Source organism: Streptomyces sp. NPDC094147 (genome assembly GCF_044764265.1).
Lineage (GTDB): Bacteria > Actinomycetota > Actinomycetes > Streptomycetales > Streptomycetaceae > Streptomyces.
Genome location: NZ_JBIWHT010000010.1, coordinates 1 through 54,831, shown reverse-complemented (window position 1 = coordinate 54,831; position 54,831 = coordinate 1). Strand labels below are relative to the sequence as shown.

Sequence of the window (54,831 nt, the reverse complement as noted above, 5' to 3'; positions counted from 1 at the left end):
GGTCGGACAGGGTCGATTTCCGCTGTCGCTTTCGGCACTCCGAGCCTACGTGGTCGACAGGCGCCCTGCTCCGCAACTCTTTCGAGTGACGCGGTGCACGTTCCTATACCTGATCAAGGGCCACTTCCGGGCGGAAATACCGGGATATCGACCGCTCGGCCCTCCATTCGGCGGTAAAAGGAATGGCGGGCGGGCGCATCGGTACGCACACGCGCATCGCAGGCGCCCGAACGTCACTCGTGGTTTCGAGGTGCCTGTACGTCACAGAGGGTCACAGCAGCAGCGCGGAGGGAGCGGCCGGGTGAGCCAGCCGGAGATGCAGCCCGAGGGGCCCCCGGGACCGGCCCGGCCCGGCGGGGAGACCGGCGACCTGACCGGGCGCCCGTTTCCGCGCGGCGACTGGGGCGAGCCCGCCGAGCGCCTCGACGAGCTGTACCGGTGGGTCGAGGCGGGGGCGCTGCGCACCGCGGACTGGTACCTGGCCGACCGGCTCTGGAAGCGCCGCGGCGCGCGCGCCCTGCGGGCCGGTACGGCGAGCGGCGCGATCGCGGGGGCCGTGCTGCCGCTGCTCGACCTGACGGGCGGTCTGAAGGGCGCCGCGGGGTGGGGCTACCTCTGTCTGCTGCTCGGCGGGGCGTGCATGGCCTGCGACCGCTACTTCGGTCTCACCTCGGGCTGGATAAGGGACGTGGCCACCGCGCAGGCCGTGCAGCGGCGGCTCGGGGCGCTGCAGTTCGACTGGGCCTCGGAGAGCGTACGAGAGGTCCTCGGGCCCACCGAGGGCACCGCGAGCGAGGCGGCCGAGCGCTGCCTCGCGCTGCTGCGCCGGTTCACCGAGGACGTGACGGAACTGGTCCGCTCGGAGACGGCGGACTGGATGGTGGAGTTCCGCTCGGGGCCCGCGCCGCTGGTCATGCAGACGCTGAGCGCGACGGCCCCGCGTACGGACGGGCCCCCCGGGACCGGCCGCCTGCCCCTGCCGCCGGCGACGCGGCCGAACATGCCGCGGCAGCGGCCGCCTGAGGGGCCCCGGTAGGGGGTTCGGCTGCGCGGGGCCCGGGTGTCCCCTCAGCTGAAGATGATCATTGAGCCCTGGGCGAGGCTCCGGGTCGCGGCCGCGTGCAGACCCAGCCACACGTGCCGCTCGCGGGCGAACGGGCTCTCGTCGTACGGGATCGGGCCGGCCGGTTCCTCCAGCGAGGTGGGCCGGACCGGGGGCGCGGGCGCGGACGGCGGGTTGGCCGGATCTATCCCGATCGCGGGCCCCACGAACTCCAGCTCCCGCAGCAGGCCCTGCGCGGAGCCGAGCGGGCCGCCGCCCGCGAGGAGTTCCTCGTTGGACAGCGGCGCCCAGAAGTCGACCGGGACGTACGCCCCCGCGTGGTCGTAGTGCCACACCAGGTGCGACTGCTGCGCGGTCGGCTCGAACATTTCGAGCAACTGCTCGTAGTCGCCGCCGAGTTCGTCGACCGGGGTCACCGCGAGGCCGCACAGCTGGAGCAGATAGGCGCGGCGCAGGAAGTGCAGGGCGTCGTAGTCGAACCCGGCCACGGGGGCGACATCGCCCGACAGACCCGGCATGTACGCGAAGACCGGCACCGGTGGGAGCCCGGCGTCGCCGAGCGCCTTGTCGTACGAGGCGATCTCCTCGGCGAACGGGTTGTCGGGGCTGTGGCACAGCACGTCGACGAGGGGGACCAGCCACAGGTCACAGGCCAAAGCGGGCTCGCTCTCAACTCGTTTGGTGCGATGGTCGGGACAGCGTAGTGCGCTGGGCACTCTGCGCGAAGAGTGCCGGTCAACTCCCGGTGCGGGGTGACCGGATCCCCCCGGCCCCGGGGGTTTACCCAGCCGTCCGGCCGTTACTCGGGGCCGGGCGGCGGCGCGGGAGGTCACATCTCCCAGATCCAGACGTCGTCCACCTTCATGCCCGGCCGCCCGAGCAGCCGGGTGACCGCCTCGTACAGTTCGGGGGCCCTCGGCTGCGGGGTCAGGACCACCACTCCGGCTCTCCAGTACGCCAGGTCGTCGCGGGCCTGGGTCTGCCAGGCCGTGCCGATGTCCGGGACCGGTTGGCCGGAGCGGATGTCGCCGAAGAGGTTCGACGTCCAGCGCGGGGAGGCCCCGTAGATGCCGATGCGGTCCGGGCCCCAGGGGCCGTTGAAGTAGCCGCCGGGGACGGAGAAGCCCAGGCCCGTCGCCGACTGCCAGTGCAGCGCCTCCGCCGAGCCCGGGTCCGGCAGCGGCACCGGGACCAGCGACTTCCCCGGCTTCACGTACTGCTTCCACTTGCCCGACGCGATGAAGTGCGGCACCGCCGGGCGGGCGTTCGTCGGGAACGACGTCGGGATGATCGGGATCAGCGCCAGGGCGATCGCCGTGAAGCCGATCGCCTTGTTCGCGCGGACCCGGCTGAGGGCGAGGCGCCCCGCCGCCAGCGCGACCAGCGCGCCGAGCACCGGTGCGCAGACCATCGCGACCCGGCCCTCGATCACCGACTCGAAGAGCGGGCGGTGCGCGAGCAGCTTCCAGGGGCCGGGGAACACCACGTCGGTGTACGGGATGCGGATCTTCTGGCCGAGGGACAGGAGCGCGGCCGCCGCGCCCGTGAAGGCCAGGGCCTTCACCACGGGCCGGCGCCACAGGCGTACGACCAGTGCGACAGCGAGCGCCACCAGCGGCCAGCCGTAGAACGCGTTCTGCTCGGTGCGGTTCAGGGCCAGTTTGTCCGCCGTCGCGTCGTCGCCCATCAGCGAGCGTCCGGCGAACTCGATCAGCGCGAGCGGCGAATTGCCCGCGTTGTCGCCGTGCAGCACGCTGTGATAGCTCTGCGCGCCCGCGAACTGCCAGTACAGCGGGTACGCGAGCAGCACCAGGCAGACGCCGAGGGCGTACCCGGTCCCCTTGGCCAGCGGGCGGATCGCCGCGCGGGCGACGTCGCGCCGGGCCAGGGCGTACGACAGCGCGAACAGCGCCATGCCCAGCGTGGCGAGCAGCAGCACTTCCTCGCCGAGGAAGACCTGGTACACGGTGAACAGGCCCAGGATCACCCCGTCGCGGCGGACGTTGCCGCCCTCGCACAGGCGCAGCGCGCGGTCGATGATCAGCGGGATCATGAACAGGACGCAGAAGTTCGGGTGCGCGTTGCCGTGCGAGATCATCGGCGGCGCGAAGGCCGCGAGCGCGCCGCCGAGCCCGGCCGCCCAGCGGTTCTCGGTCACCCGGCGGGCGAACAGCCAGTACCAGGAGTACGCCGTCGCCGCGATCCCCAGCGTGAGGACCAGCGCCCAGGTGACGGTCGGCCCGAAGGCCAGCGTCACCGGCGTGAACGGCACGGACAGGCCCAGCATCGGGGTGTTGCCCATCAGGTTCACGCCGTCGGGGAAGTTCTGGACGTCTGTGAACAGCGGGTCGCGCAGATGGGCCACGTTGTCCGCGGTGACCGCGAAGAACCACTCCCACTGGTTCTGGTCCCGCATCGAGTCGGTGAGGTAGCTCCGCCCGAGGTCCGCCCAGAGGTTTTTGTAGAGGAGTAGGGAGGAGAGCAGGAACAGCGCGCCGAGGACGAGGTCCACGCGCCGTACCGTCCGCGCCTTCAGGCGCGCCAGCTCCCACAGCACCTTGCCGTAGTCCGCCGCGCCCACCTTCGAACCCTCCTGGTGCGACCAGCGCACCGGCACCTCGGCGACCGCCCAGCCCCGGCGGCGGAAGAACTGGAGTATCTCCACGTCTATGCCCCAGCCGTCGAGCCGGGCGTCCGCGAACGCGGCGCGCGCCTTCTCACCGTCGAACAGCTTGAAGCCGCACTGGGTGTCGCGGATGCCCGGGACGGCGACGGCCCGGATGAGGCGGTTGCCCATCCGGCCGAGCGTTTCGCGCAGCCGGCTCTGGTGGACCTCGATGTTCGCGTCGGGGTGGGCGCGCGAGCCTATCGCGGCGGCCGTCTCGCCGCCGGTCATCGCCTTGGCGAGCTGGTCCAACTCCTCGATGGGCGTGGCCAGATCGGCGTCCGTGAGCAGCACCCGGCGTCCGTAGGAGGCGAGCACCCCGAGCCGCAGGGCGTGCCCCTTGCCCCGGTTGGAGCCGCCGGCCACGACGTTGATGCGGGGGTCGCCGGCGGCGGCCTCGCGGGCGACGCGGACGGTGTCGTCGGTCGATCCGTCGTCGACGACTATCAGTTCCCAGACGCAGGTGTCGCCGAGGTGGGAGCGGATGGCTTCGAGGGTCGGCGCGAGGCGCTGCTCCTCGTTGAAGGCGGGGACGACGACGCTCAGTTCGACCTGTCCGGCCTGGTGGGTGTTCACCGGGGCAGCCGCTCCGCCCAGGCCAGGGACTCGTCGTTGTAGACGGCGATCAGGGCCTGCGCCGCCCGGAAGTCGCCCCGGGCGAGCGCGTCGACCACCTCGCCGTGGCCGGTCCACAGGCAGTCGCTGAGGTCGCCGTGGCCGCGCAGGTAGGGCACGGCGAACACCCAGCTCTGCATGCGCAGCCGGTGCAGGAAGTCGGAGATGTAGGCGTTCCCGGCGAGTGCGCCGAGCTCCCGCCAGAACCGCAGGTCGTAGCCGACCAGGATGTTCAGGTCGCCGCTGCGGGCGGCCCGCGCGGCCTCCTCGCCGCGGCGGCGTACGGACACGAGGGCCGCTCCGTACGGTTCGAGCGAGCCGGGGACCGCAGCCCGCCGGAATATCCCCTCGACCACCAGCGCCCGCGCCTCGACCATGCCCTTGTAGTCGTCCACGGAGAACATCCGCACGCGGAAGCCGCGGTGCTGGTCGGAGTCGAGCAGGCCCTGGGCGCAGAGGTCGACGAGCGCCTCCCGCACCGGCGTCGCGGAGACGCCGTACTGCTCGGCTATCTGCTTGACCGTGAATTCCACTCCGGGCTGCATACGCCCCGCGAGCACCTCGTCACGCAGCGCGTCCGCTATCTGCTGTCGAAGAGTGCTGCGGGTGACCGCTCCGCTCGCGGGCATGGCTCGCTCCCCTTCTCCGGCTCCGGGCCACCCTATGGTGTGCCCGGAAACCGGACAAAGGAGAGCGGGGTTCTGCCCGTGGCGAACGGGCTCAGACAGTGTGCTCGTCGGCCACCGTCAGTGCCTCGTCCAGGACCGCGAGGCCTTCCTTGGCCTCGGCCTCGGTGATGTTGCAGGGCGGCACGACATGGGTGCGGTTCATGTTGATGAACGGCCAGAGCCCGTTCTTCTTGCACGCGGCGCCGAACGCGGCCATCGGCGCGTTGTCCGCCCCGCTCGCGTTGTACGGGACGAGCGGCTCGCGGGTCTCCTTGCTGCGGACGAGTTCGAGGGCCCAGAACACGCCCGTGCCGCGCACCTCGCCGACCGAGGGGTGCCGCTCGGCGATCTCGCGCAGTCCCGGCTCCAGGACGGTGGCGCCGATGTGGGCGGCCTGCTCGACGATGCCCTCCTCGGCCATCACGTTGATGGTGGCGACGGCGGCAGCGCAGGCGAGGGGGTGCCCGGAGTAGGTGAGGCCGCCGGGGAAGGGTCGGTGCTCGAAGGTCTCGGCGATCTTCTGGCTGATGGCGACGCCGCCGAGCGGCACGTACCCGGAGTTGACGCCCTTCGCGAAGGTCATCAGGTCGGGCACGACGTCGTAGTGCTCGCAGGCGAACCACTTGCCGGTGCGGCCGAACCCGGCCATGACCTCGTCCAGGATGAGGACGATCCCGTACCGGTCGCAGAGCTCGCGCACGCCGAGGAGGTAGCCGGGCGGCGGGGTCATGATGCCGGCGGTGCCGGGCACCGACTCCAGGATGATCGCGGCGATGGTGGCCGGGCCCTCGAAGGCGATGGTGTCCTCAAGGTGCTTGAGGGCGCGCGCGCTCTCCTCCGCCTCGGTGGTGGCGTGGAAGGGCGAGCGGTACAGGAACGGCGCCCAGAACCGCACGACCCCCGCCGAGCCGCTGTCGGAGGCCCAACGGCGCGGGTCACCGGTCAAGTTGATCGCGGTGCTGGTGCCGCCGTGGTACGACCGGTAGGCGCTCATCACCTTGTGGCGGCCGGTGTGGAGGCGGGCCATGCGGGTGGCGTTCTCGACGGCCTCCGCGCCGCCGTTGGTGAAGAAGATCTTGTCGAGGTCCCCGGGGGTGCGCTCGGCGATCAGCCGGGCCGCCTCCGAGCGCGCCTCCACCGCGAAGGCGGGCGCGAAGGTCGTCATCGTCGCGGCCTGCTCCTGGATCGCGGCGACGACCTTCGGGTGCTGGTACCCGATGTTGGTGAAGACGAGGCCGCTGGTGAAGTCGAGGTAGCGGTTGCCGTCGTAGTCCCAGAAGTAGGACCCCTCCGCGCCGGCCACGGCGAGCGGGTCGATCAGGCCCTGGGCGGACCAGGAGTGGAACACGTGCGCACGGTCGGCGGCCTTCACAGCCGCGCCCGCCTGCGGATCGGGGATGCCTTGAGGGGTCATGCCCCCAGAGTAGGGAGCCCCAGGTGGGACCGGCCATGGCCACCCTGTCCACGTTGGCGCGCGGGGCTCGGCAAGGTGTCGGGGTGCCCGGCGGTCACACGCAGAACACCGCCCACGGGGTTATGGCGGAGGTACCATAACCCCATGGCTTTGAAGAAGACGACGGTGATGGTCGACGAAGAGGATCTCCGGGCCATCAAGGAGGCGGCCGAGCGTGAGGGACGGTCCGAGGCGGAGTACTTCCGCGAGGCGTTCCACATCGCTGCCCTGCGATCCCGCCGCTGGCAGGAGGAGTGGGACATCCCCAGCGTCGACTTCGGCGGGCCTGTCTCGGCGGAGGACATCGACGCGGCTGTCAGTGACGCGGTGGCGGGCGAGCGTTGATCGTCATCGGCGACACCTCGGGCCTGGTCGCGGCCCTCAACGTGTCGGATCCGGAGCACGGGGCGGCACGCACCGCGCTCCGGCGCGCTTCGGCGACGGTGGTCTCCCCGCTCGTCTTCATGGAGATCGAGCACATCACCACCCGGAATGTCGACCGGCGGGCAGCGCATGCGGTCAACGACTGGCTGCTGGAACAGGAGCGCACCCTACGGGTGGTCGTACCTGAAATCTCCTCCGACACACTGCGCAAGGCGCGCGGGGTGCAGGACCGCTACAGCGCACTCACCCTGGATCTCGCCGACGCCGTGAACGTGGTGCTGGCCGAGGTGTACGAGACCGCGTGCATCCTGACGCTTGACCGCCGGGACTTCCGCGCTCTGCGGCCGCTCACGGGTCACAAGGCGTTCCAGCTGCTGCCTGACGACCTGAACGACCTCTGAGCGGGAGGCTCGGTCGGCGTGGGGATGTCCGGGATATCGGGGAACTTGGGGCCGGGGGATCCGGAGCGGATAGGGGGCTACCGGCTGCTCGGGCGGCTCGGCGGCGGCGGGATGGGGCAGGTCTATCTCGCGCGCTCGGATCGCGGGCGTACGGTCGCCGTCAAGCTGGTGCGGGCCGAGCTCGCCGAGCAGGACGAGTTCCGGAGCCGGTTCCGGCAGGAGGTGGCGGCCTCGCGGCGGGTCGCCGGGCCGTGGACGGCGCCCGTGCTCGACGCCGACACCGAGGCGGCCGTGCCGTGGGTCGCGACCGGTTACGTCGCGGGCCCCTCCCTCCAGTCCGTCGTCGCGGGCCCGCACGGCCCGCTGCCCGAGCGTTCCGTACGAATCCTCGCGCGCGGCCTCGCCCATGCGCTCAAGGACATCCACGGCGCCGGGATCGTCCACCGCGACCTCAAGCCCTCCAACGTCCTCATCACCATCGACGGCCCCCGCGTCATCGACTTCGGCATCGCCCGCGCTCTGGAGGCCGGCACCGACGGGGGTCTGACGCGGACCGGCGCGCTCGTCGGCTCGCCCGGTTTCATGGCGCCGGAGCAGGTGCGCGGCGACGAGATCACCCCCGCCTGCGACATCTTCTGCCTCGGCTCGGTCCTGGCGTACGCGGCGAGCGGCAGGCTGCCGTTCGGGGAGGCGGCGAGCGGGGTGCACGCGCTGATGTTCCGGATCGCGCAGGAGCCGCCCGACCTCGACGGCGTACCCGAGTCGCTCCACGAGCTGATCGGCGACTGCCTGCACAAGGACCCGGCGGACCGCCCCGGCCCCGACCGCATCCTGCAACGCGTCCACGAGGACCCCGACGCCCCGTGGCTCCCCGCTCCCCTGGTGGCCGAACTGGGCAGCCACGCCATGCAGTTGCTCGACACGGAGACTCCTGACACCACCGCAGACTCCCCGGCGCCCGCCCCCGCCCCACCACCCGTGCCGCCCTCCCCGAACGGCTGTCCGCCGCCGGTGTACGACCCGTACGCCCCCGATCCGCCGCTCCGCCGCAGCGCGAGGTCCACGGCGGCGCTGATCGCGGTGGCGCTGGTGGTGGCGGTCGGCGCGGGCGGGTCGGTGTACGCGTACATGAACGGCGGACCCGGACCGCAGGGCGACCGGGGAGCCGCCCAACCGCTCCCCAACTCCCCTTCCCCCACAGCCAGTTCGAGCCACCCCATGTCCCCCGACATACCCGACGGCATACCGCAGCAGTTCCTCGGCACCTGGTCGGCCACCATCGCGGGCGGCAACACCCGGAGCCTGGTCATCCAGCCGGGCCGGGTCGGCGACACGGTGCTCACGCTCACCGCCGACGGCAGCGGCTACCACTGCGTCTTCCGGGCCCAGTTGACACAGGCACCCGCATCGCCCGACGGCCCGCTCCAGATCGGGCCCTCCGAGGTCGGCCCCGGCTCGACCGGCGCCTGCAACCCCGGAAAGCCCAGCGCCATCACGCTGCTGCCCGACGGTCGACTGCACCGCCAGACCCTCGGCACCGCCGAATTCCTCGACTACACGAAGGGCCACTGACCGAGCAGCGTCACCACGGACCGCAGCAGCAGCGTGTGCACGAACCGTTCCGGCCCGGACGGCAGGCACCGCCACCACAGCGGCCAGGTGTGCCCCGTCAGCGCCGGGACCGGCACGTAACTCTCGCTGTTCGTACCGGAGTTGAACAGCGTGACCCCGACGGGCCAGGCCCGGTGCGAGGTGCTGCCGGGCGCGACGAAGAAGTACACTGCCCGCTGCCCGTTCGCCTCCGCGACGACCGGACCCGGATCACCCCCGGTCAGCCTCTCCAGCGCATCGGCCGTCCGCAGCCCGCCTTCACCGTCGATCCGCACGGCGTCGAATTGCACGCCCGCTTTTCGGAGTTGGTGCCCGGTGAGCGGGATCCAATTGAGGTTTACTTCGTATTTTTGCGTATCCACGAGGACATTTTCGGGTTGCGGCGCTAGCGTTTTCCATGGCCGCGTGGGGACCGTCGGGCAGCCGTTGACCAGCCCCAACTCCCCTTGCAGCGAGTCGAATTCGGCGGGGTTGAGTTGTGACCGGTTGAGACCGGTTGAGTCGGAGCGTGATCGTAATGGCACGAGCGGAAAACAAGGTGACGGCGGGACCGACGGCGCAGATGGTCGCCAATCTGGCCCGCAAATTGCGCGTTCGGAAGGGGTGGACGCAGGAGCAATTGGGAGGCGAGCTCGGATTCTCGGGGGCTGCGGTTAGCGCGATGGAAACCCTGGCCCAGCCCGCCAGCGACCAGATGCTGGTTGAGCTGGAGCGGGTCCTCGGCGACGGAATGGACATCTTCGAGGACGCCCGGACGTCCGTACGGCTGGAGAAGTACCCGGAGCAGTTCAAGGACTTCGCGCGCGTGGAGCAGACCGCGGTGGTGCTCCAGATGTACGAGACGCTGGTCATCAACGGGCTGTTCCAGACGGAGGAGTACGCGCGGGCGTTGATCGGTGGGGGCTACCCCCCGCTGCCTGAGCACCGGGTCGAAGAACTGGTCCAGGCCCGCATGGAACGGCAGGCGCTCTTCGACAGGCATCCGGTCGCTTCGATCGAGCTGATCGTGGAGGAGTCGGTGCTGCGAAGGGGCATCGGCAGCCCAGAAATTATGCGAGGACAGCTGCTGCACCTCGCGGCATGCATGCGTAGGCGCAACATCACGCTCGATGTAGTCCCGCTGAACTGCGGTCTGGACGGTGAATACGCCGGAGCTCGCGGCGGCATCACTCTGGTGGAGACACCGGAGCACGACCGCCTCGTCTACCTGGAACCGCAGGACGAGAGCCTGCTGATCTCCGACCCTGCAAAGGTGAGTACGTACGCCCAGCGCTATGCGAAGATCCGAGCACAGGCCCTGGGTCCTCGCGAATCGCTGGGCCTCATCGAGCAGTTGGCAGGAGAGCAGAGATGAGCAACACCCTGCGGTGGTTCAAGTCCAGCTACAGCAGTGATAGCGGCGGCCAGTGCCTGGAGGTGGCGCTTGACTGGCGCAAGTCGTCGCACAGCGACGACAGCGGCGGCCAGTGCGTAGAGGTGGCCCTCCCCTGGCGCAAGTCCTCGTACAGCGACAGTGGCGGCGGCGACTGCGTAGAGGTGGCCCCCTGCCCGCAAGCCGTCCACGTCCGCGACTCGAAGGTGGCCGATGGGCCCTCCTTCTCTGTCGCTTCCCGGGCGTGGACGGCGTTCTTGGCGTCGGTCAGTTGAGGGCGGCGCGGCTGCCGCGCAGCGCGTTCTCGTCGTAGGCGTCGAGCGCGAGCAGTGCCGCGCCGATCCAGCCCGCGCCGGGGCCCAGCAAACTGGGCCTGATGGGCGGGAGTTGGCGGTGGGAGCGGGCCGTGACGTAGCGCTCGAAGCTGCGGCGGGTCGGGGCGAGGAGTGCGTCACCGGCGTCGGCCACTCCGCCGCCGATCACGACGAGTTCGACGTCGAAGAGGTTGACGAGCGTCGCGATGCCGATGCCGAGCCAGCGGCCCAGGCGCGCCAACTGGGCGCGGGCGGTGGGGTCTCCGGCGCGGGCGGCCGCCGAGACGGTCTCGCCGGTCACCCGGGACGGGCCGCCCGCGAGGGTGGCGAGCAGCCCGCCCGGGTCGGCGGCGGCGGCCGCGCTGCCGTACCGGCCGAGTGCGGGGCCCGAGGCAAGAGGCTCCAGGCAGCCGATCGTGCCGCACCCGCAGCGCTGATCGCCGCGCGGGTCGACGATCATGTGGCCGAGCTCGGTGCCGATGCCGGTGCGGCCCCGGAAGAGCCGGTCGTCCAGGACGAGCCCGCCGCCGACACCCGTACCGACGGTGACGAACGCCATGTAGGGGGCGCTGTTTCCCATGCGGTACTCCGCCCAGCACGCCGCGTTGGCGTCGTTGTCGACCACCGTCGGCAGGCCGGTGGAGTCCTCAAGCAGCTGGCGGAACGGCAGGTCGCGGTAGGCGCTGTTGGGGGCGGTGCGGATGCGGCCCTCGGGCCAGCTGACCAGTCCGGCCGCGCCGACACCGAGGGCGACCACGCCGGGGTGGCGGTCGCGCAGCCCGTCGATGAGCCGGGCCGCCGTCCGCAGCACGGCCTCGGGATCGTCCGCCGGGCAGGGCAACTGCGGTACGCGTTCCAGGACTTGGCCCTTGGCGTCCACGACTCCGGCAGCGATCTTCGTACCTCCGACATCGAGCCCGATGGAGCGCGCGGGGCGCTCGTGGGGGGTGGGAGAAGAGCCCATGCGGTGTGCTCCTAGCGGGGGTTAGCGAGGTTGGAGCTGGATGCCGAAGCAGTTCTGCAGCGCGATCAGAGCGGCGCCCTGCGCACCCCGTACGGCGTCCAGCGGCTTGGTGACGATGTGACACTTGCGGCTGATCTGGAAGGTGTGGTCGGGGAAGTTCCGCAGCGCGCGCAGGAAGGCGTTGGCCGCGCGGTGGCCCGGTCCTTCGGTGATGAGATCTTTGGCGGCGTAGATGACGATCTGGCTCGGCCCGAACGTGGTGAGCAGCGTCGCGATGCCCCGGGCCAGCGAGACCCCGGCCTTGCGGAACGCGGCGATCGCTTCGTTGGCCTGCGCGGTGCCGCCGTCGGCGAGCGCTATGGCCGCCTCCAGTCCGTCCAGCTCGCGTCCGGTGCGCTCCTTGACCACCGCCGGAATGGCGCGGTTGCCGAGCTGGCTCTCGATGCAGCCGCGCATCCCACAGTCGCAGGCCCGCCCGCGCGGCCACACCTGGAAGTGCCCGAACTCGATGGGCACGGCGAGGCGTTCACGGCGCACGACCACGCCCGCTCCCACGCCGTCACGGATCAGGATGACCGCGAACGTCGCGCACTCGGCGCCCACGCCGAGCCGCTGCTCGTACGCGGCGAAGGCGTGCGCGTCGTTCTCCAGGGCGGTGGCGCAGCCGAACGCGGACGCCAGCTCGGGGCCGAGCGGGAAGTCCACCCACTCGTAGGGCGGCGGGCGGTCCCTGCCCCTGTCGTCGGGCGCGTTCAGGAGGTGCAGGACCATGCCGGTGTCCGGGTCGACGGGACCGCCGACCTGCACGCCGAGACAGAGTCTGCTCCTCGGGAACCCGCAGCCGAGCCGGGCCGCCGCCAACTGCCCGGCCAGCTCGGCCGCGTGCTTGACGACCTCGTCCGGGTCCATGTCGGTCAGGTCCCGGCGCGAGCGTGCCATCACTCTGCCGTCGGTCTCGGCGAGGACACCGACCAGCTTGTAGGGCTGGATCTCGATGCCGATCGCGAAGTGCCCGTGGTCGAGTTCGTAACTGCGGCGGAGTATCTGCCGCACCTTGGCGTCGTCGTTCGCGTTCATGTGTCACCTTGCGCGGGGTGGTTCAGGGCATGGAGGTGGGGTCGACGGCCTCGGGGTAGCGCTGGGCGGCGGCGCGGATCGCGATCGGGGTGAGCGTGATGACCTCCTCGGTCTGGCCCGGCCAGTCCTCCTCACCGGCCACCCGGCGCAGGGTGTCCGCGCGACCGGGGGCCACGCAGCCGTACAGCGCCTGAACGATCTCCACCTCGTCCGCGTCCTCGAACTCGTCGTACGGGATGTGCTCGCCCATCAGCCTGCGGCTGCGCTGGGCGTACGGCAGGTGGCGCACGCACTCCGCGAGGAACTCCGCCCTCGGCTCGGGCCCGGCGGCGGCCGGTTCCGGCAGGCGGTCCGGGCGTACGGTCCGGTCGCGGAAGCTGTTGACGGCGCGGGCGACGGTCTCGACGGCGAGGGGGTCTATGTCGTCCCGGCCAAGTGCGGCCGCGTGGTGGCCTGTTGCCGCCGCCATGGCGGTCAGCCAGAGTCGTACGACGTGGTAGCCGTACGCGGCCCACTCCACGCGGGTGGCCAGCTCGTGGACGCGGGGCGGCGGGGGCGGGGCCCCGTGCACGGCCGGGGTCTCCTTGATCTGGCGCAGCCGGTGTTCCAGCTCGTCGTCGGTGATCCTGCTCTCGACCTCGGTGTCGACGGATCGCAGGAAGCGGTCGAAGGCCGGGTGCAGCTGAAGGACCGCGTCTCCCGGGGCGGGGGCCTGCGGATGGGGCCGGCTTGTCGCGAGACCCTGCTCATCCCTGCTGGGCATGCGGACCTCCTTCTTGGGGGTGAGGGTCGGTTTCGGGGTGGTTTTCCAGGGCGCCGCGCAGGGCGGCGCGGGCGTGGCGCAGGTTGCTGCGGACGGTGCCGGGCTTCAGGTCGAGGAGCTCGGCGATCTCGTCCGTGCCGTAGCCGTCCAGGGCGAGGGCGAGTACTTCGCGCTGCCGGGGCGGGAGTTCGCGCAGGAGCTTCAGCACCTGGGCGTGCTCGTCCGGGTTGTGGTCGGTGTGGTGCTGGGGGGCGGGGGGTGCGAGGCGGGCGTTCAGGGACTCCAGGGCGACGCGCTTGCGGTCGCGTTCGGCCTTCCTGAGGTACGCGCGCCAGGCGGTGGTGCGGACCCAGCCGACGGGGTGCTCGCACCCCGGCCACTTGTGCACAAGCGCCTTCATGGCTTCCTGCGCGGAGTCCTCGGCCTCCTCGAAGGCGGCTCCGGCCCGCATCAGGTAGCGGACGGTCCTTGGGAACTCCGCGCGGAAGAAGTCGTCGTAATCCACCGGACCGGGGCTCACGCGGCCACCTCCTTGATGGTTGGTCACCTATAGGGGGCGGCGGGGGGCGGATCCGTGCAATGCGCTGCGCGGCGGGGCGGATTTCGTTGGCGGGGTCAACTCCCGTGTGCCCGGAGGGGGTTGGGGCGCAACGCGGTTGCACGGATGGGCGGTTGCACGGGGTGGGGGGTCTTCGGCCACCTCTCTGTAAACCCGCTCAACCCGACCCGCTCCGCAGAGAGGTGAGGCAGTGATGAGGCGCAAGTCCCGTTCCGGCTCCGTACGCGTGAAGCGTGCGAAGCGTGTGAAGCGCCCCAGTCCTACGGAGGTCGTGGCACTGGTCAATGGCGTGACGGCGAGCATTGGGGGTGTGTACGTTCTGACGTCCTCGGCGGTGGTCGCCGCGCTGGCGGGCGCATTGGCGCTGGTGGTGGCGGGGCTGTTCTTCGCCGGGGGCCGGTGAGACGCGCTGCGCGGGGTGGGGGCCTTTGGGGGGCTCCGCCCCGGGGGGGTTGCCCACCCACCCGCCCGTGACTCGGGGTTGGGAAGGCCCGACCCCTCGGGGGCTCCACCCCCGGCCCCCCGGGGGTTTACCCACCCGCCCGCCCGTGACTCGGGGTTGAGAAGGCTGAGCCCTGGGGCTGCGCCCCAGACCCCCCGAGGGGCTCCGCCCCTCGAACCCCAACGGGGGCTCCGCCCCCTGCACCCCCTGCGGGGACTTCGCCCTCGGACCCCCAGGAGTGTGCCCAACCGCCCGCCCATGACTCGGGGTTGAGAAGGCTGAGCCCTGAGGCTGCGCCCCAGACCCCCGGGGGGGGGGGGGCCCCCCCCCCCCCCCCCCCCCGCCCCCCCCCCCCCCCCCCCCCCCCCCCGCCCGGCGGCGCGCCCCCCCCGCGCCCGTGCCGTACGGATCGGCCCTCGGTCAGAGGGGGCCGATCCCCAGGCCCAGCAGGCCGTGACGGTGGTGCCACCGGTGGTGCCAGCCGCCGCCGTGATCGCGATCATGGAAAGAAGGGGTCGCCGCGACGCGAGGCGCAGCCTGCGCGATCGCGGCGACGGGGACTATCACGGCGGCGGAGAGCGAGACCACGAGGGCCACGCGTCGGACGATGGTCACGGTCGACTCCACTTCCGGCGGTAAATCTGACATTCCGACGCTAGGCCGATCGTCAGGAGCTGTCGCGCCGAGCGACCGTGCGGTACGCCACCCGAGTGTGCGACTCGACTCAGCCCGAGATATTCGTGATGTCCGCGTAGCCCTCGATCTCCCGCGGGTCCCGCGCACCCGGGCCCACATAGCGCGCCGACGGGCGCACCAGGCGGCCCGTGCGCTTCTGCTCCAGGATGTGCGCCGACCAGCCCGCCGTCCGCGCACAGGTGAACATCGACGTGAACATGTGCGCCGGGACCTCCGCGAAGTCCAGCACGATCGCCGCCCAGAACTCCACGTTCGTCGCCAGCACGCGGTCGGGCCGCCGGGCGTGCAGCTCGTCCAGCGCCGCCTTCTCCAGGGCCTCCGCCACCTCGAAGCGCGGCGCGCCCAGCTCGCGCGCGGTGCGGCGCAGCACCCGGGCGCGCGGGTCCTCGGCGCGGTAGACCCGGTGGCCGAAGCCCATCAGGCGCTCGCCGTTGTCGAGGGCCTGCTTCACGTACGCGGTGGCGTCGCCGGTCCGCTCGATCTCCTCGATCATGCCGAGCACCCGCGACGGCGCCCCGCCGTGCAGCGGCCCCGACATCGCGCCGACCGCGCCGGACAGCGCGGCCGCCACGTCCGCGCCGGTCGAGGCGATGACGCGGGCGGTGAACGTCGAGGCGTTCATGCCGTGTTCGGCGGCGCTCGTCCAGTACGCGTCCACCGCCTTGACGTGCTTGGGGTCCGGCTCGCCGCGCCAGCGGATCATGAAGCGCTCGACCACCGACTGCGCCTTGTCGATCTCCCGCTGCGGCACCATCGGCCGGCCCTGCCCGCGCGCCGACTGGGCGACGTACGACAGCGCCATGACGGCGGCCCGCGCGAGGTTGTCGCGGGCGGTCCGCTCGTCGATGTCAAGCAGCGGCTTGAGGCCCCACACGGGCGCCAGCATGGCGAGGGCGGACTGCACGTCCACCCGGATGTCGCCGGAGTGGACGGGGATCGGGAACGGCTCGGCGGGCGGCAGGCCGGGGTTGAACGCCCCGTCGACCAGCAGCCCCCACACGTTCCCGAACGAGACGTGACCGACCAGGTCCTCGATGTCGACGCCCCGGTAGCGAAGGGCGCCGCCCTCCTTGTCCGGCTCGGCGATCTCCGTCTCGAACGCGACGACTCCCTCAAGTCCGGGTACGAAGTCGGACATCAGGCGGCTCCTCATCATGGGTGCGACGGGCTGCGGGTGGGCGGTGCTGCCCCGGGTCCCTCGGTGATGCCCCGTACGGCGGGCCGAAACCCCACCGCGGGACCACCGCGTGTATGGAGGCCACAGTGGCCCAGCGCAGAGTTTGGCGGGTCCCGACGACACGGGGAAGCGTGACATCCGGCACACCGCCCCAATGCACCACTGGACGGTTGGTGCCGCGCCCGCGCGGGCACACTGCACCCCCGCCGGGCCGGTGCGGCGGTGCGGCGGTGCGGCAGGATGGTTGCCGTGACCGACCCGGACCCCGCAGCGATGCGCGAGCAGTACCGCACCACCCTCCTCGCGGAGGAGGATCTGGCCGCCACGCCCATGGAGCAGTTCGGCCGCTGGTTCAAGGAGGCCGTGGCCGGCGGGCTGCACGAGCCCAACGCGATGGTCGTCGCCACCGCCACCGCCGACGGCCGCCCCTCCACCCGTACGGTGCTCCTGAAGTCCTACGACGAACGCGGCTTCGTCTTCTTCACCAACTACGGCTCGCGCAAGGCCGCCGAGCTCACCGCGAACCCCCACGCCTCGCTGCTCTTCCCCTGGCACCAGCTGGCCCGCCAGGTCATCGTCACGGGCGGCGCGGCCCGGGTCGCGCGCGAGGAGACCGAGGCCTACTTCCGCACCCGCCCGCACGGCTCCCGGCTCGGCGCCTGGGCCAGCGCCCAGTCGACGGTGATCGCCTCGCGGGCCGAACTGACCGCGCGCTACGAGGAGTTGGCGGCCCGCCACCCCGAAGGCAGCGAGGTCCCGGTCCCCCCGCAGTGGGGCGGCTTCCGGATCACGCCCGAAACCGTCGAGTTCTGGCAGGGCCACGAGAACCGCCTCCACGACCGGCTGCGGTACGTCCGGGCCGAGGGCGCCTGGCGGGTGGAGCGGCTCTCGCCCTGAGGGCCGGCGTCCGAAACCCGGCGGGCATGCAGAGACCCGCGGGCTCGGGTTCCTCCGGAGAGGAGCCGGCCGGACGTACCGGCGAGCCCGCGGGTCGGTGACTGCTTGGGAATTCGGCCGGCGACATGCCGGCCCGCACAGAGTGAGACGGCAGGCCGTTAGCCCGCAGTCACCTCACGCGTCCGGTTTGCATACATCTGTCAAACCACCTCCCTTCTCGTGTGCACCACACATTAGGCAGGCCCCCGACGGCCCTCAACCCATTTATCGGGTGGTGCGCGCCCGCTCCTCGGCGCTGCGCTCCACGCAGAACTCATTGCCCTCGATGTCGGCCATCGTGGCCCAGCCCGTACCGTCCGGGCGGCGGTGGTCGGCGACGAGGGTGGCGCCGAGCGAGCGGAGGCGCTCGACCTCCTCGTCGCGGCTGCGGTCCTGCGGCTGGAGGTCGAGGTGCACGCGGTTCTTCACCGCCTTGACGTCGGGCACCGCGATGAAGAGCAGGGCGATCCCGTCGGCGTTGACGGTCACCTCGGGGTCGCCGTCCTGGTCGTCCTCGGCGAGGGTGCCGCCGAGGACCCCGGCCCAGAAGGTGCCGAGCCGATAGGTGTCGGCGCAGTCGATCGTGACGTGGCGTACGAGAGATGTCATGGACGCCACTATGCATGCCCGGCCGGGAGGGGTGTCCAGAGGCCGGTAACCGCCGTACGGGACAAGGGATTTCGGGGAACCCGGTGTGGGCTGCGTCACGTTCGAGTTGAATGATCCGACGTGCGTAGTCCGCGCGTCGGCCGCGTGAAGCGGCGACCACGTCCTGCAGGGGGTGCCAGGATGAGTGCTTCCCGGAGTGAGACCGCCAGTGCTCCGGTTCCGGACGGGTCCGGCACCGGGCCCACGGGCACGGCCGTGCCGGAACCCGGCGGGGACCTCCTCGCCGCGCTGCTCGACGGAATGGACGCCGCGCTGTGCGCGTTCGACGCGGACGGCGTGGTCACCCACTGGAACCGCGAGGCCGAGCGGATCCTCGGCTGGCCGGCCGAAGAGGCCGTCGGGCGGCGGGGGTTCGCGGGCTGGGCGGCACGGGCCGCCGACGCCGAGGAGGTACGGGGGCGGCTGATGGCGGTGATGGACGCGCCGGGCCGCCAGGTGCACGAGTTCGCCCTGCTGCGCAAGGACGGCAGCCGCGTCCTGGTCCGAACGCAGTCGGCGGGCGTGCGGGGTGCCGACGGCGCCGCGGCCGGGGTGTACTGCGCGTTCGGCGAGGTGCACGCGCAGATCGACCTGGAGCGGTCCATCGCGCTGAGCGAGGCCCTGTTCGAGGACGGCTCCTGGGGGGTGGTCCTGGTCGACGTGGACCTGCGGCCCACCGTCGTCAACTCCTACGCGGCCCGCGCGCTCGGCACCGGCCGGGCGACCCTGCTCGGCCGCCCGCTCGGCGAGCTGATCGTCCAGGGCGTCGAGGAGCTAGAGGGCGCGCTCCACCACGTACTCGCCGAAGGGGCGCCGAGCAGCCCCGCCGAGCTGTGGGTGACGCTGCGCACCGCGGAGGGCGAGCGGCGGCGCTGCTGGCGCAGCGGCTTCCTGCGGCTGTCCTCGCCGCTCGCGGAGGAACCGGTTCCGCTCGGGGTCGGCTGGCTCTTCCAGGACGTGACCGACGCCAAGCTCGCCGAGCAGGACGCGGACCGGCTCCGGTTTCGCTCCAACCAGCTCTACCGCGCCTCGCGGACCGCCGCCGAGTGCGAGGACCCGATGGAGGCGGCCAACTGCCACCTGGACTTCGCGCTGGCCGGTTTCGCCGACCACGCGCTGGTGGACCTGCTCGCCGGGGAGCGCCTGGTACGGGCCGCGGCCACCCCGGCCGGCGCGCCCGGCCCGGTCGCGGCGGTGGCGGGCGGCGGCATCCCGGTGCGCTATCCGCCGGGCCACCCGGCGCTTCAGGCGGTGGACCGGACCGGTTCCGTACGGGACAGCGCGGCCACGGCGGGGGGAACCTGGGCGGCGGAACGCCAGTGGCCGCCGGACGCGGCGCACGCCCTGTGCACGGTCCTGCGCAGCCGCGGCCGAACCCTGGGAGTCCTCACCTTCCTGCGCGGCGCATCCCGCCCGGCCTTCGAACGCCCGGACGCGGCGTACGCGGAGAGCGTGGCGGTACGGGTGGCGGCGGCGGTGGATCTGGCGCGGGTGCTGGACAACAGCTAGTTCGAGCAGCGGGGTCTGGGGCGGAGCCCCGGTACCTCGGCATCAGCGCCGGCCCCGTGCTCAGTGCCGGAAAAAGATCCGGTCCCGGTACTCACTCATGACCCGCCCATTCCACTCATGGCCCCCGTCCACGTTCCCCGAACGGAGCAGCGGCGGCTCGATGCCACGGGCCACCAGCGCCTCGACGGCGGCGGCCATCGTCGCCTGCATCAGCGCGCTGGTGACCACCGTGGACGCGGGTGCGAAGGGCGCCTCGATGTCCTCGTGGGTCAGCTCCGCGTCGCCCACCGCGATCTTGCTGTCGAGCACGACATCGCAGTGGTCGCGCAGGAACGTGCCCGAGACGTGCCGGGATTTCATGCTCTCGGCGTACGCCACCGAGGTGACCCCGATGACCTTGAGCCCGAGCGCCCGCGCGTTCATCGCCATCTCCACGGGCAGCGCGTTGCGCCCGGACAGCGAGATGATCACGAGTACGTCGCCGGGCCTGGCGGGGCTGGAGTCGAGGACCGCCCCCGCGAGGCCGTCGACCCGCTCCAGGGCGGAGCCGAGCGTGGCGGGCATGACGTCGACGCCGACCACCCCGGGCACCGCGAGCAGGTTCATCAGGGCGAACCCGCCGGCCCGGTAGACCACGTCCTGGGCGGCCAGCGAGGAGTGCCCGGCGCCGAAGGCGAAGAGCCGGCCGCCCGCCTGGACGGTGTCGGCGATCACGGCCCCGGCGGCCGCGATGCTGAGCGACTCCTCGTCCCGTACCCGCTGGAGAAGCCCGATCGCGGCGTCGAAGAACTGACCGGCCAGCTTGCTCTCGCTCATCGCCGAGGACCCTTTCCGGGGTGGGGTAACGACCGTGCGCCGCTCACGGTGCGGTCTGGACCTTTCCCCTGTCAATACGGCTCCGGATGGCACCGGGTCAAGATGCGACCCGGCCGCCGCGGGACGGTTGTCAGTGGCATGCGTCAGTATTGAGTCAGGGCCAGCGGCACGACGTTTTCTGTCAGAGCATCGAGGGGCACGAATGTCCGGACTGATCGACACCACGGAGATGTATCTCCGCACCATCCTCGAGCTTGAGGAGGAGGGCGTGGTCCCCATGCGCGCCCGCATCGCCGAGCGCCTGGACCAGAGCGGACCGACGGTGAGCCAGACGGTGGCGCGCATGGAGCGCGACGGTCTGGTGCAGGTCGCGGGCGACCGCCACCTGGAGCTGACCGACGAGGGGCGCCGCCTCGCCACCCGCGTCATGCGCAAGCACCGCCTCGCGGAGTGCCTGCTCGTCGACGTCATCGGCCTGGAGTGGGAGCAGGTGCACGCGGAGGCCTGCCGCTGGGAGCACGTGATGAGCGAGGCGGTCGAGCGCCGCGTCCTGGAGCTGCTCCGCCACCCGACCGAGTCTCCGTACGGAAACCCGATCCCGGGTCTGGAGGAGCTGGGCGAGAAGGCCGAGGCGGACGCCTTCCTGGAGGACGGCATCATCAGCCTGGGCGAGCTCGACCCGGGCCCCGAGGGCAAGACGGTCGTCGTGCGCCGGATCGGCGAGCCGATCCAGACCGACGCCCAGCTGATGTACACGCTGCGACGGGCGGGCGTGCAGCCCGGCTCCGTGGTGAGCGTGACGCAGTCGCCGGGCGGGGTCCTGGTGGGCAGCAGCGGCGAGGCCGCCGAGCTCGGCGCGGACGTCGCCTCGCACGTCTTCGTCGCCAAGCGCTGATCCGTCCGAGCCCCTTCCGGCCCCCTCGCCCGCTCCGCACCGTCTCGTAACGGACCGTCATCGCCCTTTCCTGTCAAGGCAGTTGAGGGTGGTTGGCGAAGGGTGTGGAGAAGGTTGCGGGGAAGGCCGGTTTCCGGGTGGAATGGCAGCGGCCGGGCGGATCGCGTGCGAGGCTGTGGCTTGAGGCTTATGACCCGAGAGGCGCACTGGCAGGGGAGGGGGCGGCGGCATGAGGCCGTTCGGACCACTCGCACCACCTTCGACGCCCCGGCCTGCCCCTGCGTCCTCGGCCGCCCGCCCGCTTCGGAAAGACCAGGGCCCCGGCGCCTCCCGGCGCCGGGGCCTGTCCTCCCCGGTGTCGACCCGGAGCCCCGAGCTCCCAGGGTCGACCCCCGCGGACCGTCTTCCCCGAGCGGCCCGCCTCCCGGAGAAGATCTCCCCTCGGCGCAGGGCGTCAATCCTTGAGCGTGGTCACTCGAACGAGGGGTGTTGCGCGAGAGACGCGAGTTTTCGAATAGGGGTTCGATACTCTGCCGGGAACTGACCACTCGGGAGCTGTCGGGGGCTGAAGGGGGTGCCGGAACACATGGTGCGGCGCATCGATGTGACAGGGACCGGCGGGGTTCGCCTCGCCGCCTGGGAGTTCGCGGAGCAGCCCAAGGCCCGCGCGGAGACCGAGGGGGCTCCAGGGGTCTTACTTCTCCACGGGCTGATGGGCCGGGCCTCGCACTGGGCCTCCACGGCCCGCTGGCTCGCCGAGAAGCACCGGCCGGTCGCCATCGACCAGCGCGGCCACGGCCGCAGCGACAAGCCCGCCGACGGCCCGTACACCCGCGAGGCCTACGTGGCCGACGCCGAGGCCGCCGTCGAACAGCTGGGCCTGGCCCCCGTCACCCTCATCGGCCACTCGATGGGCGCCCTCACCGCCTGGCAGCTCGCCGCCAAACGCCCCGATCTGGTCCGCGCGCTCGTCATCTGCGACATGCGGGCCTCGGCGCTCGGCGCGGCCTCCCAGCGCGAGTGGGAGGACTGGTTCAAGTCCTGGCCGGTGCCGTTCGCGACGCTCGCCGACGTACGCAAGTGGTTCGGCGAGGACGACCCGTGGGTGGAGCGGCCCAGCCCCGCCCGGGGCGAGTTCTTCGCCGAGGTGATGGCCGAGCGCGCCGACGGCTGGCGCCCGGTGTTCTCCCGCCGCCAGATGCTGACCTCCCGCGAGACCTGGGTGTACGACGCGCACTGGGAGGAGCTCGCCCAGGTCGACTGCCCCGCCCTCGTGGTGCGGGGTCTGGACGGCGAGCTGGGCCGCGCGGAGTCCCAGGAGATGGTCCGGGTCCTGCCGCGCGGCCAGTACGCGGAGGTGGCCGACGCCGGCCACCTCGTCCACTACGACCAGCCGAACGGCTGGCGCAACGCGATCGAGCCGTTCCTCGACGGGGTGCTCACGCCATGAGAGCGCCGCTCACCCCGTGCTGACCGCCGTCAGGATCTCCGGCAGCCGGGCCGCCGCGCGCGGCGCAGCCACCTTCAGTCCCGCCCAGCTGATGAGCGCCCCGTACGCCGCGCCCAGCGGCAGCAGCAGCCACAGCGCGTCGTGGTTCCCGGACACGTGCAGCCAGACGGCCAGCGCGATCAGCGGGGCGCACAGCACCGCGCTCGCCGCCATCCCGCCCAGGATCGACAGGAACGCGATGCCGCCCTGCCCAGGCGCCACGTTCTTGCGGCTGTCCTGCGGAATCGAGTACGCCAGCGTCGCAGACGCCACCGAACCCGTCGCCAGCATCGCGCCGAGCAGGGCCAGCGCGAGCCCCAGGACCTCGGGCAGCTTCGGCCAGTCGCCCAGCATGCCGGCCGTCACCACGGCCACGAGCAGCGTGTACGGAAGCGTCACGAGCAGCAGCGCGAACGCACGGGCGCGCAGCTCCAGATAGGCGTCCCGGGTCGAGGAGATGGTCAGCAGCACCATCCAGAACGCCGAGGTGTCCTGCCCGAACTGGTTGTACATCTGCATGCCGAGCATGCCCGTCGCGAAGCACGCGAAGTAGACGGTGCCGTGGCCCTGGAGGGCGTTGAAGACCGGCACGATCAGACCGATGGCGAGCGAAGTGATCCACGCCGCCTTGGTCTTGGGATCCCGCCAGGCGTAGCGCAGCGTACGCAGCATGACGGTGCCGGTGCGGCCCTCGGGGAGCAGTCCGGTGAGCCCCTTGCCCGAGGACTCCTTGCGGGAGGCGTCGGACGCGGCGAGCGTCGATCCGTCCGGCGTGGTCATCAGCTTCACCAGCGAGCGCTCCCAGGCGTACACGAGAAGTCCCAACGCGCCCACGGTGAGCAGGAGTTGGGCGACCGCGCGGCCGTACGCGCCCGCGCCCACCGAGTCGACCGCGCCGATCGCGGCGGCCGGCGGCAGCCAGCGCACCACGTTCGCGACCGGGTCGAGGGCGGAGAGCCCGCCGGAGTTGCCGAGCCGCTGGGCGCCGAAGTTCACGAACTGGAACCCCACCGCGATCACCAGACCGCTCAGCACCGCGAGGTCGCGGCCCTTGCGCGAGGTGAGCAGCCGGGTGTTGGCGGCCGCGACGGCGCGCGCGAGCGCGAGGCACACGAGCAGCGCGAGCGGCACGGCGAGGACCGCCGTCAGGGCCGCGCCGGCCCCGTGCGCGACCGCGATCGCCGAACCGAGGACGAGGCAGAGCGTGAACAGCGGCCCGATCCCCACCAGGGAGGCCGCGAGCAGCGCGCCGACCAGCGGGCGCGGTCGCAGCGGCAGCATGACGAGCCGGGTCGGGTCGAGGGTCTCGTCGCCGCTCGGGAAGAACAGCGGCATCACCGTCCAGCCGGCCGCCATCAGCGCCACGACCAGCACGGTCACGGTGCCCGCGTGCGCGTTGCCGCGCAGCGCGATCAGGCCGAGCAGTTGCAGCGCCGCGAAGAGCAGGGCCAGGACCGCCGAGGTGATGTAGGCGGCCCGGCGGCCACCGGACTGCCGCAGTCCGTTCCTGAGCAGCGACAGTTTCAGGCGTACGAAGACCGGGGCGAGGGCGGAGGTGCTCATCGGGTACCGCCGCCCAGCCAGTCCAGCGAGTCGCCCGCGTCGCGGCCGTTCGCGCCGACGAGTTCGAGGAAGGCGTCCTGCAACGAGGTGGCGCTGCCGCGCACCTCGGCCAGGGTGCCCTGGGCGCGGATGCGGCCCGCGGCCATCACGGCGACCCAGTCGCACAGCGACTCGACCAGCTCCATGACGTGGCTGGAGAAGACGACGGTGGCGCCGGAGGCGGTGTAGCGCTCCAGGACGCCGCGGATGGTCTGCGCGGACACCGGGTCGACGCCCTCGAACGGCTCGTCCAGGAACAGGACTTCGGGGTTGTGCAGCAGGGCCGAGGCCAGGCCGATCTTCTTGCGCATGCCGGTCGAGTAGTCGACCACCAGCTTGTGCTGGGCGCCCGCGAGGTCGAGTACGTCCAGGAGCTGGGCGGCCCGCTTGTCGACCTCGGCGCCGGGCAGCCCGCGCAACCGGCCGGAGTATGCGAGGAGTTCACGGCCCGAGAGCCGCTCGAACAGGCGCAGGCCCTCGGGCAGCACCCCGATGCGGGACTTCACGGCGACCGGATCGCGCCACACGTCGTGACCGGCCACCTCCACCGTGCCCTGATCGGGCCTGAGCAGCCCCGTCACCATGGACAGCGTGGTGGTCTTGCCCGCGCCGTTCGGGCCGACAAGACCGATGAACTTGCCCGCGGGCAGCTCCAGATCGATCCCCGCGACCGCGATCTGCTCACCGAAGCGTTTCCACAGCCCCTGAACGCGTACGGCGGGCGCCGCCGTACGCGCCCCGCCCGCGGTGTCCGCCGTTCCTTCGAATGCCTGGTCCGGCATGGTGGTGCCTCTCATCCCCGTGATGGTGCTTACCTGGACACCATAGGAGCCGGGGGTGGCACTCGCGCCAGGGCCTAGGGGCGGCGGGCTCTGGCCGCCGCGGCCTCGCGGCCGCAGGCGTAGGCGAGGGGGCAGATCAGCTCCTCGGCGTCCGGCAGCCAGCGGTTCGCGGGGGTGGGGCGGCGCGCCCACTGCACCGCCCCGTGCCCCCCGACCCGGGTCGGGGGCGCCGCCACGTAGTCGCCCTCGCCCCGAGTGACCAGGTCGATCGCGGCGGGCGTCCACCCCAACTTGCGTACCAGATCCGGGACTTTGGCGCCCGCGCCCGGCAGCACGAAGAACAGCATCCGGCGGTCGGGCGTGCAGGTGACCGGGCCGAGCGTCAGCTCCATGCGCTCCATGCGGGCGAGCGCCAGGAACCCGGCCGACTCCGGTACGTCGATGGCGTCGAAGGTACGCCCGGTGGGAAGCAGGATCGAGGCCCGGGGCTGCTTCGACCACAGGCGGCGCGCGGCGACCGCGCTTCCGGTGGCCTGGGTCGCCCAGTCCGGCCGGGCCGGGTGCGCACCCGGTTTCGGGCACGCGGTGTCACCGCACGAGCAGCGCTCGACACCCTCGTCCGCCTCCAGGGAGGTGCCGGGGAACACGTCCCAGTGCCGTTCCTCCGCGTACCGTACGGCGCTGTCCAGGAGCTGTTCGCCGCGCTGCTTGGGGATCAGGGGGGATTCCGTACCCGTGCCGGTGCCTGTGATGGTTTCTTCCACGACGGACTCAACTCCCGCCACCACCGAGGGTTACGGGCGCGGGAAGCGCGGGATCAGCGGTATCGGTCCTGCATATGGGGCGCATGGGTGCATGGACGGGGGCGCGCGTGCGGCTGCGTGTCGGCGGCAGGGTAGCCATATGCCGGGGAAGCTCACGGGAATGCTGGCAATGGCGCCATTTTCCGGATTCTCCTCGTTTCTCTGCATATTCGCAGGGCAGTGATCACCGTAGTGATCAACTGCCGCCTCAGGGGGTTCTCATGGCAGCCAGGCCTCTAGTCGCCCGCCAGCCCAATGAACGGCTGCAGGCGCTCATCCAGGAAGCCGGATGTTCCAACGCCGGGCTCGCCCGGCGGGTGAACATGGTCGGCGCGGAGCGGGGCCTCGACCTCCGCTACGACAAGACGTCGGTGGCGAGGTGGCTGCGCGGGCAGCAGCCCAGGGGCCGGGCGCCGGGCATCATCGCCGAAGCGCTGGGCCGCAAGCTGGGCCGTACGGTCACCATCGACGAGATCGGCATGGCCAACGGCAAGAACCTCGCGACGGGGGTGGGCCTCCAGTTCTCGCCCACCGTGCTCGGCGCGATCGAGCAGGTCTGCGAGCTGTGGCGCAGCGACGTGGGGCGCCGCGACTTCCTGTCCGGCTCCACCGTGGCGGCCTCGGCGCTGGTCGAGCCGAGCCGGGACTGGCTGATCACCGGCGCCGACAGCCAGGTCGCGCGCAGCGCGGGGCAGCGGGTCGGCGCGGCCGACGTCGAGGCCGTACGCGCCATGACCGACGCCCTCGTGCAGCTGGACCACCGGTTCGGGGCGGGGCACGTGCGGCCGGTCGTCGTCCACTACCTCAACAGCGTGGTGTCCGGGCTGCTCGCCGGGTCCTACCGGGAGTCCGTGGGGCGGCAGTTGTTCGCGGCGGTGGCCCGGCTCACCGAACTCGCCGGGTACATGGCCGTCGACACCGGCCAGCCCGGCCTCGCCCAGCGCTACTACATCCAGGCGCTGCGGCTAGCCCAGGCCGCCGACGACCGGGGATACGGGGGATATGTCCTGGCCGCGTCCATGAGCCACCTCGCCGCCCAGCTCGGCAACCCGCGCGAGATCGCCCAGCTGGCGCGGGCCGCGCAGGAGGGAGCGCGCGGCCGGGTCACCCCGCGGGCCGAGGCGATGTTCTACGCGGCCGAGGCGCGCGGGCACGCGCTGCTCGGCGACGCGCGGACCTGCCAGGCGGTGGCGGGCCGGGCGCTCACCGCGATGGACGCGGCGGCGGACGGCTCCGGCGACGACCCGGCGTGGATCGCGCACTTCGACCACGCCTACCTCGCGGACGAACTCGCCCACTGCCACCGGGACTTGGGCCAGCCGGAGGCCGCCGCCCGGCGGGCCGAGGAGTCGCTGGCCGGACATCCCGAGACGCGGGCCAGGCGGCGCGCCATCGGCCTCATCCTGCTCGCCACCGCGCAGGTCCAGCAGCGCGAGGTCGAGGAGGCGTGCGCGACGGGCACCCGGGCGGTGGAGCTGCTGTCCACCGTGCGCTCCAACCGGGGCGCGGACTACCTGGACGACCTCCAGGAGCGCCTGGAGCCGTACGGGAACGAGCCCGCGGTGCGGGAGTTCGGCGAGCGCATGGAGGCCCAGGCGGCCTGAGGACCTGCGGCTGAACCCGGCCCGGGACCGAGGTGAGGGAGGGCTTGGCAAGGGCGTGGGGGGACCCGGTAGCGTGAACCGACGATTGAGAAGGTCCACGAGGTCCACGTACAGGAGTTCCGGTGACGCAGAGCCGACAGGGTGACGAGCCGCAGCATCCGGCTGTGCGGCCCGCGCACGAGGGTGTCGTGCTGCCCGCCGACGGAAGCGGCCCGCGCGCCGGGGAGCCGCTGCCCGCGCCTCCTGGGGCCCAGCCCTGGGACCGCCCGTGGGGCCCCCAGGGCCAGGCCTCCCAGCCGCCCCCCGCCGCGCAGCCGCAGGGACCGCAGACCTTCGGCCGGCCCCTGCCGCCCGAGAACGCGGGCCGGGACGCGGAGGCGACCCAGTTCATCGCCCCGGTGCCGGGCGGCCCGGGGATCTCGGGCAGCGAGGCCACGCAGTACATAGCTCCTATACCGGGCGGCCAGGGCAGCGAGGCCACGCAGTACCTCGCTCCCGTGCGGGCCGGTGGCGGCGATGCCGAGGCGACCCAGTTCATCGCTCCGGTGGCCGGCGGGCCCGGGGCGCTGCCGCCGGAGAACGCCGGTGAGGCGGCCCGGTTCCTCGGCGGACCGGGCCCCGTCGGCGCCGATCCGACCCAGGTCCTGCCGCCGGTGCCCCCGGCGCCGCAGGACGCCCCGTACGGGATACGGCCGGGCGCGCCGGGTGACCGGCAGCCCCCCGCCGAGTTCGACAGCCTCTTCCGGGCGGACGGTCCGCCGCAACCGGGCGGCGAGACCCAGCAGTTGCCCCGCTTCCAGCCGTCCGTACCGCTGAACCGGCCGCAGCAGCAGGCGCCCTACAAGCCGCCGCAGGCCCCGGCGCAGCAGTTCCAGCCGCAGCCGCAGTTCGCGGCGGCACCCGCCTTCCAGGAGCCCGCCGGGCAGCAGTCCGGGTACGAGCCCGAGGCGCCCCGGCGCAAGTCGCCGGTCGGTCTGATCGCGGCCGTCGTCGTCGGCTGCGCGGTGATCGGGCTCGGCGCGGGCGCGCTGCTGAGCGGCGGCGGCGACAGCGGCTCCAAGAAGGCCGATCAGCAGCCCGCGGGCGTCAGTTCGCCCGCCGCCGGCGACGGCGGCGGCGCCAAGGACGGAGCCGCGGACCCCGCCAAGGCGCAGGCCGAGGCCCTCGACAAGGTGCTCGCCGACAGCGGCAGCAGCCGGGACGCGGTGATCGGCGCGGTCGCCGAGATCCGCGCCTGCGACAAGCTCGACCAGGCGGCCGCGGCACTGCGCGGCGCCGCCAAGCAGCGCGGCGACCTGGTGACCCGGCTCGGCCAGCTCTCGCTCGACAAGCTGCCGGACCACGACAAGCTGTCCGGTGACCTCACCAAGGCCTGGCAGGCCTCGGCCGCCGCCGACGACCACTACGCGGCGTGGGCCGACGCGGTGGCCGGCGACAAGGGCAAGAACTGCAAGGACGGCCACGCCAAGCGCAACAAGGACGCGGGCCAGGGCGACAAGGCGAGCGGTGACGCCACCAAGGCCAAGCAGGAGGCCTCGGGCATCTGGAACGGCATCGCCACGAAGTACAACCTCACCAAGCGCGGCGCCACCCAGCTCTGAGGGCCCGCGCCCGGGGGGTGTCCGGCTAGCCGTTGGCGGCCGTGTCCTCCAGCGTCGCGCTCACATCCGTGAAGCCCTTCCGCAGGGAGACGAGCCGGCCGTCGCGTACGACCTGGAACGTCACCTGGCGGTTGACGATGCGCGGGAAGTCCGGGGCGGCCAGCATGTCCTCGAAGCGCCAGCGCAGGTCCGGGGTGAGGCCGCCGGTGTCCACGCTGACGCCCGTGTTGAGCGCGCGGACGAGATCGGGGGCGCGGACGCTGTCCTGGCCGAGGGATTCGACGGCCTTCTTCAGGACCGTGTACGCGATCCAGGTGGTCTGCACCCCCGCGTCCGCCGCGTCGATCGAGTCGTCCCCGAAGGCCTGTTGGCTGATGACCTTCTTCATCGGATCCCAGCGCGGATCGTCGGCCTCCGGGTACCAGCCGGTGACGTACGCCCCCTCGAAGGGCCCGTCCTTGCCGCCGGTGCGGTCGATCAGCGGCTGGCCCACCGAGCCGATGACGGAGGCCACCCGCACCTTCTGGTCGTCGCTCTCCACCCGCCTGAAGGAGTCGAAGAACGTTTCCGTGCGGTCGCCGAGCACGGCCGTCACACAGCCCTTCTGCGCCTTCTCCGCGGCCGCCTTCCGGCCGAGCCGGACCGCCAGCGCCGGATCCGCCCCGGCCTCGGTGAGCGCGCGCTGGGCCTGCGCGGTGTAGTCGCTGGCGTCGTCGGCCGTACGGATGTCGGTGGCGGGCTTGCGGTGGGCGGCGACGAGCCCGGCGTCGAGCAGGTCCGGCAGGATGTCGCCGGAGATGGTGTCGGGGCGCACCAGCGACACCAGTTCGCAGTCGGGCGCCAGCTGCCGGCCGCTGCCCGCGATCAGCGCCGCCTGGCCGCCGTTGACGGGATAGGACAGCGCGCTGGTGAACTCCTGGTCGGAGATGCCGTAGCCGCCGAGATAGGGGATGCCGGCCGCTTCCAGCGGGGCCATGAAGGCGCTGCCGTACTGGCTGTACGAGCCGACGACGGCGACCGCCTTCTCCTTCACCGCGCGGTGTGCGCAGTCCGACGCGCCGGTCGCGGTGTTGTACTCGTTGCAGGTGATGACGTTCAGCTCGTGGCCGCCTATGCCGCCGTTGGCGTTGGCCCAGCGGGCGAACGCCTTGGCCATGGCGGGCATGCCGGGGGCGTTGGTGGCCCCGGTGCCGTCGGGGGCCCACGTCATGACGGTGATGGGCTCCCTGGAGCCCCCCGCGACTCCAGGAAGCACACCGCAACCGGTCAGGAGGCCGGCGCCCACCGCCGAACACGTGGCGAACACGGTGGCCTTCGTGCCGAACGAGCGGTGGAGCCGGGTCGAGCGCCGAGAATCCCGAGGACGCTGCCATCCGTTACCGGTCATGTGCCCACACACTTCCGCCCCGCGGGTAACGGGGAAGTGAGCAAACGTCAACGCACGGTGACGTACAGGTGAATTGCGGGGCCCGGTCGGGCGGCGGGCGAGGGGAACGTACGATCGAAAACGTGCAGCAAGGTACAGCAGGCTCTTCCCGTCGCGGCCGTCGCTCCTCCACCATGGGCGGCATGCCGTTGAATGACATGCCGTGGTGGCGCTGGCGTACGAACGTACGGTCCGCGCTGCACATGCTCTCCGACCCGGTCTTCCATGAGGAGACCTGGCTGGCCGGGCGCGAGGGGTTCGGAGACGTCACCGACGCCGTGTACCGGCTGGTCGAGGACACCTGGCTGGACAGCTGGTCCGCCGAGAAGTACGTCGGCACGATCTTCCGGGACTCCGGCGAGGCCGCGCTCGTCGACCTCGCGGTGCTGCGGGTGCTGCGCATCATGCACCAGGTCGGCGCCGACGCCCCGGTCTCCGCCTATCTCGCCCACCCCGCCTGGCCCGAGGCCGTACAGGCGGCGCGTGAGGCGCACGTACGGCTCGCGCAGGGTGACGGCGAGGACCCCGACGCTCCGCCGCGCTCCCTCGAAGTGCTGAGGATCCTGACCCGCTCGGCCTGAGGTCCGGATTCTGGGCGGGGGGCTGCGGGGGTGTCCGGTTGTGGCATCCTGCCTGGATGACCGACCAGTACGTCCTCACGCTCTCCTGTCCGGACAAACAGGGCATCGTGCATGCCGTGTCGAGCTACCTGTACATCACGGGCTGCAACATCGAGGACAGTCAGCAGTTCGGCGACCGCGACACCGGTCTCTTCTTCATGCGGGTCCACTTCTCGGCCGAGGCCCCGGTGACCATCGAGAAGCTGCGCGCCAGCTTCGCGGCCGTCGGCGACTCCTTCCAGATGGACTGGCAGATCCACCGCCCCGAGGAGCGGATGCGGATCGTCCTCATGGTGTCGAAGTTCGGGCACTGCCTGAACGACCTGCTGTTCCGCTCCAAGATCGGCGCGCTGCCGGTGGAGATCGCCGCGGTCGTCTCCAACCACACCGACTTCGCCGAGCTCGTCGCCTCCTACGGCGTGCCCTTCCATCACATTCCGGTCACCAAGGACACGAAGGCGGCCGCCGAGGCGCGGCTGCTCGACCTGGTGCGAGAGGAGCGGGTCGAGCTGGTGGTGCTCGCGCGGTACATGCAGGTGCTCTCCGACGACCTGTGCAAGCAGCTCAGCGGGCGGATCATCAACATCCACCACTCGTTCCTGCCGAGCTTCAAGGGCGCCAAGCCGTACCACCAGGCGCACGCCCGCGGTGTGAAGCTCATCGGCGCGACCGCGCACTACGTGACGGCCGACCTCGACGAGGGGCCGATCATCGAGCAGGAGGTCGAGCGCGTCGGGCACGAGGTCACGCCGGAGCAGCTCGTCGCGATCGGCCGGGACGTCGAGTGCCAGGCGCTGGCGCGGGCGGTCAAGTGGCATGCCGAGCACCGCATTCTGCTGAACGGGCGCCGGACGGTCGTGTTCGCGTAGTGCGGGCCGGCTGAAATCCCAGCCCCCCCGCCACTACATCCGGCTCAGTGACGCCGCCGCGAACAGTACGTCTCTGATCGCCTCCCGGTCGCCGAGCTGGCCCACCGCCGCCTCGTGCGGCGGCACGTGGCCCGCGGCCAGTTTGCAGAACTCGACGCCGTCCAGGGCCACATGGGCCACCTCGTGCTCGGGAGAGGCGACGGCGGCCGGGGAGTCGAGCGCGATGTGCCAGTCGCCGCCGCCCACCCCCTCGATCTCCAGGCGCAGGGAACGGCCCGGGGAGCCCGCGGCGACCAGGCCCCGCGCGGGCGCGGCGAGCCCGGCCCGGCGGCGGTCGGCCAGGGCGGCGGGCAGGATCCGCGCGGCCAGGTCGATCATCCGGTGCAGATGCGCCCCGGACGGCGGGTCGTACGGATAGTCCACCGCCTCCGTGATGTCGCCCGCGTGGATCCAGCACTCGAAGGCCCGGTCGAGCATCGCGTCCTGGAGCGGCAGCGCGAACTCCCCGTAGGGTACGGCCAGTTCGGCCACTCCGCGGCCCGCGAACGAGACCGTGCGCAGCAGCGCGTGGGACTGGTCGCGCCAGGGTTCGCGGACCGTGCGGGTCAGCGGGTACGGACCGGTCCGCCACAGCGCCTCGGTGCGTGCGGTGGGTCCGGCCGCCGCATCCTCGGGGTCGAGCGGCACCGGGTCTTCCAGACCGAGGGCGGTCGCGACCAGCGCGTCGACGGCCATCAGGTGTCCGATGACCCCGGCGACCGTCGTGCGCCGGCCGACCTGCCGCTCCTGCTCGAACCACTTCAGGCGGACCGGCGCGTGCCACTCGGCGTCCCCGAAGTCATTGAGCAGCGCGTCCAGCCGGGCCGTCTCCGCGTCGTACGGGGCCGCCCACAGCGGCACCGGGATGCGGGCCGGGCGCCGGCCCAGGCAGTTCTCCAGGACCCGGGAGCGCAGCAGCGGGTCCAGATCGAGGCTGCGCTCGGCCTGCAGCAGCCCCACCGCGTCCCGCAGCCGCAGCGCCTCCTCGGCGCAGGGCGCGCACTCGGTGAGGTGCGCCTCGACGGCATCGGTCTCCTCGGCGGAGCACGCGGCCAGCGCCCAGGCCCCGAGCAGCGACTTCAGCACGGTGTGCGAGGGCGGGCCGGAGCCGGGGAGGGGGCCCTTGGCGGCGGGCTGCTCCGGTGCCGGGACCTCGGCAGCAGGCTCCTCCGGCTCCGGATCCGACTCCGGCTCGGGGTCATCTGCCACTGCCCGCGGATCCGTATCCCTCTCCGCATCCGCGTCCGGCTCGGGGAAACGGTTACCCTCGCGCGGTCCGGGCACGAACATGCCGGAGCCGCCCCGGCGGCCGCCGCTCGCCAGGTCGTCGCCCGCCGCCCGGGGTGCCGGTATGCGCGGGGTGTTGTCGTCGTCCGGGGCGGGTTCGCCCTGCTCCAGGGGGCCGTTCACAGGGCCCGACCGTATCCGGGCGGCGCGGCTCCTTCCGGCGGCCGGATGGTGGCCGTGGACAGCAGTTGCAGGCCGAGCCGCAGGCGCCGGCGCGCCTCGTCCTCGGTGATGCTCAGGTCGGCGGCGGCCTGCCGGTAGTCGCGTCGCTGGAAATAGGCCAGTTCGAGGGCGGCGCGCAGCGGCGCGGGCATCGACGTCACGATGTAGTCGGCGCGGGCCGCCACCGAGGCCCGCCGCACCTTCTGCTCCAGTTCCTCGGTGGAGCCCCCGCCGTTCTCCTCGTACGAGGACGCCTCGGACTGGCGGAGCCGCTGGACGGCCTGGCACTGGGTGAGCTTGGCGACCCAGGAGCGCATCGAGCCCTGCTTGGGGTCGTAGGCGTCCGGGTTCTCCCACACGTAGCCGATGACCTCGCGGGTGATCTGGTCCGCCGCGTCCTCGTCGCCGAGCACACAGTGGGCGAGGCTGTGCACCAGCGAGGCGAACCGGTCGTAGAACTCGCCGAGAGCGGCCGCCTCCCCGCGCGCGAGCCGCTGCTGCATCCGGCGGTCCCACCGAGGTGGTGCGTCCTTCGGCATAGGCTCCCCAACCCTGTCGTTCCCCGCTGTGCCCCTGTGCGCCCGTCCTTGTGTATCTACGAATGTAATGCGACGGGCTGACAATGCAGGTTGGTTTGCGCTAAGTACGCCCCCGCAACGCCAGGTGATGGTAAAGGCCGGGTTTCGCGGGAGCGCGTCGGGGCAGCCGCGCACGGAGGGGGCCGGGCAGCACAGAGAGGGGCCGGCGGCGTGACGCTGATGGTGAACGAGGTCGTGCGGGGCACGTGGACCGTGCTGCGGGTGCACGGCGAACTGGACCTGGTGACCGCGCCGAGGCTGCGCAAGCAGGTGCACGCCGTGGTCGCCGAGGGCCGCCACGATCTGGTCCTGGACCTTTCCGGGGTGGTGTTCTGCGACTCCATGGGCGTGGGCGTGCTGATCGCGGCCCGCCGTCTGATGCGCTCCTGCCAAGGGAGGCTGCGGCTGATCCTGCCCGCGCGCGGCGCCCCGGACGGCTCCCACGTGAACAAGGTCCTCGCCGCCCTCGGGGTGCGCCGCCTCTTCGAGGTGTACGGCGATGTCGGCTCCGCCGCCGACGACCTGGCCGAGCCGCTCTCCGCGTAAGGCGTGACCCGGCGACGACGCCCCGGGTGCCCGTATCCCCTTCATGCGGCCGCCCCGGGTCGTACGCTCCGGGGATGGACAGTATGGACAGTCCCGAAAGTGCCGTGTACGAGCGCAGGGTCGCCGCCCGCTTCGCCTCCTTCGACCAGGACGGCAACGGCTGGATCGACCGCGAGGACTTCTCGACGGCGGCGGCCGCCCTGCTCGCCGAGTTCGGCACCACCGCCCGCTGCGACAAGGGGCAGGCGCTGTACGGCGGCGCGGAGGAGCTGTGGCAGGGCCTGGCCGGGATCGCGGACGTGGACGGCGACCAGCGGGTGACGCGGCGGGAGTTCGGGGGCGGAGCGCTGAAACGGCTGCACGACCGCACGAGCGGGTTCACCGAGCTCGCCCGGCCGTTCCTGCACGCCGCGTTCGCGGTGGCCGACACGGCCGGCGTCGGCACGGTGTCCGTGGCCGACGCCGAGCGTGCGCTGCGGGCGTTCGGGGTGTCGCCCAAGGTCGCGGCGGCCGTGGCCGCGGCCCTGGACGGGGACGGCGACGGCCGCATCACCGAACCGGACGCGGTGGCCGCCTTCGCCGCCTACTTCACGACCCTGTCCTGACCGGGCGGGACGTCAGTGCCAGTTCCAGTCGATCAGCGTGCGCAGCGTGTCCGAGTGGAAGTCGGGGAAGTCCATCGGGACGACGCCCAGATGGGTCTGCTGGCCGAGGCGCGCGTTCAGATAGCTCTGCACGCCGGGCATGATCGCGTCCGCGTTGACCTTGGGCCAGCCGCCGCCCGCGTAGCTGGTGAAGTTGATGTAGAGCTGGGCCGAGTTCTGGTCGTTGTACGCGTTGTCGAACTGCTGGGTGACCTTGGCGGTCTTCTTCGACGGCCAGGCCAGGCCCTGGTAGACGTCCTGGAGCCGGATGTACTGGTTGGACAGGAAGTCGTTGTCGCCGCCGGGCCATTGCAGGACCGGCCAGTCGTTGTCGAACTGCGCGATGAGCACGATCTTCCCGCGCGCCTCGCCGAGCGTGGGCACCCGGTCGGCCAGCCAGAACCGGGACCGCCAGCCCTTCTGGTCGAGGTAGACGTTGAGGACGTCCTTGAATCCGGCGCCGACGTCGTTGCTGGTGCCGTTCTCCTTCTTGAGCCGCATCAGCAGCACCTCGCCCGGGTGGCTGTCCAGGAAGGCCGCGCTCTGGATGAGCACATCGCCGAACGTCATGCCCTGGTAGAAGGCGCCGTGGTAGATCCCGAACGCGTCGTTCAGGTGGCCCTGGAGCCCGTTGGCGCGGATGTCGAAGAAGCGGATGCCCTCCTGCAACTGCTGGGTCAGGCCCCAGTTCTGGGTGTGCGACCACTCGGTGCCGTTGAGCGGGTCGGTGCAGCAGGAGTCGTGGGTGCCGGGGATGGTCATGCGCAGCAGCGAGCGGCTGTCGGGCAGCGAGGCCATCCAGTCGGCCGGGTCCGCGCTCGCGCGGGTCCGCACGGCGGCGTGCGCGGCGTTCGGCAGCAGCGCGGTGGTGGAGAGCGCGGCGGCGCCGAGTATGAGGTGTCTGCGGCTGAGTTCCATCGGTCCGTCCTCGTGGGGGAGTGGCAGGGCGCTGGGGTCATGCCCCGCCGAACCGCTCCCGCAACTTGTATTTCAGTACCTTCCGCAGTGTCTCGTTCCTCGGCAGCGCCTCCACCACCTCCAGGCGCTCGGGCAACTTGTGCACCGACAGGCCCTGTTCGCGCAGATACGCGGTGACATCGGACAGCGTCAACTCCGGTGCCCCCAGGGGCTGTTCGACCACCGCGCACACGAGCTCGCCGCGTTCGGGGTCCGCAAGCCCGATCACCGCGGCGTCGCCCACCCCCGGATGGGTGTGCAGCAGGTCCTCGATCTCCTTGGCGGAGATGTTCTCTCCCTTGCGGATGATGACGTCCTTGATCCGGCCGGTGAGCACGAGGTGCCCGGACTCCCTGAGGTGTCCCACGTCGCCGGTGACGAGGAACCCCTCGGCGTCGAAGACGGCCGCCGACTGCGCCGGGTCGAGATAGCCCCGGCACACCGCCTCGCCGCGCAGCCGAACTTCGCCGTCGGTGCCGGGCCCCACCGGCCGGCCCGCCTCGTCGGTGACGCGGATCTCCATGCCGGGCGGCGGGCGGCCCTCGGTGGTGGCCAGGTTCTCGGCGGTGTCGTCGGGGGCGCCCATGGTGATCATCGGGACCTCCGTCATGCCGTACCCGTGGGTGAGCTGCACGCCCATCTCCCGTACGACCGCGTGGTAGACCTCCGGCGGCTTCGGCGCGCCCCCGCCCGCGAGCAGCCGCAGCGTGGGGATGACCTTCCGGCCGGGTTGTTTGCGCTGTTCGGCGAGGAACATCGAGTAGAACGCGGTCGAGCCGCCCGCCACCGTCACACCGTGCCGCCGGTACTCCGCGAGCGCCTCGGGCAGCGCGAAGTGCTCGAACATCACGGCGGGGAAGCCGTAGAGCAGCAGCATCACCGTGTAGTCCGGCCCGGCTATGTGGGCGTACGGGAAGGCCATGGAGCCCACGTCGTCGGCCGACAGGTGCAGGGAGTGCGCGAGGCAGGAGCCGCCCGCGATCAGCGAACGGTCGGTGTGCAGCACGCCCTTGGGGTCGGACGTGGTGCCCGAGGTCCAGTAGATCCACCGTACGCAGGTGCCGTCGCCGGGCGGAGGAGGCAGCAACTCGGGCTCACCGTCAGGCAGTTGGGCGTACGCCTCGAAAACGCCCCGCGCGCCGAGCCTGCGCGCCATGGCGGTGTGGTCGAAGCCGCGCCACACCCCCGGCACCGCGAAGAACTGCGCCTCGGACGCGCGCAGCGCGAAGCCGACCTCGCGGTCCCGGTAGAACGGGATCACGGGGGACTGCACCGCGCCGATCCGGGCCAGCGCGAACGACAGCACGGCCGTCTCGATGCGCGTCGGCAGCTGCCAGGCGACCACGCTCCCGGCCCGAACGCCCATGCCGTACAGGCCCGCCGCCACCCGCTCGCAGCGCTCGCGGAGCCCGCCGAAGGTGAGGGTGCGGTCGCCCTGGAGGAGGACCGGGCGGTCCGGGGTGAGCGCGGCCCGGCGCTCGACGAGCTCCCAGAGCGTGCGCGACGCACCCAGCGCGTGTGCGGTACCGGTCATGGCGACTCCCTAACTGACGATCCGTCAGATGTGGCGAAGAGCGTAAGCCCGCACTCCTTGCTGGTCCAGAGGCGCGCGGCTAGCCTGGGAATCTGACGAGCCATCAGATAGCCGAGGGACGGACCTCATGACCGAACCGCTCGAAGGCGTCACCCGCCTCGGCGCACCCCGCGACCGGGCCCGCTGATGGACCTGACGTACACCGAGGAGGAAGAGGTCTTCCGGGCCGGGCTGCGGGAGTGGCTGGCGCTCTCCCTGCCCGAACTCCCCGCCAGACCGGACCCGTTGGACTGGCCGGCGCGACGGGCGTACGACACCGCCTGGCAGCGGATGCTGTACGACGCCGGGTACGCGGGACTGCACTGGCCCGAGGCGGCCGGGGGCCGGGGTGCCACGCCCACCCAGCACCTCATCTACCTGGAGGAGACCGAGAAGGCGGGCGCGCCCTACGTCGGCGCCAACTTCGTCGGCCTGCTGCACGCGGGCCCCACCATCGCCGCCGAGGGCACCCCCGCACAGCGGGCCCGCTGGCTGCCGCCCGTGCTGCGCGGCGACGAGATCTGGTGCCAGGGCTTCAGCGAGCCGGACGCGGGCTCCGACCTCGCCTCGCTGCGCACCAGGGCGGTCCGCGACGGCGACGAGTACGTCGTCACCGGCGCGAAGATATGGACCTCGCACGCCGAAGTCGCCGACTGGTGCGAGCTGTTGGTGCGCACCGGTCCCGACGCGCCGAAGCACCGGGGCATCAGCTGGCTCGCCCTGCCGATGGACGCGCCCGGCGTCACGGTCCGCCCGCTGCGCACCCTCGCCGGAACGGCCGAGTTCGCCGAGGTGTTCCTGGACGAGGTGCGGGTGCCGGTCGCCAACCGGGTCGGCGCGGAGAACGACGGCTGGCGGGTCACCATGGTGACCCTGTCCTTCGAGCGCGGCACCGCCTTCGTGGGAGAGGTGGTCGCCTGCCGCAGGACGCTCGCGGAACTGGCGGCCGTTGCGAAGGCGAACGGACGCTGGGACGACGCCGCCGTACGCCGCCGACTCGGCCACCTCAACGCGGAGTTCACGGCGCTCTGGCGGCTGACCCAGTGGAACGTGAGCGAGTCCGAGCGGACCGGCGGGGTCCCGGGCATCGGCGGGTCCGTCTTCAAGCTGCGCTACTCGCACGCCCGCCAGGAGCTGTACGACACGGCGGCCCGGATCCTCGGCCCCGACTCGCTCGACCTCGACCGCGAGTGGACCCTGGACCGGCTCTCGTCCCTCTCGTACACGATCGCCGCCGGCACCTCGCAGATCCAGCGGAACATCGTCGCCGAGCGCATCCTCGGCCTCCCCAAGGGGCGCTGATGGACTTCCAACTCACCGAGGACCAGCGCGCGTTGAAGGCGGGCATGCGCGAGCTGCTGGACGCCCGGTTCGACCGGGAAGCGCTGCGGGCCGCCGTGGAGCGGCCGGTGCTCGACCGGGCGTTGTGGCGCGCCCTCGGCGACGCGGGGTTCTTCGCGCTGCGGCTGCCCGAGAGCGAGGGCGGGGTCGGGCTCGGCCTTCCCGAGGCGGTGCTCGTGTTCGAGGAGGCGGGACGGGCGCTGCTGCCGGGCCCGCTGGTGGCGACCCACCTCGCGGCGGGCGCCGTGGCGGGCGCGGCGACCGGCGATGCGGTGGTGACCCGCGTCGACGGCGGCCTCGTCGCCTGGCTTGAGGAGGCCGACCACGTACAGGGAGACGCCGACGGAGCCGCACCCATGCGCTCGCTGGACCCGCTGACCCCCCTGCACCGGACGCGCGGAACCCGTACGGCCGCCCCCGAAGCGGTCCTTCTCGCCGCCGCCGAACAACTGGGCGGCGCGGCCCGCAGCACCGAGCTGGCCGTCCAATACGCCAAGCAGCGTGAGCAGTTCGGGCGGCCCGTCGGCGCCTTCCAGGCCGTGCAGCACCTCTGCGCCGAGATGCTCGTACGGACCGAGGTGGCACGGGCGGCGGTGTACGCGGCGGCCGTGACCGAGGACCCCGACGAGATCGCCGGGGCCAAGCTGCTCGCCGACGAGGCGGCCGTGCGGGGCGCCCGCGACTGCCTCCAGGTGCACGGCGGAATGGGGTTCACCTGGGAGGCCGATGTGCATCTGCACCTCAAGCGGGCCTGGGTGCGGGCCGAGCAGTGGCAGTCGGCGGAGCAGGCGGCCGAGGCGCTGGCTTCCGCACTGTAAGCGGTCACGATGCGTGGACAATCGGCGGCCCGGCGCACTCGTCACACGCCGGAGTCGGGGGCCGTCTCCGGTACTCTCCGTGGGATGCGAGTGGTGGTGTGGCGCGGCTGTCCCGGTGTTGCCAGTGCGGCGGCTCCGGGGTCGGAAACGCGCGCTGCTCGCCCCGTACGGAGGCGTCGTACGCGCTCCCGTTCGACTCCCCGCAATGTGCGTCGCACAGTATGCACTACGCATACTCCTTCGCGCTGGAATATGCCCGAAGCGCTTGTTGCGGTGACTGTACGTCAACCATGCTGTCTCGTATGGGAATCACGTTCCGTGACCCCGATTGCGGTCCCTGTGAGGCGCGAGGCGATGTGTCCGCCGGTTCGGATGGTGTGAACGGTGCAGGTGCTTCAGGTTCAGTTGGAGGTCGGTCCCGATCCCGCCGAGGTGGGCCGGGCCCGAAGGTGGGCCCGCTCACGGCTGGTGGGCTCCGGCATAGGGCTGGACGAGCCGCTGGCCGAGACGTTGATCCTGCTGATCTCGGAGCTCGTCACCAACGCCGTGGTGCACACGGGCTGTCCGGCCGTGCTGCGGATGCTGCTCGGCGCGGCCGAGGGCGGCACCGTGCGCGTCGAGGTGGCCGACACCAGCTGCTGTCCGCCCAAGCCCCGGCACGCGGAGGGTGACGACACCAACGGCCGCGGCCTCGAACTGGTCGACGGCCTCGCCGACCGCTGGGGCTGGCAGGCCGAGGGCGCGGGCAAGTCCATCTGGTGCGAGGTGGACCGCGACGTGCCCGAGCCGACATCCGTCCCGGAGCATTCGAGGCACTCGGGGCGCAAGGAGCGTACGGGGCGCACGAATGGGGCGTACGAGAACGGGGCGTACGAACCCCAGCGCGCCGTCACAAATACGGCATAAGCGGCAAGGCGCTCGGTAGGTGTTGACGCGCCGTGTCGCCCTGATCACCCTGGAATGAGCGATTCGTCGCGAGGGGACGCCGAGGCCCTGCACGGCCTTGGCGAGTGCGGGTCGTGGCACGGCGTCAGCTCCACCGGGCGAGACTCCTCCCAGGGCACCCGAGGAGCCGCCGGCACGCCGATGCCGGGGTGGCGGCGACGACTATGCGGCGCCGCCACCCGTGGAACGTGAGCGGCACGCCCCCTACAGCACGGCCACCGGCGCGACGGGGCTCCCGGTAGCCCCCACGAACGGCTCCGGCATCGCGCTCAAGAGGAACTCGTACCGCGACACCTCCGCGCACGCCACGGACAGCGCCTCCAGATTCCAGTTCTGCCCCTGAAGCATCCCCATCTCCACGAGATCCAGCGCGTGCACCGGCAGCCAGAGGTCCTCGATCTCGGGCGGGAAGATCTCGAAGGTGAGGGTGTCGTTGGCGACGGCGGCGACGTCCCGCGCGTGGAACCACTCGGGCGTACGGACGGAGAGCCCCGGCGACGGGTACCCGTAGCCGTGCTTGTCCCCGGCCAGATAGACCCGCATCTGCCCGGTCCGTACGAGCACGATGTCCCCGGCGCGCACGGTCAGCCCAGCCAACTCCTCGGCGGCGTCGAGGTCTTCGGGCGTGACGGCGTGCCCCCCGTCGAGCCGGTCCACCCCCCGGGCGCGGGCCACGTCGAGCAGCACCCCGCGCGAGACGATGTGCCCGAGCTTGTCGATGCCGCTGAACTCGGCGCCGCCGTGCGGGGTGATGGTGGCGGCGGGCCGGCCGTTGTAGAGCCTGCCCGAGTGCGAGACGTGGGTCAGGGCGTCCCAGTGGGTGGCGGCCTGGAGCCCGAAGGTCACCGCGTCGTCGCTGCACGCGACCGTGCCGGGGCCGAAGATCTCCTGGTTGATCTGGACCATGGTGTGCAGCGGATTGATCCGCCCGGGGATGACCCCGGTCTGGACGCCGTCCTGCTGGAGCGGCAGGGCGAGCGGTACGCGCCGACCGGTGCGGACCGTGGCCGCGGCCTCCCGCACCACGTGGTCGCTGATGTGATTGAGCGTCCCGATCTGGTCATCGGGGCCCCAACGACCCCAGTTGTTAACGCGTTTGGCGATCTCGTGGAACTCGGGCGGCAGTGACATACGAGTCCCTCCCGGGGGCTTGTGGTGGAGCATCCGACGGGTCATAGAATCTAACGGTCCGTCAGAAACCGCGGGAAGGGGCCGGACGTGGGGAACTTCTTGGCAGGCAGGGTCGTCGCAGTGACGGGGGCCGGCCGGGGCATCGGCCGGGCCGTCGCACTGGCCGCGGCCGCCGAGGGAGCCAGGGTCGTCGTCAACGACTACGGCGTCTCGATCGAGGGCGGCGAGCCCAGCAGCGAGATCGCCGACGCGGTGGTGAAGGAGATCGTGGCGGCGGGCGGCCGGGCGGTGGCGGTCGCCGACGACATCTCGACGATGGCGGGCGGCCAGCGCATCGTGGACACGGCGCTGGCCCAGTACGGGCGGATCGACGGGGTGGTGTGCGTCGCGGGCATCCTGCGCGAACGCATGCTGTTCAACATGTCCGAGGAGGAGTGGGATCCGGTGGTCGCCACCCACCTGAAGGGCACCTTCACGGTGTTCCGCGCGGCTTCGGCGGTGATGCGCAAGCAGGGTTGCGGAACCCTGATCGGCTTCACCAGCGGCAACCACCAGGGCAGCGTCGCCCAGGCCAACTACAGCGCGGCCAAGGGCGGGATCATCTCGCTGGTACGCAGCGCGGCGCTGGGCCTGCACAAGTACGGGGTGACGGCGAACGCGGTCGCGCCGGTCGCCCGTACCCGCATGTCGGCGAACGTACCGATGGAACTGAAGGAGATCGGCTCGCCGGAGGACGTGGCGGCGCTGGTGGTCTACCTCCTGTCCGAGCGGGCCCGCACGGAGGGGATCACCGGCCAGGTGTACACGATCGCGGGCCCCAAGATCGCGGTCTGGGCCCAGCCGCGGGAGCTGCGCGCGGGGTACGCGGAGGGGGCGTGGACCCCGGAACGGATCGCCGACTTCCTGCCGGGGACGGTGGGGGTGGATCCGATGCCGATGCTGGCGCGGCTGGAGGAGATGGCGAGAGCGGCGGAGTCGGGCTCCCGCCCGAACGCGTAACTGTTCCCCGCCCCGCCCCGCCCCGCCCCTTCCCGAACCAGGGGTGAAGTCCCCGGAGCGGGGGTGCAGGGGGGGCGGAGCCCCCGCCTGGGGTCCGGGGCGGAGCCCTGGGAAACTCACCCTCCCCACCCCCACCCCCGGAGGGTCTCGGGAAGGGGCGGGGTGGGGGAAAACTCTCTGACAGGAGGCACCGTGGACTTCAGCTTCGGCCCCGAGGACGAGACCTTCCGCCAGGACGCCCGAGCCTGGCTCGCCGAACACGCCAAAGCCCAACCCCCGGACTGGGAACGGACGTTGGGGCGAGCCGGCTGGATCGGGATCGGATGGCCGGAGCCCGCGTACGGCAACCGCACAGCCACCCTCCCCCAGCAGATCGTCTGGGCCGAGGAGTACGCCCGCGCCGCCGCCCCGCCCCGCACGGGCCACATAGGCGAAAACCTCCTGGCCCCCACCCTCCTCGCCCGCGGCACCGAGACGCAGAAGACCCGCTTCCTCCCGGAGATCGCCCGAGGCGAGGAGCTCTGGTGCCAGGGCTACAGCGAGCCCGGCGCGGGCTCGGACCTGGCGGGCATCCGCACCACCGCCCGCCGCGAAGGCGACACGTACCGCATCACGGGCCAGAAGATCTGGACCTCCCTCGCCCGCGAGGCGGACTGGTGCTTCGTGCTCGCCCGCACCGAAGACGGCTCCCGGCGCCACCACGGCCTCTCCTTCCTCCTCGTACCCATGGACCAGCCGGGCAGGATCGAGGTCCGCCCGATCCGGCAGCTGACCGGCACCAGCGAGTTCAACGAGGTCTTCTTCGACGGGGCGCAGGCCCGCGCCGAGCACGTGGTAGGCGGCGAGGGCAACGGCTGGCAGGTGGCGATGAGCCTGCTCGCCCTGGAGCGCGGAGTGTCCACGCTGGCCCAACAGATCGGATTCGCAGGCGAGTTGGAGCGCGTGGCGGCGCTCGCCGTGTCCAACGGCTCGGCAGCCGACCCGGCCGTACGGGACCGGCTCGTACGGCAGTGGTCGGAGCTCAAGACCATGCGGTGGAACGCCCTGCGCACGCTGGGGAGTTCGGCGGACGCGGGCGCGCCGAGCGTGGCCAAGCTGCTGTGGGGCGGCTGGCACCAGCGCCTCGGCGAGCTGGCGATGGCGGTCCGGGGGGCGGCGGCCACCGTCGGACCGTACGACTGGGACGAGTCCGAGCCCTACCGACTCGACCCGCTCCAGCACCTGTTCCTGTTCAGCAGGGCCGACACGATCTACGGCGGCTCGGACGAGATCCAGCGCACCATCATCGCCGAGCGGGTGCTCGGCCTGCCGAGGGAGGTTTGGGTTCCGTGAGAGGTGTCCTGTTCGACGGGAAGCGGACCGAGGTCGTCGATGACCTGGAGATACGGGATCCGGGGCCGGGGGAGGTCCTGGTGGCCGTCGCGGCCGCCGGGCTCTGCCACTCCGACCTGTCGGTCATCGACGGGACGATCCCGTTCCCGGTGCCGGTGGTCCTCGGCCACGAGGGCGCGGGCGTGGTGGAGGCGGTGGGCGCCGGGGTCGGCCACGTGGCGGCGGGGGATCACGTCGCGCTGTCCACCCTCGCCAACTGCGGGGCGTGCGCGGAGTGCGACCGGGGCCGGCCGACGATGTGCCGCAAGGCGATCGGCAGGCCGGGCCGTCCGTTCTCCCGGGGCGGCTCCCCGCTCCACCAGTTCGCCTCCAACTCGGCCTTCGCGGAACGCACCCTGGTCAAGGCCGTTCAGGCGGTGAAGATCCCGCAGGACATTCCGCTGACGTCGGCGGCGCTGATCGGCTGTGGGGTCCTGACGGGCGTGGGCGCGGTCCTGAACCGGGCCAAGGTCGACCTGGGCGAATCGGTGGTCGTCATCGGCACCGGAGGCATCGGCCTCAACGTCATCCAGGGTGCCAGGATCGCGGGCGCGTCCGTGATCGTCGCGGTGGACAACAACCCGGCGAAGGAGGCGGCGGCCCGCCGGTTCGGCGCGACGCACTTCCTCGCCTCGACGGACGGCGTCCGCGACATCCTGCCGACCGGCGCCGACCACGCCTTCGAATGCGTGGGCCAGGCGGGCCTGGTCCGCGCGGCCGTCGACCTCCTGGACCGGCACGGCCAGGCGATCCTGCTCGGCATGACCGCCCCCACGGCCGAGGCGTCCTTCCTGCCGGCCGCCCTGTTCCTGGACAAGTCCATCCTGGGCTGCCGGTACGGCAGTTCCCGCCCCCAGCGCGACATCCCGCGCTACGCCGACCTGTACCGCAAGGGCACTCTGCTCCTGGACGAGCTCGTCACCAAGACGTACCCGGTCGAGGACTTCACGAAGGCGGCGGACGATCTGCACCACGGGCGGGTGGCCCGGGGGGTGCTCACCTTCTGAGACCGCCGGGGTTCCTGACCGCCGAGCACCCCCTCCGCCTCAGCCCGTCGCGCCCGCGCGGAACGTACGGCGGTAGACCGTCGGCGGGACGCCCAGAGCCGCCTGAAAGTGCTGGCGCAGCGATGTCGCCGTACCGAATCCCGAGTCGCGGGCTATGGAGTCCACCGACAGGCCGGTGGACTCCAGCAGATGGCGGGCGTGCTCCACGCGCTGCTGGGTGAGCCACCGGCCGGGGCTCAGCCCGACCTCCTCGCGGAAGCGGCGGGTGAAGGTGCGGACCGACATCGACTCCCGTTCCGCCATGTCCCGCAACTGGATCGGCTCGCGCAGCCGGCCGAGGGCCCAGGCCCGCGCGGACGCCGTCGTCGCCAACTGCGGCTCGGGGAGCGGGCGTTGGATGAACTGGGCCTGGCCGCCGGACCGATGCGGGGGGACGACCGTGCGCCGGGCCACGTCGTTGGCGACGGCCGCGCCGTGGTCGCGCCGCACGATGTGCAGGCACAGGTCGATCCCGGCGGCGACCCCCGCCGAGGTCAGCACGTCGCCGTCGTCGATGAACAGGACGTCCGGGTCCACCTCGACGGCCGGGAACAGGCGCTGGAAGTGGTCGGCGGAGGCCCAGTGCGTGGTGGCCGGGCGCCCGTCGAGACGTCCCGCCGCGGCCAGCACGTAACCCCCCGTGCAGATCGACACCATGCGGGTGCCGGGGCGTACGAAGGCGAGCGCGGCGGCCAGCTCGGGGGTGAGCACGCCCTCCTCGAAGACCGGGCCGAGCTCGTAGGAGGCCGGGATCACGACCGTGTCGGCGGTGGCCAGTGTCTCGGGGCCGTTCTCGACCAGGATCGAGAAGTCCGCGTCGGTACGCACCGGCCCCGGCGGCCGCACCGAGCACGTCACCACCTCGTACAGCGGCCTGCGGTCCGCGTCGACCGCGCGACCGAACAGCCGCTGCGGGATGCCGAGTTCGAAGGGCAGCAGCCCGTCCAGCGCGAGGACCACGACCCGGTGCCGGGCGGGTGGAAGGCTCATGCGCTGCTCACTCCTCTGTCGTCGCACCTCGATGCCGCACCTCGCTGTACGGAAGGCCGCCGTGGCCCGATCCCTGCGAAGGGTGTCCTTTCGGCCACTCGTACCGTACGGAGCGTACCGCGAAGCTGGGTGACGTGACCCAGACAACCGACAGCCCCCAGGTGGAGCCCGCGCCGCTCCGGAAGGCCGAGCCCAGGATCCACCGCGCGTGGTTCGTGGCGGCCGTCACCTTCGTCACGATCATCGGGGCCGCAGCCTTCCGGTCGTTGCCCGGACTGCTGATCGATCCGCTGCACCAGGAGTTCAACTGGTCGCGCGGCACGATCGGCGCCGCGGTCTCGGTGAACCTCGCGCTCTACGGCCTGACCGCGCCCTTCGCCGCCGCCCTGATGGACCGCTTCGGCATCCGCAAGGTCGTCGCGGTCGCCCTGACGGTGATCGCGGTCGGCTCGGGCCTCACCGTCTTCATGCACGCGGCCTGGCAACTCGTCCTGTACTGGGGGCTGTTGGTCGGTCTCGGCAGCGGCTCGATGGCGCTCGCCTTCGCCGCGACGGTCACCAATCGCTGGTTCACCGAGCGCCGCGGCCTGGTCACCGGCATCCTCACCGCCGCCTCCGCGTCCGGCCAGCTGATCTTCCTGCCGCTGCTGTCCTGGATGGTCGAGGCGCACGGCTGGCGCCCGGCCGCCATCACCGTGACGCTGGCCGCGCTCGCCGTCGTCCCGTTCGTGTGGCTGCTCCTGCGCGACCACCCGGCGGACGTGGGGCTCGCGCCGTACGGGGCGAGCGAGTACGTGCCGAAGCCCGCCCCCGTCACGGGCGCGGCCCGCCGCACCCTGTCCGTCCTGGTGAGGGCCGCCCGCACCGGACCGTTCTGGCTGCTCGCCGGCACCTTCGCGATCTGCGGCGCCTCCACCAACGGCCTGGTCCAGACGCACTTCGTACCGGCCGCCCACGACCACGGCATGCCGGTCACGACGGCCGCGGGGCTCCTCGCGGTGATCGGCGTCTTCGACGTGGCCGGCACGATCTTCTCCGGCTGGCTCACCGACCGCTTCGAATCCCGCCGCCTCCTGGCGACGTACTACGCCCTGCGCGGCATCTCGCTGCTGTTCCTGCCGATGCTGCTCGCGCCCGCCGTCCACCCCCCGATGCTGTTCTTCATCATCTTCTACGGACTCGACTGGGTGGCCACGGTGCCGCCGACCATCGCGCTGTGCCGCGAGCACTACGGCGAGGACAGCGCGATCGTGTTCGGCTGGGTGCTCGCATCGCACCAGGTGGGGGCGGCCGTCATCGCCTTCCTCGGCGGGGTGGCGCGGGACGTGTTCGGCTCGTACGACGTGGTCTGGTACGCCTCGGGCGCACTGTGCGCGGCCGCCGCGCTGATGGCCCTGGTCATCCGCCGCCGAGGCCCTCGCGGTCAACCGCTGGCGGTGTGATCCCCTGTTCTCGTGCGGGGAACGACCGTTTCTCCGTGGGGGAGCCGAGGGGGGAACGACGTCATGAAGCCGAGAAGGACGCGGGGCGCGGTGCTGGCGGGGGCCCTGCTGTGCACCGCGGTGACGGCCTGCGGGACGGCCCACCCGGCAGACCCGGCGGCCGTCGCCCCGCCGAAACCGCCCGCCGCGGCGTCTAGGCCCTGCGCGGACGAGACGACGGGCGAGGGTCCGGGAGGCGCGGGCCCGGCGACGGAGGACGAGGCGGGGACGCCGGGCCCGCCGACGGATGGGGGCGCGGATGCGGGGAATCCGGGGCCTCCTACGGATGCGGACACCGGGAACCCCGGCCCTCCTACGGATGCGGATGCGGACACCGGGAACCCCGGCCCTCCTACGGATGCGGACGCGGGCACCCCTGGTCCGCCCAACGATGCAGACACCGGCACCCCCGGCCCGCCCACCGATGCCGACCCCGGTGGCACGGCCAAGCCCTGCCTACCCGCCGGGTGGTTCGACATGACGCGGGAGTTCACCGGCTACTACGCCCAGCACCTCACCAAGGCCGACGACGGGATGTGGCCGGCGGTGGCGGCGGTACGGATCCGCAAGCAGGGCGAGACCGAGGAAGCGGTGGTGACGGTCAACTTCGTTCCGGTGGGCGGAAGCGACGCGGACGGCCGCAGGGTGGCCGAGGTCTTCGCCGACTGGCGGCACGAGGCGTACGACGACAAGGGCACGCTGCGCGTGGAGACCCGCAGCGGGGGCCTCATCACGGCGGAGTCCTGGTGAGCGGGGCCGGGCGCGCGGGCGGGCTCAGCCGCTGAACCGTCCGAACCGCCCGAACCGACCCCGGTGGAAGAGGAGCGGCTCGCCCTCGTCCGCGCAGCCGAGCGCCTCGACGCGGCCGACCACGATGAGGTGGTCCCCGCCGGTGTGCACGTTCTGGATCCGGCAGTCGATCCACGCCGGTACGCCGGCGAGCCGGGGCGAGCCGGTGGCGGGCGCCGGTTCGTGGTCGACCCCGGCGAACTTGTCGGCCCCGCTGACCGCGAACCCCCGGCACAGCGCGCCCTGTTCGGCCCCGAGGACGTTGACGCAGAACACCCCGGCGCGGGCGATGCGCGGCCAGGTCGTCGACGTACGCGCCACCATGAAGGCGACCAGCGGCGGGTCGAGCGAGAGCGACGCGAAGGACTGGCAGGCGAACCCGGCGGGCCCGGCCGCGTCCCGCGCGGTGATGACGGTGACCCCGCTGGCGAACTGGCCGAGCACCCGCCGGAATTCAGCCGGATCGACCGGCGCCCGCTCGTCGTCCCGTACGGCCCGGAGGTCCGGCCGGGGCAGGTACTCGACGGGCTCGGCGGCCGTGGCGGCGCCGACGGACCTGAGGTATCGGACGACGGTGGCCGCCATCCCTGCGTGTCCCATCACATCAGCCATTGAAACTGACGCCTCGTCAGATAGGAAGCCCTGTGCCCGCCTTGAGCTCTACAAACCCCGGTATTTCGGGGTGCGGCGCTCCACGAAGCTGGCCACGCCCTCGTTCGCGTCCTGGGTGGTCATGTTGATCTCCTGGGCCCAGGCCTCGGCGGCGAAGGCGGCCGTGCGGTCGGTGTCCAGGGAGGCGTTCACCAGGTGCTTGGTGAGGGCGAGGGCCCGGGTCGGTCCGGCGGCGAGGCGTTCGGCCCACTGCCGCGCGGTGGCGGCGAGTTCGGCGTCCGCGACGACGCGGTTGACCAGGCCCATGCGCTCGGCGTCGGCCGCCCGCAGCGTGTCCCCGAAGAACATCAGCTCCTTCGCCCGCTGCGGCCCGACGAGGCGGGGCAACAGGTAGGCGCCGCCCCCGTCCGGCACCAGCCCTCTGCGGACGAACACCTCGATGAACGTGGCCGATTCCGCGGCCAGGACCAGATCGCAGGCGAGCGCGAGGTGGGCGCCGAGTCCGGCCGCGGTGCCGTTCACCGCCGCGATCACGGGCTTCTCACAGTCCAGTACGGCCGCGACGAGCCGCTGGGCGCCCTGGCGGATGGTGCGGGCGACATCGCCCGCGACCCGCTCGCCGCCGTTCGCGGTCGCGGGCGCCCCGCGCAGATCGGCTCCGGCGCAGAACCCCTTGCCGGTGGCGGTGATCACGACCGCCCGTACGGCCGGGTCGGCGGAGGCCGCGCCGAGCAGCGAAATGACCCGTTCCCGCTGGTCCCAGGTGACGGCGTTCATGGCTTCTGGGCGGTTGAGCGTGATCCACGAGACGCCGTTGTCAGTGGCGTGCAGTACCAATGAATGCGACGGGTCCGATGAATGCGACGGGTCCAGTGATTCCAACGAGTCCGTTGAACGCGACGGGTCCATGAGCGGCTCCGAACGGGGAGGGGTGGAGGTATGGCGGGGTTACGGCACGGATCAGCGGCAGATGGCCAGCGCGTCCAGCGCGACCGCGCCCTGCCCGCGGGGCAGCACCATCAGCGGGTTGATGTCCAGCTCGGACAGCTCGTCGCCCAGTTCGAGCGCCATCCGCTGGACGCGCAGGACGACCTCGACCAGCGCGTCCACGTCCACCGGCGGCCCCCCGCGTACGCCTTCGAGGAGCGCCCGCCCCCGGAGCTCGCCGAGCATGTCCCGCGCCTGCTCCTCGCCGAACGGCGGGACGCGGACGGCCGAGTCGCCGAGCACCTCCACCAGTACGCCGCCGAGCCCGACGGTCACGGTGGGCCCGAACAGCGCGTCGTGCGTGACGCCGACGACCATCTCGACCCCGCGCTCGACCATCTGGCAGACCAGGATGCCGTCGAGGTCGACGCCTTCGTAATGGGCGATGTCGGTGAGCTCGCGATAGGCGTCCCGTACCTGGCTTGCCGACGTCAACTGGACTTTGACCAGGCCGAGTTCGGTCTTGTGGGCGAGGCGCGCGCCGGAGGCCTTCATGACGACGGGGTAGCCGACGAGCCCCGCCGCCCGCACCGCCGCCGCCGCGCTCGTGACCAGCTGCTCCCGCGGCACCCGGATCCCGTACGCCCGCAGCAGTTGCTTCGCCGCGTGCTCGCTGAGCTGCTGGCCCGGACGCATCAGCGCCTGCGCCTTGCGGAACGAGGGGGAGGGCACGCGCGGCGCCTCGTCGAAGGCGGAGCGGTAGCCGGTGGTGAAGCGGTGGTGCGAGAGGTACGCCCGTACGGCGCCGATGCAGTTGGCGAACGTACGGAACGTGGCGACCCGGTCCGAGCCGAGCAGCGTCTCGCGGTAGGCGGCCTCGGTGCCGAGCGGCGAGCCCCACACCACGCACACCAGCTTGTCCGTCTGTTCCGCCGCGTCCACCAGATCCTGCGCCAGCTTGTCGCTCATGGGCGGGAAGGGCCCGGTGATCGGGCAGATGAGCACGCCCACGGAGGGGTCGTCCAGGATCGCGTCGATGATCTTCCGGCCGCGCCAGTCGCCGACCGGATGCCCGCCGTTGTCGACGGGGTTGGCGACGTTCAGGTACGCCGGTATCCACTCGTGGAGCTGGGCCTGCTTGGCGGCGGAGAGGGTGGGCAGGTGGAGCCCGGCGGCGGTCGCCAGGTCCGAGAAGTGCGCGCCGGTGCCGCCCGATATCGAATACACGACGACGCCGTCGGCGACCGGCTTGCGGGCCCGCGCCAACAGGGCCGCGGTGTCCTGGAGTTCATCGAGCCCGTCGACGCGGATCACGCCGTACTGGCGCATGGCGGCGTCCACCACGTCGTCGGCACCGGTCAGCTTGCCGGTGTGTGACGCGGCCATCCGCGCCCCCGCCTCGGTCCGCCCCACCTTGACCGCCACCACCGGAACACCCGCCCGCGCCGCCCGGTCGGCCGCGAGCAGAAAGGAGCGCCCGTCCTTGAGCCCTTCGACGTAGCAGGCGATGGCTCCCACCTCGGGCCGCTCGGCGAAGTAGGAAATGAAATCGGCGGTTTCGAGGTCGGCCTCGTTGCCGGTGGGCGCCCAGTGGGAGAGCCGTACGCCGAGCTCCTGCAAGGTGAACACAGGGCGGCCCTGGTGCCCGGACTGGGTGATGAGGGCGATGGCCGGCCCGTCCAGATCGTCCCGGAACCTCTCGAACGCGTTGAGGTTGGTGTTGGGCCCGAGCAGCCGCATCCCGGAGCGCCGCACGGCGGCCGCGAGCCGGGCCTGCGCGGCGGCGCCCGCCTCGCCGGTCTCGGCGAAACCGGACGCGAAGGCGACGGCGAACTTGACCTTGGCCTCGGCGAGTTCCTCTACGAGAGGGAGCGGATCGCCGACGAGAAGCACGGCCAGATCGATCTGTTCCGGCAGGTCGGAGACGGAAGGAGCGCAGGGCAGACCGAAGACCGAATCCCGGGTGGGGTGCACGGGGTGGAGCCGGGCGCCGACCCGTTCCGCCCAGGCGACGAGCTGGCGGGTGATGCCGGTGTTGGGGCGCCCTTCGGTATCGGATGCCCCGACGACGGCAACGGACTCGGGCCGGAAGAACTTGTCCAGGTCCGGCACGTCGGCGTACAGCGGGCGCCCGCTGACGTCGAGGTCGCCCTCGCCCGCCGCTCTGCTGTGAACGGCGCCGGGTCCGGGCTGCTCGCCGCAGGCGACCACCCGCGCGCGGAAGTCGGTCGTGAGGGTGCCGTGAGTCGATCCAAGCATCGTTCCGCCCGCTCCTGGTCGATGGCCAACATGGCTGAGCCGTGCGCGTGGTAGCTGACGCTTAGTCAGATTACAGACCTGACGACCAGTCAGGAACCGCCGTGCGGGCAAAGCCTGGCCTTGCGGGGGTGCGGGGGTGTCTCAGGGTACGCGGCTGCCACCGCCGCGAGCGGCAAGTCGTGCACCGCTCCAACGGAAGGCGTCCGGATCCTTCGGGCAACCTACGGCCTTGCTTTCTTGGACCCGTGCACCGTGTCGGAAGCGTGCCGAGGGCCGGGCCGGGGCGAGAACTGGCCGACGAGTTCACGGAAACAGACCAGGGCGGTAATCGGCGGGATTCCGACGACTACCATCGCGAAAAACGAATGCGGTGCTTGGCCGATACACAGAGCCACCGCCGTGCCGGAGGAGATCAGCATCACGGCCCAGGACCGCCGAGCAGTTCGGTGCTGAACGGATGCCCGCAGGATGGACAGACCCGCCAGCAGCCACGGCCCGTACACGGTCAGTGGCCACCATTGCGCCAGCTGCGGCGACGCCCCAAGCAGCGCAATGGTACGAAGCTGATCGTACGAATAGGAGATGGACCAGGTCAGTATCGTCACTGCGCAGATGGTGATTATTGCGATCAGGATCGCGACAGCGATGATCCTCCGTTTTCCGGCAAGGACGTGAAACCCTGTCCGAGGCCGCCGCCGGTTCACCGGGCGGCGCGAGTGCCTTTCGCCCCCCAATGGGGGAGGCGTAGGATCCGCGCTGTAGCTCGGCTGCAGGATCCGGGCCAGTTCTTCGTCCGGATCCCATGCTTCAGACGGGGTCTCCGGATCAGCCGCGCGCCACATGTGCTGCACGTCAATTGGCTGAGTGTAATCAGGGTATTGGTCTACCGCATCATAGTCGGTCCTCATCCTGAATCCCTTCCGTCCTTGGCTTCTCCGCGCGGGGTCTGGGATGTTTCATCCAGAGTGCGAGCCTTCGGCCTACCATCCCTCCGCCGCAGCCCGTAGGTATTCACTCTCCAGCCGGCTGATGGTTGCGAGGAAGTCCTCAAGCAGGTCTGCGCAGTGCGTGAAGCCCGCCCTTCCGCCGACCGACTCAAGCAGGACGGTACTGCTTTCCGTAGCGGCATTATCGGCCGAGGAGGGGAGCCGCTGCCCCGGCTCCCTGGAGACGTCCAGGTGCGAGAGGAACGGGCGAGCCTTTTCTGCATTCTTTTCCTTCAAAGTCACGATCGCCTAACGAGCATCACGCTATGCGGGGCGTCGTACATTCGGGGGAATATTGGCCGGTGGGGCCCTCCCGTATATCGGATTACAATGCACGGTTGATGAAATTCCGAAGATTTATTACATGTGTTACCGAGGGCTTTTGGGCCTCGCTCTCTCGCGACGGCCGGCCGCTTCAACTGGCGTACCGTTTCGGCTCGTTGGACGTTGACGGGCACGGTGACGAGGACTGCGGCCGGTCGTTGAACCAGGCGGTCAAGGGAAGTGCACGAAGGGTCCCGGGGCACTCACCGTCCCGGGACCTCGTGCCCTCAAGTGCCCTGGCCAATCGGCCGGGTTCACGCGTCATCGCCGGTGACGCAAGCGGCCAAGGCCTTCGCCTTCCCGGGTTCGCCCCCGGCAGGACTGGGGCGAGATCTCGAAGGCGTTCAAGCCCGTATGTGCGGTGCTGGCCCAAGACGTCGCGGAGGAGCGGTTCCTGGAGGTCGGGGGAGCCGTGGGCAGGGAGTATCCGGCGACCGTGAGGTTGCGGGAGATCGCCTGGACCGAGTTCGTCCCTGTCCTTCAATTCGGCGGCAAAATAAGCAGGTTGCATACGTGGCGACCACCGCCGTCTAGTCGATCAACGCACGGAATGAAGCTGTCGAGTTGGTGGGGTTGGGGTGTGGCCGGGCAGGCCGAGGCCGTAACTTGCCCTGAAGCGTGGCTTGTTCAGGTGGCTGAGGGTAGCCGGGGCGGAGGTGCGGGGAGACGCGGCTGAAGGAGTCCAGGAATTTCTGCACCGCGCCGACGGATCTGAAGCCCTTCATGGCGCGTTCGCGTTGTCTGGTCGGCTGGCGACTGTTCTCGGCCCGGTTGTTCAAGTACCTCGAACTGCGGGGCTCGACCAAGAGCATGACTTCTCGGTGCGCGGCACCGTAACTGCGGAGCTTGTCGGACACCACCACGCGCGGCACGTACTCAAGGTCCTTGAGGAGCTTACGGAAGAACCGCTTCGCCGCGCCCGTGTCGTGCTTGTTCTGCACGAGGATGTCGAGGACGTCGAGAACGTTGCCGTCTTGGTCTACCGGCCAACACAGCCAGTGCATCCGGCTGTTCACCTTGATGAGCACCTCATTGAACCTCTTTCATCCCCTCTCCTATGGGTGAAGGTGCAGGTCGGCGAGGGGGTATGTGACATGGCGAAGCCCCCGTCGTTGGTGTGGTGATTCCACTCATCACATCGACGCCGGGGGCTTCGTTGGTTCCGTATCCTGCCATGCTCGATGTCCCGCACGAGCTCGTCG

General features: G+C 71.8%; 52 protein-coding genes and 1 pseudogene. 25 read left to right on the top strand and 28 right to left on the bottom strand.

The window, feature by feature from the left end:
• The first annotated feature begins 301 nt into the window (after positions 1 to 301).
• A complete protein-coding gene (locus tag ACIQ8J_RS17380) occupies positions 302 to 1,036 on the top strand; it encodes an SLATT domain-containing protein (protein ID WP_403272377.1) in 735 nt (244 codons plus the stop codon).
• A gap of 32 nt (positions 1,037 to 1,068) precedes the next feature.
• On the opposite strand, the gene ACIQ8J_RS17375 is transcribed toward ACIQ8J_RS17380, so the two are convergent.
• The 4 genes from ACIQ8J_RS17375 to ACIQ8J_RS17360 all read right to left on the bottom strand — a co-directional run bounded on the left by ACIQ8J_RS17375 (position 1,069) and on the right by ACIQ8J_RS17360 (position 6,425).
• A complete protein-coding gene (locus ACIQ8J_RS17375) occupies positions 1,069 to 1,719 on the bottom strand; it encodes a hypothetical protein (protein ID WP_403272376.1) in 651 nt (216 codons plus the stop codon).
• 173 nt (positions 1,720 to 1,892) lie between these two features.
• Positions 1,893 to 4,304, bottom strand: coding sequence for a dolichyl-phosphate beta-glucosyltransferase (locus tag ACIQ8J_RS17370; RefSeq protein WP_403272375.1), 2,412 nt, complete (start codon positions 4,302 to 4,304; stop codon positions 1,893 to 1,895).
• Positions 4,301 to 4,972, bottom strand: coding sequence for a GntR family transcriptional regulator (locus tag ACIQ8J_RS17365; RefSeq protein WP_403272374.1), 672 nt, complete (start codon positions 4,970 to 4,972; stop codon positions 4,301 to 4,303). Before ACIQ8J_RS17365 ends, ACIQ8J_RS17370 begins: the two co-directional genes overlap by 4 nt.
• Before the next feature lie 91 nt (positions 4,973 to 5,063).
• A complete protein-coding gene (locus ACIQ8J_RS17360) occupies positions 5,064 to 6,425 on the bottom strand; it encodes an aspartate aminotransferase family protein (RefSeq protein ID WP_403272373.1) in 1,362 nt (453 codons plus the stop codon).
• A gap of 144 nt (positions 6,426 to 6,569) precedes the next feature.
• On the opposite strand from ACIQ8J_RS17360, the gene ACIQ8J_RS17355 reads away from it, so the two are divergent.
• Genes ACIQ8J_RS17355 through ACIQ8J_RS17345 form a run of 3 tightly spaced genes read left to right on the top strand, consistent with a single transcriptional unit; the run spans position 6,570 to position 8,821 of the window.
• Positions 6,570 to 6,809, top strand: coding sequence for a ribbon-helix-helix protein, CopG family (locus tag ACIQ8J_RS17355; RefSeq protein ID WP_403272372.1), 240 nt, complete (start codon positions 6,570 to 6,572; stop codon positions 6,807 to 6,809).
• Positions 6,806 to 7,249 (top strand): PIN domain-containing protein, encoded by a 444-nt coding sequence (locus ACIQ8J_RS17350; RefSeq protein ID WP_403272371.1) that lies wholly within the window; start codon positions 6,806 to 6,808, stop codon positions 7,247 to 7,249. The genes ACIQ8J_RS17355 and ACIQ8J_RS17350 overlap by 4 nt, the downstream gene beginning before the upstream one ends.
• A gap of 24 nt (positions 7,250 to 7,273) precedes the next feature.
• Entirely contained in the window at positions 7,274 to 8,821 is a 1,548-nt protein-coding gene (locus ACIQ8J_RS17345) for a serine/threonine-protein kinase (protein ID WP_403272558.1), read from the top strand.
• Here the strand turns inward: ACIQ8J_RS17345 and ACIQ8J_RS17340 are convergent.
• On the bottom strand, positions 8,803 to 9,222 hold the full coding sequence (locus ACIQ8J_RS17340; protein ID WP_403272370.1) for a hypothetical protein: 420 nt from the start codon (positions 9,220 to 9,222) through the stop codon (positions 8,803 to 8,805). The two genes, ACIQ8J_RS17345 and ACIQ8J_RS17340, sit on opposite strands and share 19 nt — an antisense overlap.
• 155 nt (positions 9,223 to 9,377) lie before the next feature.
• On the opposite strand from ACIQ8J_RS17340, the gene ACIQ8J_RS17335 reads away from it, so the two are divergent.
• Both ACIQ8J_RS17335 and ACIQ8J_RS17330 read left to right on the top strand, forming a co-directional pair.
• On the top strand, positions 9,378 to 10,214 hold the full coding sequence (locus ACIQ8J_RS17335; RefSeq protein ID WP_403272369.1) for a helix-turn-helix transcriptional regulator: 837 nt from the start codon (positions 9,378 to 9,380) through the stop codon (positions 10,212 to 10,214).
• Complete coding sequence (locus tag ACIQ8J_RS17330) at positions 10,211 to 10,507, top strand: DUF397 domain-containing protein (RefSeq protein WP_403272368.1); 297 nt, start codon at positions 10,211 to 10,213, stop codon at positions 10,505 to 10,507. Before ACIQ8J_RS17335 ends, ACIQ8J_RS17330 begins: the two co-directional genes overlap by 4 nt.
• On the opposite strand, the gene ACIQ8J_RS17325 is transcribed toward ACIQ8J_RS17330, so the two are convergent.
• The 4 genes from ACIQ8J_RS17325 to ACIQ8J_RS17310 are packed head-to-tail and all read right to left on the bottom strand — an operon-like array spanning position 10,500 to position 13,870.
• Positions 10,500 to 11,510, bottom strand: coding sequence for an ROK family protein (locus ACIQ8J_RS17325; RefSeq protein ID WP_403272367.1), 1,011 nt, complete (start codon positions 11,508 to 11,510; stop codon positions 10,500 to 10,502). The two genes, ACIQ8J_RS17330 and ACIQ8J_RS17325, sit on opposite strands and share 8 nt — an antisense overlap.
• Positions 11,511 to 11,531: 21 nt before the next feature.
• Entirely contained in the window at positions 11,532 to 12,587 is a 1,056-nt protein-coding gene (locus tag ACIQ8J_RS17320; RefSeq protein ID WP_403272366.1) for an ROK family protein, read from the bottom strand.
• A gap of 22 nt (positions 12,588 to 12,609) precedes the next feature.
• On the bottom strand, positions 12,610 to 13,350 hold the full coding sequence (locus ACIQ8J_RS17315) for a hypothetical protein (protein WP_403272365.1): 741 nt from the start codon (positions 13,348 to 13,350) through the stop codon (positions 12,610 to 12,612).
• Positions 13,334 to 13,870, bottom strand: a complete 537-nt coding sequence (locus tag ACIQ8J_RS17310) for an RNA polymerase sigma factor (protein WP_403272364.1) — start codon at positions 13,868 to 13,870, stop codon at positions 13,334 to 13,336. Before ACIQ8J_RS17310 ends, ACIQ8J_RS17315 begins: the two co-directional genes overlap by 17 nt.
• 310 nt (positions 13,871 to 14,180) lie before the next feature.
• On the opposite strand from ACIQ8J_RS17310, the gene ACIQ8J_RS17305 reads away from it, so the two are divergent.
• A complete protein-coding gene (locus tag ACIQ8J_RS17305; RefSeq protein ID WP_403607852.1) occupies positions 14,181 to 14,312 on the top strand; it encodes a hypothetical protein in 132 nt (43 codons plus the stop codon).
• 459 nt (positions 14,313 to 14,771) lie between these two features.
• Here the strand turns inward: ACIQ8J_RS17305 and ACIQ8J_RS17300 are convergent, their stop codons facing one another.
• Together ACIQ8J_RS17300 and ACIQ8J_RS17295 are read right to left on the bottom strand one after the other, a co-directional pair.
• Positions 14,772 to 14,966, bottom strand: coding sequence for a hypothetical protein (locus ACIQ8J_RS17300; protein ID WP_403272526.1), 195 nt, complete (start codon positions 14,964 to 14,966; stop codon positions 14,772 to 14,774).
• A 109-nt stretch (positions 14,967 to 15,075) separates the two neighbouring features.
• Entirely contained in the window at positions 15,076 to 16,185 is a 1,110-nt protein-coding gene (locus tag ACIQ8J_RS17295; protein WP_403272527.1) for a citrate synthase 2, read from the bottom strand.
• Between the two features lie 279 nt (positions 16,186 to 16,464).
• On the opposite strand from ACIQ8J_RS17295, the gene pdxH reads away from it, so the two are divergent.
• Positions 16,465 to 17,121 carry a pyridoxamine 5'-phosphate oxidase gene (pdxH, locus tag ACIQ8J_RS17290; protein ID WP_403272528.1) on the top strand — a complete coding sequence of 219 codons (657 nt, stop codon included), beginning with the start codon at positions 16,465 to 16,467 and terminating at the stop codon, positions 17,119 to 17,121.
• Between the two features lie 264 nt (positions 17,122 to 17,385).
• On the opposite strand, the gene ACIQ8J_RS17285 is transcribed toward pdxH, so the two are convergent.
• Positions 17,386 to 17,769 carry a VOC family protein gene (locus tag ACIQ8J_RS17285; protein WP_403272529.1) on the bottom strand — a complete coding sequence of 128 codons (384 nt, stop codon included), beginning with the start codon at positions 17,767 to 17,769 and terminating at the stop codon, positions 17,386 to 17,388.
• A gap of 180 nt (positions 17,770 to 17,949) precedes the next feature.
• Between ACIQ8J_RS17285 and ACIQ8J_RS17280 the strand changes: the two genes are divergently transcribed.
• On the top strand, positions 17,950 to 19,317 hold the full coding sequence (locus tag ACIQ8J_RS17280) for a PAS domain-containing protein (protein WP_403272530.1): 1,368 nt from the start codon (positions 17,950 to 17,952) through the stop codon (positions 19,315 to 19,317).
• 60 nt (positions 19,318 to 19,377) lie between these two features.
• Here the strand turns inward: ACIQ8J_RS17280 and ACIQ8J_RS17275 are convergent, their stop codons facing one another.
• Positions 19,378 to 20,133 carry an SIS domain-containing protein gene (locus ACIQ8J_RS17275; RefSeq protein WP_403272531.1) on the bottom strand — a complete coding sequence of 252 codons (756 nt, stop codon included), beginning with the start codon at positions 20,131 to 20,133 and terminating at the stop codon, positions 19,378 to 19,380.
• 202 nt (positions 20,134 to 20,335) lie between these two features.
• On the opposite strand from ACIQ8J_RS17275, the gene ACIQ8J_RS17270 reads away from it, so the two are divergent.
• Positions 20,336 to 21,028, top strand: coding sequence for a metal-dependent transcriptional regulator (locus ACIQ8J_RS17270; RefSeq protein WP_329464597.1), 693 nt, complete (start codon positions 20,336 to 20,338; stop codon positions 21,026 to 21,028).
• A gap of 586 nt (positions 21,029 to 21,614) precedes the next feature.
• Positions 21,615 to 22,478, top strand: coding sequence for an alpha/beta fold hydrolase (locus ACIQ8J_RS17265; protein ID WP_403272532.1), 864 nt, complete (start codon positions 21,615 to 21,617; stop codon positions 22,476 to 22,478).
• 9 nt (positions 22,479 to 22,487) lie between these two features.
• Here the strand turns inward: ACIQ8J_RS17265 and ACIQ8J_RS17260 are convergent, their stop codons facing one another.
• The 3 genes from ACIQ8J_RS17260 to ACIQ8J_RS17250 all read right to left on the bottom strand — a co-directional run bounded on the left by ACIQ8J_RS17260 (position 22,488) and on the right by ACIQ8J_RS17250 (position 25,665).
• Positions 22,488 to 24,080 (bottom strand): transporter, encoded by a 1,593-nt coding sequence (locus ACIQ8J_RS17260; RefSeq protein WP_403272533.1) that lies wholly within the window; start codon positions 24,078 to 24,080, stop codon positions 22,488 to 22,490.
• Positions 24,077 to 24,901: an ABC transporter ATP-binding protein gene (locus ACIQ8J_RS17255; protein ID WP_403272567.1), complete on the bottom strand. Its 825-nt coding sequence runs from the start codon at positions 24,899 to 24,901 to the stop codon at positions 24,077 to 24,079. Before ACIQ8J_RS17255 ends, ACIQ8J_RS17260 begins: the two co-directional genes overlap by 4 nt.
• Before the next feature lie 74 nt (positions 24,902 to 24,975).
• Positions 24,976 to 25,665, bottom strand: coding sequence for a bifunctional DNA primase/polymerase (locus ACIQ8J_RS17250; RefSeq protein ID WP_403272534.1), 690 nt, complete (start codon positions 25,663 to 25,665; stop codon positions 24,976 to 24,978).
• Between the two features lie 260 nt (positions 25,666 to 25,925).
• On the opposite strand from ACIQ8J_RS17250, the gene ACIQ8J_RS17245 reads away from it, so the two are divergent.
• Positions 25,926 to 27,308: a transcriptional regulator gene (locus tag ACIQ8J_RS17245; RefSeq protein ID WP_403272535.1), complete on the top strand. Its 1,383-nt coding sequence runs from the start codon at positions 25,926 to 25,928 to the stop codon at positions 27,306 to 27,308.
• A gap of 122 nt (positions 27,309 to 27,430) precedes the next feature.
• The gene (locus ACIQ8J_RS17240) at positions 27,431 to 28,909 is read left to right on the top strand and encodes a hypothetical protein (protein WP_403607850.1); all 1,479 of its coding nucleotides are present in this window, start codon (positions 27,431 to 27,433) and stop codon (positions 28,907 to 28,909) included.
• A gap of 25 nt (positions 28,910 to 28,934) precedes the next feature.
• Here the strand turns inward: ACIQ8J_RS17240 and ACIQ8J_RS17235 are convergent, their stop codons facing one another.
• The gene (locus tag ACIQ8J_RS17235; RefSeq protein WP_403272537.1) at positions 28,935 to 30,296 is read right to left on the bottom strand and encodes an ABC transporter substrate-binding protein; all 1,362 of its coding nucleotides are present in this window, start codon (positions 30,294 to 30,296) and stop codon (positions 28,935 to 28,937) included.
• Positions 30,297 to 30,478: 182 nt separating this feature from the next.
• On the opposite strand from ACIQ8J_RS17235, the gene ACIQ8J_RS17230 reads away from it, so the two are divergent.
• Positions 30,479 to 30,916: a hypothetical protein gene (locus tag ACIQ8J_RS17230; RefSeq protein ID WP_403272538.1), complete on the top strand. Its 438-nt coding sequence runs from the start codon at positions 30,479 to 30,481 to the stop codon at positions 30,914 to 30,916.
• A 56-nt stretch (positions 30,917 to 30,972) separates the two neighbouring features.
• Entirely contained in the window at positions 30,973 to 31,824 is an 852-nt protein-coding gene (gene purU, locus ACIQ8J_RS17225) for a formyltetrahydrofolate deformylase (protein ID WP_403272539.1), read from the top strand.
• 33 nt (positions 31,825 to 31,857) lie between these two features.
• On the opposite strand, the gene ACIQ8J_RS17220 is transcribed toward purU, so the two are convergent.
• Both ACIQ8J_RS17220 and ACIQ8J_RS17215 read right to left on the bottom strand, forming a co-directional pair.
• Positions 31,858 to 33,153, bottom strand: a complete 1,296-nt coding sequence (locus ACIQ8J_RS17220) for a zf-HC2 domain-containing protein (RefSeq protein ID WP_403272568.1) — start codon at positions 33,151 to 33,153, stop codon at positions 31,858 to 31,860.
• Between the two features lie 116 nt (positions 33,154 to 33,269).
• Positions 33,270 to 33,851, bottom strand: a complete 582-nt coding sequence (locus ACIQ8J_RS17215; protein WP_403272540.1) for a sigma factor — start codon at positions 33,849 to 33,851, stop codon at positions 33,270 to 33,272.
• A 210-nt stretch (positions 33,852 to 34,061) separates the two neighbouring features.
• Here ACIQ8J_RS17215 and ACIQ8J_RS17210 point away from each other — a divergent pair, with 210 nt between their 5' ends.
• Both ACIQ8J_RS17210 and ACIQ8J_RS17205 read left to right on the top strand, forming a co-directional pair.
• A complete protein-coding gene (locus ACIQ8J_RS17210) occupies positions 34,062 to 34,436 on the top strand; it encodes an STAS domain-containing protein (RefSeq protein WP_403272541.1) in 375 nt (124 codons plus the stop codon).
• Positions 34,437 to 34,519: 83 nt separating this feature from the next.
• Entirely contained in the window at positions 34,520 to 35,041 is a 522-nt protein-coding gene (locus tag ACIQ8J_RS17205; protein ID WP_403272542.1) for an EF-hand domain-containing protein, read from the top strand.
• A gap of 12 nt (positions 35,042 to 35,053) precedes the next feature.
• Here the strand turns inward: ACIQ8J_RS17205 and ACIQ8J_RS17200 are convergent, their stop codons facing one another.
• Positions 35,054 to 35,998, bottom strand: a complete 945-nt coding sequence (locus ACIQ8J_RS17200; protein ID WP_403272543.1) for a phosphatidylinositol-specific phospholipase C — start codon at positions 35,996 to 35,998, stop codon at positions 35,054 to 35,056.
• Positions 35,999 to 36,035: 37 nt separating this feature from the next.
• Complete coding sequence (locus ACIQ8J_RS17195; protein ID WP_403272544.1) at positions 36,036 to 37,571, bottom strand: class I adenylate-forming enzyme family protein; 1,536 nt, start codon at positions 37,569 to 37,571, stop codon at positions 36,036 to 36,038.
• Between the two features lie 186 nt (positions 37,572 to 37,757).
• On the opposite strand from ACIQ8J_RS17195, the gene ACIQ8J_RS17190 reads away from it, so the two are divergent.
• From ACIQ8J_RS17190 to ACIQ8J_RS17180, 3 genes are all read left to right on the top strand, one after another.
• Positions 37,758 to 38,912 carry an acyl-CoA dehydrogenase gene (locus ACIQ8J_RS17190; RefSeq protein WP_403272545.1) on the top strand — a complete coding sequence of 385 codons (1,155 nt, stop codon included), beginning with the start codon at positions 37,758 to 37,760 and terminating at the stop codon, positions 38,910 to 38,912.
• Complete coding sequence (locus tag ACIQ8J_RS17185; protein WP_403272546.1) at positions 38,912 to 39,769, top strand: acyl-CoA dehydrogenase family protein; 858 nt, start codon at positions 38,912 to 38,914, stop codon at positions 39,767 to 39,769. Before ACIQ8J_RS17190 ends, ACIQ8J_RS17185 begins: the two co-directional genes overlap by 1 nt.
• A gap of 384 nt (positions 39,770 to 40,153) precedes the next feature.
• The gene (locus ACIQ8J_RS17180; RefSeq protein WP_403272547.1) at positions 40,154 to 40,675 is read left to right on the top strand and encodes an ATP-binding protein; all 522 of its coding nucleotides are present in this window, start codon (positions 40,154 to 40,156) and stop codon (positions 40,673 to 40,675) included.
• Between the two features lie 243 nt (positions 40,676 to 40,918).
• Here the strand turns inward: ACIQ8J_RS17180 and ACIQ8J_RS17175 are convergent, their stop codons facing one another.
• Positions 40,919 to 41,845, bottom strand: a complete 927-nt coding sequence (locus tag ACIQ8J_RS17175; RefSeq protein WP_403272548.1) for a cyclase family protein — start codon at positions 41,843 to 41,845, stop codon at positions 40,919 to 40,921.
• Positions 41,846 to 41,932: 87 nt separating this feature from the next.
• Here ACIQ8J_RS17175 and ACIQ8J_RS17170 point away from each other — a divergent pair, with 87 nt between their 5' ends.
• The 3 genes from ACIQ8J_RS17170 (at position 41,933) to ACIQ8J_RS17160 (ending at position 45,222) form a co-directional block, all read left to right on the top strand.
• Positions 41,933 to 42,844, top strand: a complete 912-nt coding sequence (locus tag ACIQ8J_RS17170; protein ID WP_403272549.1) for an SDR family oxidoreductase — start codon at positions 41,933 to 41,935, stop codon at positions 42,842 to 42,844.
• 192 nt (positions 42,845 to 43,036) lie between these two features.
• Positions 43,037 to 44,176, top strand: coding sequence for an acyl-CoA dehydrogenase family protein (locus ACIQ8J_RS17165; RefSeq protein WP_403272550.1), 1,140 nt, complete (start codon positions 43,037 to 43,039; stop codon positions 44,174 to 44,176).
• Complete coding sequence (locus tag ACIQ8J_RS17160; RefSeq protein WP_403272551.1) at positions 44,173 to 45,222, top strand: Zn-dependent alcohol dehydrogenase; 1,050 nt, start codon at positions 44,173 to 44,175, stop codon at positions 45,220 to 45,222. The genes ACIQ8J_RS17165 and ACIQ8J_RS17160 overlap by 4 nt, the downstream gene beginning before the upstream one ends.
• Positions 45,223 to 45,261: 39 nt before the next feature.
• Here ACIQ8J_RS17160 and ACIQ8J_RS17155 read toward each other — a convergent pair whose 3' ends face one another.
• A complete protein-coding gene (locus tag ACIQ8J_RS17155) occupies positions 45,262 to 46,251 on the bottom strand; it encodes a GlxA family transcriptional regulator (protein WP_403272552.1) in 990 nt (329 codons plus the stop codon).
• 134 nt (positions 46,252 to 46,385) lie between these two features.
• Here ACIQ8J_RS17155 and ACIQ8J_RS17150 point away from each other — a divergent pair, with 134 nt between their 5' ends.
• Together ACIQ8J_RS17150 and ACIQ8J_RS17145 are read left to right on the top strand one after the other, a co-directional pair.
• Positions 46,386 to 47,693, top strand: a complete 1,308-nt coding sequence (locus ACIQ8J_RS17150) for an MFS transporter (protein WP_403272553.1) — start codon at positions 46,386 to 46,388, stop codon at positions 47,691 to 47,693.
• A 516-nt stretch (positions 47,694 to 48,209) separates the two neighbouring features.
• On the top strand, positions 48,210 to 48,482 hold the full coding sequence (locus tag ACIQ8J_RS17145) for a hypothetical protein (protein ID WP_403272554.1): 273 nt from the start codon (positions 48,210 to 48,212) through the stop codon (positions 48,480 to 48,482).
• 24 nt (positions 48,483 to 48,506) lie between these two features.
• On the opposite strand, the gene ACIQ8J_RS17140 is transcribed toward ACIQ8J_RS17145, so the two are convergent.
• From ACIQ8J_RS17140 to ACIQ8J_RS17120, 5 genes and pseudogenes are all read right to left on the bottom strand, one after another.
• Positions 48,507 to 49,106, bottom strand: coding sequence for a flavin reductase family protein (locus tag ACIQ8J_RS17140; RefSeq protein WP_403272569.1), 600 nt, complete (start codon positions 49,104 to 49,106; stop codon positions 48,507 to 48,509).
• Between the two features lie 75 nt (positions 49,107 to 49,181).
• Complete coding sequence (locus ACIQ8J_RS17135) at positions 49,182 to 50,042, bottom strand: enoyl-CoA hydratase/isomerase family protein (protein WP_403272555.1); 861 nt, start codon at positions 50,040 to 50,042, stop codon at positions 49,182 to 49,184.
• Positions 50,043 to 50,093: 51 nt separating this feature from the next.
• Positions 50,094 to 52,319: an acetate--CoA ligase family protein gene (locus ACIQ8J_RS17130; protein ID WP_403272556.1), complete on the bottom strand. Its 2,226-nt coding sequence runs from the start codon at positions 52,317 to 52,319 to the stop codon at positions 50,094 to 50,096.
• 221 nt (positions 52,320 to 52,540) lie between these two features.
• The gene (locus ACIQ8J_RS17125; protein ID WP_403272557.1) at positions 52,541 to 53,227 is read right to left on the bottom strand and encodes a DUF2637 domain-containing protein; all 687 of its coding nucleotides are present in this window, start codon (positions 53,225 to 53,227) and stop codon (positions 52,541 to 52,543) included.
• 1,049 nt (positions 53,228 to 54,276) lie between these two features.
• Positions 54,277 to 54,663: pseudogene (locus ACIQ8J_RS17120) on the bottom strand (transposase); the annotation flags it as partial.
• Between the last annotated feature and the right edge of the window lie 168 nt (positions 54,664 to 54,831).

Coding starts and splice junctions, on each gene's coding strand:
- ACIQ8J_RS17365 (WP_403272374.1), bottom strand. CDS start 4,972: ATGCCCGCGAGCGGAGCGGTCACCCGCAGCACTCTTCGACAGCAGATA.
- ACIQ8J_RS17360 (WP_403272373.1), bottom strand. CDS start 6,425: ATGACCCCTCAAGGCATCCCCGATCCGCAGGCGGGCGCGGCTGTGAAG.
- ACIQ8J_RS17355 (WP_403272372.1), top strand. CDS start 6,570: ATGGCTTTGAAGAAGACGACGGTGATGGTCGACGAAGAGGATCTCCGG.
- ACIQ8J_RS17345 (WP_403272558.1), top strand. CDS start 7,274: ATGTCCGGGATATCGGGGAACTTGGGGCCGGGGGATCCGGAGCGGATA.
- ACIQ8J_RS17335 (WP_403272369.1), top strand. CDS start 9,378: ATGGCACGAGCGGAAAACAAGGTGACGGCGGGACCGACGGCGCAGATG.
- ACIQ8J_RS17330 (WP_403272368.1), top strand. CDS start 10,211: ATGAGCAACACCCTGCGGTGGTTCAAGTCCAGCTACAGCAGTGATAGC.
- ACIQ8J_RS17325 (WP_403272367.1), bottom strand. CDS start 11,510: ATGGGCTCTTCTCCCACCCCCCACGAGCGCCCCGCGCGCTCCATCGGG.
- ACIQ8J_RS17320 (WP_403272366.1), bottom strand. CDS start 12,587: ATGAACGCGAACGACGACGCCAAGGTGCGGCAGATACTCCGCCGCAGT.
- ACIQ8J_RS17315 (WP_403272365.1), bottom strand. CDS start 13,350: ATGCCCAGCAGGGATGAGCAGGGTCTCGCGACAAGCCGGCCCCATCCG.
- ACIQ8J_RS17295 (WP_403272527.1), bottom strand. CDS start 16,185: ATGTCCGACTTCGTACCCGGACTTGAGGGAGTCGTCGCGTTCGAGACG.
- pdxH (WP_403272528.1), top strand. CDS start 16,465: ATGGTTGCCGTGACCGACCCGGACCCCGCAGCGATGCGCGAGCAGTAC.
- ACIQ8J_RS17285 (WP_403272529.1), bottom strand. CDS start 17,769: ATGACATCTCTCGTACGCCACGTCACGATCGACTGCGCCGACACCTAT.
- ACIQ8J_RS17280 (WP_403272530.1), top strand. CDS start 17,950: ATGAGTGCTTCCCGGAGTGAGACCGCCAGTGCTCCGGTTCCGGACGGG.
- ACIQ8J_RS17275 (WP_403272531.1), bottom strand. CDS start 20,133: ATGAGCGAGAGCAAGCTGGCCGGTCAGTTCTTCGACGCCGCGATCGGG.
- ACIQ8J_RS17270 (WP_329464597.1), top strand. CDS start 20,336: ATGTCCGGACTGATCGACACCACGGAGATGTATCTCCGCACCATCCTC.
- ACIQ8J_RS17265 (WP_403272532.1), top strand. CDS start 21,615: ATGGTGCGGCGCATCGATGTGACAGGGACCGGCGGGGTTCGCCTCGCC.
- ACIQ8J_RS17260 (WP_403272533.1), bottom strand. CDS start 24,080: ATGAGCACCTCCGCCCTCGCCCCGGTCTTCGTACGCCTGAAACTGTCG.
- ACIQ8J_RS17255 (WP_403272567.1), bottom strand. CDS start 24,901: ATGCCGGACCAGGCATTCGAAGGAACGGCGGACACCGCGGGCGGGGCG.
- ACIQ8J_RS17245 (WP_403272535.1), top strand. CDS start 25,926: ATGGCAGCCAGGCCTCTAGTCGCCCGCCAGCCCAATGAACGGCTGCAG.
- ACIQ8J_RS17235 (WP_403272537.1), bottom strand. CDS start 30,296: ATGACCGGTAACGGATGGCAGCGTCCTCGGGATTCTCGGCGCTCGACC.
- ACIQ8J_RS17230 (WP_403272538.1), top strand. CDS start 30,479: ATGCCGTTGAATGACATGCCGTGGTGGCGCTGGCGTACGAACGTACGG.
- purU (WP_403272539.1), top strand. CDS start 30,973: ATGACCGACCAGTACGTCCTCACGCTCTCCTGTCCGGACAAACAGGGC.
- ACIQ8J_RS17220 (WP_403272568.1), bottom strand. CDS start 33,153: ATGTTCGTGCCCGGACCGCGCGAGGGTAACCGTTTCCCCGAGCCGGAC.
- ACIQ8J_RS17215 (WP_403272540.1), bottom strand. CDS start 33,851: ATGCCGAAGGACGCACCACCTCGGTGGGACCGCCGGATGCAGCAGCGG.
- ACIQ8J_RS17205 (WP_403272542.1), top strand. CDS start 34,520: ATGGACAGTCCCGAAAGTGCCGTGTACGAGCGCAGGGTCGCCGCCCGC.
- ACIQ8J_RS17200 (WP_403272543.1), bottom strand. CDS start 35,998: ATGGAACTCAGCCGCAGACACCTCATACTCGGCGCCGCCGCGCTCTCC.
- ACIQ8J_RS17195 (WP_403272544.1), bottom strand. CDS start 37,571: ATGACCGGTACCGCACACGCGCTGGGTGCGTCGCGCACGCTCTGGGAG.
- ACIQ8J_RS17190 (WP_403272545.1), top strand. CDS start 37,758: ATGGACCTGACGTACACCGAGGAGGAAGAGGTCTTCCGGGCCGGGCTG.
- ACIQ8J_RS17185 (WP_403272546.1), top strand. CDS start 38,912: ATGGACTTCCAACTCACCGAGGACCAGCGCGCGTTGAAGGCGGGCATG.
- ACIQ8J_RS17175 (WP_403272548.1), bottom strand. CDS start 41,845: ATGTCACTGCCGCCCGAGTTCCACGAGATCGCCAAACGCGTTAACAAC.
- ACIQ8J_RS17155 (WP_403272552.1), bottom strand. CDS start 46,251: ATGAGCCTTCCACCCGCCCGGCACCGGGTCGTGGTCCTCGCGCTGGAC.
- ACIQ8J_RS17145 (WP_403272554.1), top strand. CDS start 48,210: ATGACGCGGGAGTTCACCGGCTACTACGCCCAGCACCTCACCAAGGCC.
- ACIQ8J_RS17140 (WP_403272569.1), bottom strand. CDS start 49,106: ATGGCGGCCACCGTCGTCCGATACCTCAGGTCCGTCGGCGCCGCCACG.
- ACIQ8J_RS17135 (WP_403272555.1), bottom strand. CDS start 50,042: ATGGACCCGTCGCGTTCAACGGACTCGTTGGAATCACTGGACCCGTCG.
- ACIQ8J_RS17130 (WP_403272556.1), bottom strand. CDS start 52,319: ATGCTTGGATCGACTCACGGCACCCTCACGACCGACTTCCGCGCGCGG.
- ACIQ8J_RS17125 (WP_403272557.1), bottom strand. CDS start 53,227: ATGAGGACCGACTATGATGCGGTAGACCAATACCCTGATTACACTCAG.